At 68.2% G+C, this 55,252-nt stretch carries 55 protein-coding genes and 1 tRNA gene (2 of these 56 running past the window's edge); 39 read left to right on the top strand and 17 right to left on the bottom strand.

What is annotated here, in order from left to right; genetic code table 11:
• Positions 1-2,301: the 3' portion of an ATP-binding protein gene (locus ACIQ1T_RS03620; protein WP_395943164.1), read on the top strand. 105 nt of this gene lie to the left of the window's left edge; the window shows 2,301 of its 2,406 coding nt (coding positions 106-2,406); its start codon lies beyond the left edge, outside the window; the stop codon is at positions 2,299-2,301.
• Between the two features lie 7 nt (positions 2,302-2,308).
• On the opposite strand, the gene ACIQ1T_RS03625 is transcribed toward ACIQ1T_RS03620, so the two are convergent.
• The 5 genes from ACIQ1T_RS03625 to ACIQ1T_RS03645 all read right to left on the bottom strand — a co-directional run bounded on the left by ACIQ1T_RS03625 (position 2,309) and on the right by ACIQ1T_RS03645 (position 5,626).
• Positions 2,309-2,722 carry a response regulator gene (locus tag ACIQ1T_RS03625; protein WP_395943165.1) on the bottom strand — a complete coding sequence of 138 codons (414 nt, stop codon included), beginning with the start codon at positions 2,720-2,722 and terminating at the stop codon, positions 2,309-2,311.
• 101 nt (positions 2,723-2,823) lie between these two features.
• Positions 2,824-3,741 carry a cobalamin biosynthesis protein CbiG gene (locus tag ACIQ1T_RS03630; RefSeq protein WP_395943166.1) on the bottom strand — a complete coding sequence of 306 codons (918 nt, stop codon included), beginning with the start codon at positions 3,739-3,741 and terminating at the stop codon, positions 2,824-2,826.
• A 79-nt stretch (positions 3,742-3,820) separates the two neighbouring features.
• Entirely contained in the window at positions 3,821-4,336 is a 516-nt protein-coding gene (locus ACIQ1T_RS03635; protein WP_395943167.1) for a hypothetical protein, read from the bottom strand.
• A gap of 5 nt (positions 4,337-4,341) precedes the next feature.
• Positions 4,342-5,127: an exodeoxyribonuclease III gene (xth, locus tag ACIQ1T_RS03640; protein WP_395943168.1), complete on the bottom strand. Its 786-nt coding sequence runs from the start codon at positions 5,125-5,127 to the stop codon at positions 4,342-4,344.
• Positions 5,128-5,230: 103 nt separating this feature from the next.
• Entirely contained in the window at positions 5,231-5,626 is a 396-nt protein-coding gene (locus ACIQ1T_RS03645; protein WP_395943169.1) for a hypothetical protein, read from the bottom strand.
• A 664-nt stretch (positions 5,627-6,290) separates the two neighbouring features.
• Between ACIQ1T_RS03645 and ACIQ1T_RS03650 the strand changes: the two genes are divergently transcribed.
• From ACIQ1T_RS03650 to ACIQ1T_RS03675, 6 genes are all read left to right on the top strand, one after another.
• The gene (locus ACIQ1T_RS03650) at positions 6,291-7,376 is read left to right on the top strand and encodes an MBL fold metallo-hydrolase (RefSeq protein WP_395943170.1); all 1,086 of its coding nucleotides are present in this window, start codon (positions 6,291-6,293) and stop codon (positions 7,374-7,376) included.
• On the top strand, positions 7,373-8,146 hold the full coding sequence (locus ACIQ1T_RS03655) for an enoyl-CoA hydratase (RefSeq protein WP_395943171.1): 774 nt from the start codon (positions 7,373-7,375) through the stop codon (positions 8,144-8,146). Before ACIQ1T_RS03650 ends, ACIQ1T_RS03655 begins: the two co-directional genes overlap by 4 nt.
• 72 nt (positions 8,147-8,218) lie before the next feature.
• Complete coding sequence (locus ACIQ1T_RS03660; protein WP_395943172.1) at positions 8,219-8,725, top strand: GNAT family N-acetyltransferase; 507 nt, start codon at positions 8,219-8,221, stop codon at positions 8,723-8,725.
• 41 nt (positions 8,726-8,766) lie between these two features.
• Positions 8,767-9,321 (top strand): DUF1285 domain-containing protein, encoded by a 555-nt coding sequence (locus tag ACIQ1T_RS03665; protein ID WP_395943173.1) that lies wholly within the window; start codon positions 8,767-8,769, stop codon positions 9,319-9,321.
• A complete protein-coding gene (locus tag ACIQ1T_RS03670; protein WP_395943174.1) occupies positions 9,318-9,995 on the top strand; it encodes a CoA pyrophosphatase in 678 nt (225 codons plus the stop codon). The genes ACIQ1T_RS03665 and ACIQ1T_RS03670 overlap by 4 nt, the downstream gene beginning before the upstream one ends.
• Positions 9,992-11,200 carry a CCA tRNA nucleotidyltransferase gene (locus tag ACIQ1T_RS03675; RefSeq protein ID WP_395943175.1) on the top strand — a complete coding sequence of 403 codons (1,209 nt, stop codon included), beginning with the start codon at positions 9,992-9,994 and terminating at the stop codon, positions 11,198-11,200. Before ACIQ1T_RS03670 ends, ACIQ1T_RS03675 begins: the two co-directional genes overlap by 4 nt.
• Here ACIQ1T_RS03675 and ACIQ1T_RS03680 read toward each other — a convergent pair.
• Entirely contained in the window at positions 11,181-12,131 is a 951-nt protein-coding gene (locus ACIQ1T_RS03680; RefSeq protein WP_395943176.1) for an endonuclease/exonuclease/phosphatase family protein, read from the bottom strand. The genes ACIQ1T_RS03675 and ACIQ1T_RS03680 overlap by 20 nt on opposite strands.
• A 69-nt stretch (positions 12,132-12,200) precedes the next feature.
• On the opposite strand from ACIQ1T_RS03680, the gene ACIQ1T_RS03685 reads away from it, so the two are divergent.
• The 21 genes from ACIQ1T_RS03685 to ACIQ1T_RS03785 all read left to right on the top strand — a co-directional run bounded on the left by ACIQ1T_RS03685 (position 12,201) and on the right by ACIQ1T_RS03785 (position 30,298).
• Entirely contained in the window at positions 12,201-12,662 is a 462-nt protein-coding gene (locus ACIQ1T_RS03685) for a DUF4112 domain-containing protein (protein WP_395943177.1), read from the top strand.
• A gap of 144 nt (positions 12,663-12,806) precedes the next feature.
• The gene (locus tag ACIQ1T_RS03690; RefSeq protein ID WP_395943178.1) at positions 12,807-14,258 is read left to right on the top strand and encodes a DUF2793 domain-containing protein; all 1,452 of its coding nucleotides are present in this window, start codon (positions 12,807-12,809) and stop codon (positions 14,256-14,258) included.
• Between the two features lie 151 nt (positions 14,259-14,409).
• A complete protein-coding gene (locus ACIQ1T_RS03695; protein ID WP_395943179.1) occupies positions 14,410-14,709 on the top strand; it encodes a hypothetical protein in 300 nt (99 codons plus the stop codon).
• Positions 14,706-15,089, top strand: coding sequence for a M15 family metallopeptidase (locus ACIQ1T_RS03700; protein ID WP_395943180.1), 384 nt, complete (start codon positions 14,706-14,708; stop codon positions 15,087-15,089). The genes ACIQ1T_RS03695 and ACIQ1T_RS03700 overlap by 4 nt, the downstream gene beginning before the upstream one ends.
• Before the next feature lie 315 nt (positions 15,090-15,404).
• Entirely contained in the window at positions 15,405-15,692 is a 288-nt protein-coding gene (locus ACIQ1T_RS03705) for a hypothetical protein (protein WP_395943181.1), read from the top strand.
• Between the two features lie 216 nt (positions 15,693-15,908).
• On the top strand, positions 15,909-16,721 hold the full coding sequence (locus ACIQ1T_RS03710) for a flagellin (protein ID WP_395943182.1): 813 nt from the start codon (positions 15,909-15,911) through the stop codon (positions 16,719-16,721).
• A 285-nt stretch (positions 16,722-17,006) separates the two neighbouring features.
• Positions 17,007-17,750, top strand: coding sequence for a flagellin (locus ACIQ1T_RS03715; RefSeq protein WP_395943183.1), 744 nt, complete (start codon positions 17,007-17,009; stop codon positions 17,748-17,750).
• 148 nt (positions 17,751-17,898) lie between these two features.
• Entirely contained in the window at positions 17,899-18,717 is an 819-nt protein-coding gene (locus ACIQ1T_RS03720) for a flagellin (protein WP_395943184.1), read from the top strand.
• 145 nt (positions 18,718-18,862) lie between these two features.
• Entirely contained in the window at positions 18,863-19,660 is a 798-nt protein-coding gene (locus ACIQ1T_RS03725; protein ID WP_395943185.1) for a flagellin, read from the top strand.
• A gap of 114 nt (positions 19,661-19,774) precedes the next feature.
• Complete coding sequence (locus ACIQ1T_RS03730) at positions 19,775-20,518, top strand: flagellin (protein WP_395943186.1); 744 nt, start codon at positions 19,775-19,777, stop codon at positions 20,516-20,518.
• A gap of 190 nt (positions 20,519-20,708) precedes the next feature.
• Positions 20,709-20,885 (top strand): flagellar protein FlaG, encoded by a 177-nt coding sequence (locus tag ACIQ1T_RS03735; protein WP_395943187.1) that lies wholly within the window; start codon positions 20,709-20,711, stop codon positions 20,883-20,885.
• Between the two features lie 132 nt (positions 20,886-21,017).
• Positions 21,018-21,872, top strand: a complete 855-nt coding sequence (locus ACIQ1T_RS03740) for a flagellin (RefSeq protein ID WP_395943188.1) — start codon at positions 21,018-21,020, stop codon at positions 21,870-21,872.
• 59 nt (positions 21,873-21,931) lie between these two features.
• A complete protein-coding gene (locus ACIQ1T_RS03745) occupies positions 21,932-24,634 on the top strand; it encodes a transcriptional regulator (protein WP_395943189.1) in 2,703 nt (900 codons plus the stop codon).
• Between the two features lie 77 nt (positions 24,635-24,711).
• Complete coding sequence (locus tag ACIQ1T_RS03750) at positions 24,712-25,395, top strand: hypothetical protein (RefSeq protein WP_395943190.1); 684 nt, start codon at positions 24,712-24,714, stop codon at positions 25,393-25,395.
• Positions 25,395-25,817, top strand: coding sequence for a hypothetical protein (locus ACIQ1T_RS03755; RefSeq protein WP_395943191.1), 423 nt, complete (start codon positions 25,395-25,397; stop codon positions 25,815-25,817). Before ACIQ1T_RS03750 ends, ACIQ1T_RS03755 begins: the two co-directional genes overlap by 1 nt.
• A 190-nt stretch (positions 25,818-26,007) precedes the next feature.
• Positions 26,008-26,505: a single-stranded DNA-binding protein gene (ssb, locus tag ACIQ1T_RS03760; protein ID WP_017504124.1), complete on the top strand. Its 498-nt coding sequence runs from the start codon at positions 26,008-26,010 to the stop codon at positions 26,503-26,505.
• A gap of 22 nt (positions 26,506-26,527) precedes the next feature.
• Positions 26,528-26,983, top strand: coding sequence for a thiol-disulfide oxidoreductase DCC family protein (locus ACIQ1T_RS03765; RefSeq protein ID WP_395943192.1), 456 nt, complete (start codon positions 26,528-26,530; stop codon positions 26,981-26,983).
• Positions 26,980-28,281: an SDR family oxidoreductase gene (locus ACIQ1T_RS03770; RefSeq protein WP_395943193.1), complete on the top strand. Its 1,302-nt coding sequence runs from the start codon at positions 26,980-26,982 to the stop codon at positions 28,279-28,281. Before ACIQ1T_RS03765 ends, ACIQ1T_RS03770 begins: the two co-directional genes overlap by 4 nt.
• Positions 28,278-28,748, top strand: coding sequence for a DUF2269 family protein (locus tag ACIQ1T_RS03775; RefSeq protein WP_395943194.1), 471 nt, complete (start codon positions 28,278-28,280; stop codon positions 28,746-28,748). The genes ACIQ1T_RS03770 and ACIQ1T_RS03775 overlap by 4 nt, the downstream gene beginning before the upstream one ends.
• 62 nt (positions 28,749-28,810) lie before the next feature.
• The gene (locus ACIQ1T_RS03780; protein WP_395943195.1) at positions 28,811-29,734 is read left to right on the top strand and encodes a DMT family transporter; all 924 of its coding nucleotides are present in this window, start codon (positions 28,811-28,813) and stop codon (positions 29,732-29,734) included.
• Between the two features lie 30 nt (positions 29,735-29,764).
• A complete protein-coding gene (locus ACIQ1T_RS03785; RefSeq protein ID WP_395943196.1) occupies positions 29,765-30,298 on the top strand; it encodes a DUF1003 domain-containing protein in 534 nt (177 codons plus the stop codon).
• A gap of 41 nt (positions 30,299-30,339) precedes the next feature.
• On the opposite strand, the gene ACIQ1T_RS03790 is transcribed toward ACIQ1T_RS03785, so the two are convergent.
• Positions 30,340-30,915, bottom strand: coding sequence for a superoxide dismutase family protein (locus tag ACIQ1T_RS03790; protein WP_395943197.1), 576 nt, complete (start codon positions 30,913-30,915; stop codon positions 30,340-30,342).
• 122 nt (positions 30,916-31,037) lie between these two features.
• On the opposite strand from ACIQ1T_RS03790, the gene gyrA reads away from it, so the two are divergent.
• The 5 genes from gyrA to ACIQ1T_RS03815 all read left to right on the top strand — a co-directional run bounded on the left by gyrA (position 31,038) and on the right by ACIQ1T_RS03815 (position 37,155).
• Positions 31,038-33,812: a DNA gyrase subunit A gene (gene gyrA, locus ACIQ1T_RS03795; protein ID WP_395943198.1), complete on the top strand. Its 2,775-nt coding sequence runs from the start codon at positions 31,038-31,040 to the stop codon at positions 33,810-33,812.
• 172 nt (positions 33,813-33,984) lie between these two features.
• Positions 33,985-34,788, top strand: coding sequence for an aminotransferase class IV (locus tag ACIQ1T_RS03800; RefSeq protein ID WP_395943199.1), 804 nt, complete (start codon positions 33,985-33,987; stop codon positions 34,786-34,788).
• 90 nt (positions 34,789-34,878) lie between these two features.
• The gene (gene coaD, locus ACIQ1T_RS03805) at positions 34,879-35,364 is read left to right on the top strand and encodes a pantetheine-phosphate adenylyltransferase (RefSeq protein ID WP_395943200.1); all 486 of its coding nucleotides are present in this window, start codon (positions 34,879-34,881) and stop codon (positions 35,362-35,364) included.
• A gap of 10 nt (positions 35,365-35,374) precedes the next feature.
• Positions 35,375-36,250: a peptidylprolyl isomerase gene (locus ACIQ1T_RS03810; RefSeq protein ID WP_395943201.1), complete on the top strand. Its 876-nt coding sequence runs from the start codon at positions 35,375-35,377 to the stop codon at positions 36,248-36,250.
• Positions 36,251-36,282: 32 nt separating this feature from the next.
• The gene (locus ACIQ1T_RS03815; protein WP_395943202.1) at positions 36,283-37,155 is read left to right on the top strand and encodes a peptidylprolyl isomerase; all 873 of its coding nucleotides are present in this window, start codon (positions 36,283-36,285) and stop codon (positions 37,153-37,155) included.
• A gap of 2 nt (positions 37,156-37,157) precedes the next feature.
• On the opposite strand, the gene ACIQ1T_RS03820 is transcribed toward ACIQ1T_RS03815, so the two are convergent.
• Complete coding sequence (locus tag ACIQ1T_RS03820) at positions 37,158-38,258, bottom strand: Ppx/GppA phosphatase family protein (protein ID WP_395943203.1); 1,101 nt, start codon at positions 38,256-38,258, stop codon at positions 37,158-37,160.
• Positions 38,259-38,404: 146 nt separating this feature from the next.
• Here ACIQ1T_RS03820 and hspQ point away from each other — a divergent pair, with 146 nt between their 5' ends.
• Together hspQ and phhA are read left to right on the top strand one after the other, a co-directional pair.
• Complete coding sequence (hspQ, locus tag ACIQ1T_RS03825) at positions 38,405-38,713, top strand: heat shock protein HspQ (RefSeq protein ID WP_395943204.1); 309 nt, start codon at positions 38,405-38,407, stop codon at positions 38,711-38,713.
• A 57-nt stretch (positions 38,714-38,770) separates the two neighbouring features.
• Positions 38,771-39,646 carry a phenylalanine 4-monooxygenase gene (phhA, locus tag ACIQ1T_RS03830; protein ID WP_395943205.1) on the top strand — a complete coding sequence of 292 codons (876 nt, stop codon included), beginning with the start codon at positions 38,771-38,773 and terminating at the stop codon, positions 39,644-39,646.
• 472 nt (positions 39,647-40,118) lie between these two features.
• Here phhA and ACIQ1T_RS03835 read toward each other — a convergent pair whose 3' ends face one another.
• From ACIQ1T_RS03835 to ACIQ1T_RS03855, 5 genes are read right to left on the bottom strand one after another with little or no spacing between them, the layout of a single operon-like run.
• Positions 40,119-41,411, bottom strand: coding sequence for an MFS transporter (locus ACIQ1T_RS03835; protein WP_395943206.1), 1,293 nt, complete (start codon positions 41,409-41,411; stop codon positions 40,119-40,121).
• Positions 41,365-42,756: an N-succinylarginine dihydrolase gene (astB, locus tag ACIQ1T_RS03840; RefSeq protein ID WP_395943207.1), complete on the bottom strand. Its 1,392-nt coding sequence runs from the start codon at positions 42,754-42,756 to the stop codon at positions 41,365-41,367. Before astB ends, ACIQ1T_RS03835 begins: the two co-directional genes overlap by 47 nt.
• A complete protein-coding gene (astD, locus tag ACIQ1T_RS03845; protein ID WP_395943208.1) occupies positions 42,753-44,168 on the bottom strand; it encodes a succinylglutamate-semialdehyde dehydrogenase in 1,416 nt (471 codons plus the stop codon). The genes astB and astD overlap by 4 nt, the downstream gene beginning before the upstream one ends.
• A complete protein-coding gene (locus ACIQ1T_RS03850) occupies positions 44,165-45,172 on the bottom strand; it encodes an arginine N-succinyltransferase (protein WP_395943209.1) in 1,008 nt (335 codons plus the stop codon). Before ACIQ1T_RS03850 ends, astD begins: the two co-directional genes overlap by 4 nt.
• Position 45,173: 1 nt before the next feature.
• The gene (locus ACIQ1T_RS03855) at positions 45,174-46,424 is read right to left on the bottom strand and encodes a hydrolase (protein WP_395943210.1); all 1,251 of its coding nucleotides are present in this window, start codon (positions 46,422-46,424) and stop codon (positions 45,174-45,176) included.
• A 96-nt stretch (positions 46,425-46,520) separates the two neighbouring features.
• Between ACIQ1T_RS03855 and ACIQ1T_RS03860 the strand changes: the two genes are divergently transcribed.
• Both ACIQ1T_RS03860 and arsC read left to right on the top strand, forming a co-directional pair.
• Positions 46,521-47,063 carry a hypothetical protein gene (locus tag ACIQ1T_RS03860; protein WP_395943211.1) on the top strand — a complete coding sequence of 181 codons (543 nt, stop codon included), beginning with the start codon at positions 46,521-46,523 and terminating at the stop codon, positions 47,061-47,063.
• Entirely contained in the window at positions 47,063-47,404 is a 342-nt protein-coding gene (arsC, locus tag ACIQ1T_RS03865; protein ID WP_395943212.1) for an arsenate reductase (glutaredoxin), read from the top strand. The genes ACIQ1T_RS03860 and arsC overlap by 1 nt, the downstream gene beginning before the upstream one ends.
• Here the strand turns inward: arsC and ACIQ1T_RS03870 are convergent.
• The 4 genes from ACIQ1T_RS03870 to ACIQ1T_RS03885 all read right to left on the bottom strand — a co-directional run bounded on the left by ACIQ1T_RS03870 (position 47,401) and on the right by ACIQ1T_RS03885 (position 54,959).
• On the bottom strand, positions 47,401-51,618 hold the full coding sequence (locus ACIQ1T_RS03870) for a translocation/assembly module TamB domain-containing protein (protein WP_395943213.1): 4,218 nt from the start codon (positions 51,616-51,618) through the stop codon (positions 47,401-47,403). The genes arsC and ACIQ1T_RS03870 overlap by 4 nt on opposite strands.
• Before the next feature lie 20 nt (positions 51,619-51,638).
• Positions 51,639-53,435, bottom strand: coding sequence for an autotransporter assembly complex family protein (locus tag ACIQ1T_RS03875; protein ID WP_395943214.1), 1,797 nt, complete (start codon positions 53,433-53,435; stop codon positions 51,639-51,641).
• Between the two features lie 82 nt (positions 53,436-53,517).
• Positions 53,518-53,790, bottom strand: coding sequence for a hypothetical protein (locus ACIQ1T_RS03880; RefSeq protein WP_395943215.1), 273 nt, complete (start codon positions 53,788-53,790; stop codon positions 53,518-53,520).
• A gap of 77 nt (positions 53,791-53,867) precedes the next feature.
• Positions 53,868-54,959: a CaiB/BaiF CoA transferase family protein gene (locus tag ACIQ1T_RS03885; protein ID WP_395943216.1), complete on the bottom strand. Its 1,092-nt coding sequence runs from the start codon at positions 54,957-54,959 to the stop codon at positions 53,868-53,870.
• An 89-nt stretch (positions 54,960-55,048) separates the two neighbouring features.
• Between ACIQ1T_RS03885 and ACIQ1T_RS03890 the strand changes: the two genes are divergently transcribed.
• Together ACIQ1T_RS03890 and ACIQ1T_RS03895 are read left to right on the top strand one after the other, a co-directional pair.
• Positions 55,049-55,125: transfer RNA gene (locus tag ACIQ1T_RS03890), tRNA-Lys, on the top strand.
• A gap of 24 nt (positions 55,126-55,149) precedes the next feature.
• A protein-coding gene (locus tag ACIQ1T_RS03895; protein WP_395943217.1) for an ROK family protein crosses the window boundary here: on the top strand, positions 55,150-55,252 show its start. Its footprint extends 764 nt past the window's final position; only the first 103 of its 867 coding nucleotides appear in the window; the start codon lies at positions 55,150-55,152; the stop codon falls past the right edge of the window.

Consider the following 55,252-nt stretch of genomic DNA (forward strand, 5'->3'; position numbering starts at 1 on the left):
GACTGCCCCATCGCCCTGGTCACCCTGCTGGACGAGGACATCCAGTGGTTCAAGGCCAGCATAGGCATCGACGGTTGTTCGACGCCCCGTGACGATTCCTTCTGCACCCATGCCCTGGCGCTTCCGGCCCACGACGTGATGGTGGTCGAGGACGCCACGCGCGACATCCGCTTCGTGGACAATCCCTATGTGACGGGTGATCCCCACATCCGCTTCTATGTCGGCGCCCTGCTGACCGGGACGGACGGCGCCAACTACGGCACCCTGTGCTGCATCGACACCAAGCCTCGCCCGCGCCCGGACGAGGCCATGCTGGACCGGTTGCGCGACCTGGCGCGACTGGTGGTGTCGGAGCTGGAGCGCGCCCGCGCCGAACGCCAGCGTGGCGAACAGAAACACATGCTGACCATGGTCGAGAGCCTATCCGGCGTCGGCCATTGGCGCGTGGACATGATCGACCAGACCGTCTTCTGGTCGGACGAGGTCTATGCCATCCACGGCGTCTCATCCCGGACCTTCAAACCCGATTTCGAGAAGGCCTCGGCCTTCTATCCCCAGGCTGACCGCGAGAAGCTGGGCGAGTGCTGGCAAAGGACCATGGCGGGCGGCGGCCCGTTCGAGCTGGATCTGTGCATTCATCGTCAGGACGGCGTCACCCGTCAGATCGTCACCAAGGGGGCGGCCGAATTCCTGCCGGACGGCACGCCCCTGGCCATGTTCGGCGTCTTCCAGGACGTAACCGATCAGCGCGCCGCCATGGACGTGCTGGCGCGCAGTCACGCCCGGTTCAAGCTGCTGGCCGACAACGCCGCGGACGTCATCGCCCGTATTCAGCTGCATGGCCATTCCAACTATATCTCGCCCGCCGTCGAACGACTGCTGGGTTGGAAGCCGCACGAGATGGCGGGCCGCACGGCCGAATCCTTCGTACATCCCGACGATCGCGCGCGACTGGCCGAGACCTTCACGCAGATGGCGCATGGACGCGGCGCGGCGACCCTGGAGCATCGTCTTCTGCATCGCGACGGGCGGGTCATCTGGGGTGAGACCCGGATGCGGCTGGTGCGCGACGAGTATGGACGGCCGGTCGAGACCGTGGTCGTGATCCGTGACATCTCGCGCCGCAAGGCGCTGGAGGTCCAGCTGGAACAGGCTCGCGCCGAGGCCGAGGCCGCCGCCGCCGTGAAGGCCGAGTTCCTGGCCAACATGAGCCACGAACTGCGCACGCCCCTGACCAGCATCATAGGCTTCACCGGTCTGACGCTGGAGCAGGAACTGCCCGACCTGGTCCGCAATTATGTCGGCCGCGTCGACAACGCCGGCCGCGCCCTGCTTTGCACGGTCAACGACATCCTGGACTTCTCCAAGCTGGAGGCCGGTCAGGTCGCCATCCGGCCCGAGCCGACCGACATCGAGACCCTGGCGCGCTCGACCCTGGACCTGTTCACGCCCCAGGCCGGGGCCAAGGACCTGAACCTGGATCTGCAATTGGAGACAGGCCACGCCACCATCGTCGCCGATCCGGACCGGCTGCGTCAGATCCTGCTGAACATGATCGGCAATGCGGTGAAGTTCACCAGCCGCGGCGGGGTGCGCCTGACCGTCCGCTGGAGCGCCGATGAAGAACGCCTCCGGGTCGCGGTGCATGACACCGGCGACGGCATCCCGGCCGACAAGCTGGACCGGCTGTTCCGGCGCTTCTCACAGGTTGACGGTTCCCAGACCCGGTCGCATGGCGGCACCGGCCTGGGCCTGGCCATCTGCAAGGGTCTGGTGGAGGCCATGGACGGGGCCATCGGCGCCGACAGCGTCGAGGGCCAGGGCAGCGTCTTCTGGTTCGAGATCCCCGCGCCCGCCGCCGAACAGGCCGTCGCCGCCGGCGCCACGCCCATGGGCGGGGCCGAGGTCGGTGGGCTGCGGGTGCTGGTGGTCGACGACCATCCCGCCAACCGCGAACTGGCCCGCGCCTTCCTCAGCGGCATGGGGGCGACGGTCGAGGATGCGGTGGACGGCGCCGACGCGGTCGAATGCGCTGAACGCCGGGCCTATGACGTGATCCTGATGGATATGCGCATGCCGAAAATGGGGGGTGTCGAGGCCCTGGGCATGATCCGCGCCGGTTCCGGCCCGAACCGGCTGACCCCGGTCCTGGCCTATACGGCCGACGCGGGCGAGGGCGTGGCGACGGAGCTGCTGGGCCTGGGTTTCGTCGGCGCCGTATCCAAGCCGGTGGCGGCCGAGGCCCTGATCCGGGCCGTGTCCGAGGCGATGATGACCCTGCCGGAAGCTGCAGCGGCCTGACGCGTTTTCAGCGCGCGCGGACGCTGGTCATGTCGTCCAGCCAGATCAGGTCGCGATCCTCGATGACCCGTTTCACCTTGGCCAGCAGGTCTGCGGGGCGCACCGGCTTGACCAGATAGCCGCGCGCTCCAAGGCGGCGGGCCTCGACCAGGTCGTCGGTCTGGTTGGAGGCGGTCAGGAAGACAACCGGCGTCTCGGCCCAGCCGGGCGCGCCGCGCAGGCGTTTCAGAACCTCAAGCCCGGACATGATCGGCATGTGCAGATCCAGCAGGACCAGAGCCGGCGGCGCATAGGCCAGACGTTCCAGAACGGCGGCGCCGTCTCGGGCCTCGGCGACCTTGAATTCGCCTCCGCCCAGAGCCGCGACGATGAAGTCGCGGACGTCGTCATTGTCTTCAGCGACCAGAATCTGGTGAGCCACGGTCGCCTCCAACGCAACGCGAATCCTTGGTGCAGGATCGGGCCGCCCGAAGGGAAGTCAACTCGGGGGGATTACGGTGAAGGTCGCCGGATTCGGTTGTGTCAGACGCCCAGAATCCAGCCTTCTTCCTGCTCGACCTGTTCGATCAGTTCGGGCGTGGCGTCCTTCGGCGGGCCGAAGGCCTTGGCCAGGTCGCCGGCCTCGTCCATCCGGGCCAGGGCCTCGGCGGTCGAACGGACCTGAGCCTGGTCCTTGTATTCGCCCTCGTTGGGCTTGGTCTCGTGCATCGAGGGCCAGACCTCGACCACCAGGGCCGACAGGGGCTCGACGTCCTCGGGCGTCAGCTCACGCCAGCCGGTGCCGAAGGGCCAGACGGCGCCCGCCGGCCCCAGGTTCTCCAGCAGGCGGCGCACGGCCGGAATGCCGACCAGGGTCTGGCCGCCCACGGCGCCGGCGCCATGCATCTGCCAGACGCTCTTGGGCTGGAGCCTGCCCTTGCGGGCCGCGTTCTCGGTGGCGCGGAACTCGGGGATGTCGGCGCCCGCGCCTGCGGGGGGCTTGGTCGTGGTCAGCCAGCGTTGCGCCTGTTTGGCCGGGGCGCCCCACAGGGGCCAGGCCTCGTCCGTCATCAGCCGGTTCATCTTGGCCGCCACCTGGTAGCGGTTGTTGGTGTTGTCGGCCTTGTCGACGATGTTCGAGGCGATGAATTTCCACATCAGCTGCCACGGGGCCTGGCCCGTCGTTCCCTCCAGCTTCAGGCGCGCGGCCGTGCCGGCCGGATAGCCGAAGTTGAAGTCCAGACCGACCAGAACCCGGTCGCCGCGCTTCCTGTGATCCGCCAGGATCGAGGCCAGCAGGGCTTCGCCCTCGGCGCGGGTCGCGACATTGTGGGTCTCGGTATAGAGACGGAAACGCACGTCGCGCTTCGCCACCCCGATCCACAGCGAGGTGTCGCCGAGCTTCTTGGTCTCGGCGGCGGTCCAGTCAGCGACCACATAGGCGTCGAAAAGGCGGGCCAAGGCGGCCTCCCGTAAAAAGGCGTGTCGATTACAATGAGTGGGGGCTTCTAACGCTCCCGGGCGACAATCGGAAGGGGGCCTAGCCCTTCAGCAGGGCTTCGAGATGCGACAGCCAGCGGCGGCCCAGCCGCAGTGCCTCGCCGGGCGAGCCGGTCTGGCCCGCGAAACCGGCGTCCCACAGGGCCAGTTCGAACTCCGGCTGCCGGGCGTCGGCGAACATCAGTCGCAGCACCACCTGTTCGGCGTCAGGGGCCAGGACGTCCAGCGACTTGCGCGCCTCGCCCCGGCGGATGCGGGCGACCACGTGCCCGTCGACGATGATTTCGCCGCCCTCGACCTCGTCGAAGCCATAGGCCAGGCCATGGGCGCCGTTGGCCCACAGGACCACCACCTGTTCGATGTCGAAGTTGAGGGCGCAGGCCCGGCCCTCGCCCGGCGACAGGGCCTCGACCTCAGGCGGGGCGCCCAAGGCCTTGAGCAGGGCGCGGCGAATCCGGCGCGCGGGCTCCATCCACCACGACAGGGCCAGGGCCAGAGTCGTCAGCAGGGCCGCCGCCAGAGCCACCAGCAGGACCACCCGCAAGGCGTCGGCCATCGGCGTCAGGCCTCCAGATCGATATCGACCACGACGGGGACGTGGTCGCTGGGCTTGTCCATGTCGCGCGCGTCGCGGTGGGTCTCGACGCCCCGGAACCGGTCGGCCGCCTGGGGCGACAGCAGGGCGAAGTCGATGCGGATGCCGTGATCACGCTGCCAGGCGCCGGCCTGATAGTCCCAGAAGCTGTAGGTTCCGGCCGGTTCGCCCCCGACCTCGTGCGCGTCGGCCAAGCCCAGGTTCTTCAGGGCGCGGAAAGCCTGGCGGCTCTGCGGCTGGAACAGGGCGTCATCGGTCCAGGCGGCGGGGTTCTTGGCGTCCTCGGCCTCGGGGATGACATTGTAGTCGCCGCACAGGGCCAGGGGCTCCTCGAACTTCAGCAGGTCGCGGGCGTGGCGGTTCAGCCGGTCGAACCAGGCCAGCTTGTAGGCGAATTTCTCGGTCCCGATCGGATTGCCGTTCGGCAGATAGATGGCGGCGACGCGGATGGGGCGGGGCGCCTCGACCACGGCCTCGATATAGCGGGCCTGTTCGTCCGTCTCGTCGCCGGGCAGGCCGCGGCGGATGTCGGACAGCGGGTATTTCGACAGCAGGGCGACGCCGTTGTAGCTCTTCTGGCCGTGGGTCTCGACATTGTAGCCCAGGCTCTCGAAGGCCTCGCGCGGGAATTTTTCGTCCACGCATTTGATCTCCTGGAAACAGGCGACGTCGGGGGCGGCCTGCTCCAGCCAGGCCAGCACGGTGGGCAGGCGGGCGTTGACCGAGTTCACGTTCCAGGTGGCGATGCGCATGACGGCGACGCTAGGCTGCGTCACGGTTTCGGGAAAGAGGGCGCAAAAGAAAAGGGCCGCCGGATCGCTCCGACGGCCCTTTCGTCTGGTCTGTCTCGGTCGCTTACGGACGACCGGCGGGCGCCGGAGCAGCGGCCGGAGCCGGAGCCGTCGTCAGCTTGCAGCCGCCGCCGATCTGCTGGGCGGTGGCGCAGGGATAGACCTGTTGCACGACGTTCTCGGCGTTCAGACGAGCGATGACGCCGTCGCCGGCGGCGCACTTGGCTTCGTAGAAGGTTCCGTTGGCGTTGCGGCCCATCAGGCGAGCTTCGGTCACGTCGCACGAGGCGGCTTCCGAACCGGCGAAATAGGCCTTCACGAAGGCGGCGTTCTCGGCCGTGGTGGTGAAGGCGCAGGTTCCGTTCTCGGCCAGCACCTGGATGCAGGGGGTCTTGGTCCAGGCGTTGTTCAGTTGCTTGAGCCAGAAACCGGCGCCGTCGGAGCAGCCGGCTTCATACATGATGCCGCCATCGTTGGCTTTACCCAGAACCTTTACCTGATCCACAGTGCAAGTGACGCCAGCTTGGACGGCATATTCATGCAAAAATTTCTTGGTGTCGGTGTTTGCGGTAATCGTGCACTGCGGGCCGGGATCAGCAGCTGGGTCACGCGCTCGCAAAGTCTCGGCAGAGTAGGCCAAGACGACACAATCGGTCGCAACCGGCGGCGTCTTGGATTCGATTATGTAGCCTGGACCGGTCGAGCAGGCGACTTCGTAGACGGAGGTATTCTCCGTTGTTTGGCCGAGCAGCTTGGCTTCGCTGACTTGGCAGTTGGTGTTGGCCAGGGTCGCTTGTTCCTGAGCGGAGGCCTGTATTTGTTCAGCATTGGGCGCAGTAGGTTGGCGTCCACGACGTTGTCGGGCGGCCGAGGCGCGCGAGGAACCCTCGGTGACGGTCGGTTCGTTCTCAGGGCCTCGTTGAGCTTGTGCGGCGGCGGGAGCGACCGCCATGGCGCTGAACAGGAGCGCCGCGAGGGCGGCGGCGATGCGGGCTTTCATGGAAACACCTCGGGTTCGGAACGGCTGAAGGCTTCGTGGCGATCTAATCGGGCGGGGTCAAGGCGGCTGTGGACGCCAAAGGTCAGATCGGACTAGGGTCTACGCGTTTCAATTGGAGACCCACTTGGCGGACGATGCGACAGCAGTGAAGCCGACGACGGACGCGCGGGGCCTGACCTATCCCATGGGCGCAATCCCGTCTGCGGGAGAGGCCGTCTCGGTCGCGCGCGGCGTGCTGTGGCTGCGGTTCTCCCTGCCGTTTCAGCTGAATCATGTGAACGCCTATGCGGTGCAGGACGGCGACGGCTGGACGCTGATCGACACCGGTCTGCGCACGCCGGACACGGTCGCAGCCTGGGAGGCGGCGCTGGCGGGGCCGCTGGAGGGGCGGCCGGTGAAGCGACTGATCTGCACCCATATGCATCCCGACCATATCGGCCTGGCCGGCTGGTTGTGCGCGCGGACGGGCGCGCCGCTTCTGATGTCGCGACTGGAATATGTGACGGCGCGGATGTTGATGGCTGAAGAGGCGGGTGACGCGCCGGAGGACGGCGCGCGCTTCTTTCGTGCGGCCGGCTGGACCGAGGCCCAGATTGAGCATTGGCGGGCTGATTACGGCGGCTTCGGCAAGGGCGTCGCGCCGATGCCGCGGTCCTATCTGCGTCTGTCGGATGGGGACGGGGTCCGCATAGGCGACGATGACTGGCTTGTGGTGGTCGGATCGGGACACAGCCCGGAACACGTCTGCCTGTGGCGGCGGTCAGATGATGTCTTCATCGCCGGGGATCAGGTCCTGCCGCGCATCTCGTCCAATGTGTCTGTCTGGCCGACCGAGCCGGAGGCCGATCCCCTGGGCGACTGGATGGACTCCCTGGCGAAGCTGCGCGCGCTGTTGCCGGAGGGGGCGTTCGTCCTGCCGGCGCACGGCGAGCCCTTCTACGGCGTCCATGCCCGGCTCGACGCCCTGAAACGCGGGCACGAGGTGGCGCTGAAACGGCTTGAGCGGACGTTGCGTCAACCGTCTAGGGTCGTCGACGGCTTCCCCGCCGTCTTCGGTCGGGCGGTCGGGGACGGGGTGCTGGGCATGGCCACGGGCGAGGCCCAGGCGCACCTGAACTATCTGGAACAACGCGGACGCGCCACACGGACGCGCGACGAGGACGGCGTCGACTGGTGGACAGCCGTCGAACAGGACGAGGAAACGACGTGAGCGAACATATCCGCACCGAATTGAGCGACGGCGTCCTGATCCTGACGCTGGACCGGGCCGACAAGAAGAACGCCATCACCCAGGCCATGTATTCGGCCCTGGCCGAGGCGACCGAGCGGGCGCGGACCGACGACAAGGTGCGGGTTCTGCTGCTGCGGGCCGAGGGCGACAGTTTCTCGGCCGGCAATGACATCGGCGACTTCATCGCCCTGGGCTCTGCGGCGGCGGGGCCGGGCGAGATGCCGGTGTTCCGGTTCCTGAAGGCGTTGGCGGATCTGGACAAGCCGGCGGTGGCGGCGGTGAAGGGGCGGGCGGTCGGCATCGGCCTGACGATGCTGCTGCACTGCGACCTTGTGGTGGTCGCCGAGGACGCCCTGCTGTCCGTGCCGTTCGTCAATCTGGCCCTGGCGCCCGAGGCGGCGTCCAGCCTGCTGCTGCCGGCCGTGATCGGTCATCAGCGGGCCTTCGAACTGTTCGCCCTGGGGGAGCCGTTGGACGGTCGGACCGCCCTGGCCTGGGGTCTGGCCAATCGCGCGGTGCCGGTGGACCAGGTCGAGGCGACGGCGGCCGAGTTGGCGGCCAAGGTGGCGGCCCGCGCGCCCAATTCCATCCGCAAGACCAAGCGGCTGATGCGCGACGCGGAGGGGCTGTGGGCCCTGATGCAGCGCGAGGGCGAGGCCTTCGGCTCGCAGATGCGCAGCCCCGAGGCGATGGAGGCCTTTACCGCCTTCACGCAGAAGCGAGCCCCGGACTTCTCCAAGATCGGCTGACCGTCACAAGACCACGCCTTGATTTGGCGCGGCTTTGGTCCTAGGTGCGCGCGCCTCTCCGTCGGAGCGCCCATGTCGCACGCCCCTGTCCTCAATCTGGCTCTCACGACGGCCGCCAGCCGTATCGAAGCCGAGAGTCCGGCCGACGCCCTCGGAGTCGAGGCCTTGATCATGGCCGCCTTCGGCCCCGGCCGTTTCGCCAAGACGGCGGAGCGGCTGCGCGAGGGATCGCGCCCGACGGCCGGGTTCGTGGCGCGCCATGACGGGCGGATCGTCGGCTCGGTGCGGCTGTGGCCGGTCGTGATCGGCGAGACGGCGGGTCTGTTCCTGGGGCCCATTGCGGTCGACGCCGCCAACCGCAGCGACGGCCTGGGCGCCGAACTGGTGCAGGCCTGTCTGGATCAGGCGCGGACGCTGGATGTGGGCGGGGTGCTGCTGGTGGGCGACCGGGCCTATTTCGAGCGGTTCGGTTTCGTCGGCGCGCCCGAGGCGATCCTGCCCGGGCCGGTAAACCGCCGTCGCGTCCTGTGGATGCCGACCAAGGTCGAGGCCGTTTCCGGGCCGGTTCGCATCGGCTGACCTTTCCCGCACGGGTCGCGGGGCTTAAGTCATGTTCGGACATGACGAACACCAGTGATCGCAAGTCAGGACTGAACGCCGTCGCTGAGGCGGCGAAACAGGCGCCGGGCCGTGGCCTGCCGCCTGTCCATCTGTGGCGTCCGGAGCATTGCGGCGAAATCGACATCCTCATCCGCCGCGACGGGGTGTGGATGCACGAGGGATCGCCGATCGGCCGCAAGGAGCTGGTGCGGCTGTTCTCGACCGTGCTGCGCAAGGATCCGGACGGCTATCATCTGGTCACGCCGGTCGAGAAGATGAAGATCGCGGTCGAGGATCTGCCGTTTCGCGCCGTCTCGGTGGGGCATGAGGGCGACGATCTGATCTTCGTCACCGATGTCGGCGACGAAGTGCGGGCGGGTGAAGCGGATCCGATCAAGGTCGAAACCGATCCGACGACGGGCGAGCCGGCGCCGCGTGTCCACGTACGGCGCGACCTGTGGGCCAGGATCACGCGCTCGGTCTTCTATGAGCTGGTCGAAATGGCCGAGGAGGTCGACGGGCGACTGGTGGTGCGGTCGGGCGGGCAGGTGTTCTCGCTGGGAGCGGTGACGTGAGCCTGGAGGCGCTGAAGGCGCGGCTGGTCGAGCGGCTGGCGCCGGTCGAGACCTGGCGCGAGGATGTTCCGGCAGATCGCTCCGACTTCGATCTGAATCCGACGATGGATCGGTCGTCGCGGCGTTTGCGGCAGGCGGCGGTGCTGGTGCCCGTGATCGCGCGGAAGGAGGGGCCGACCGTGCTGCTGACGCGGCGCGCCGACACGCTGTCCAGCCATACGGGGCAGATCGCCTTTCCGGGCGGTCGGCTGGACCCCGGCGAGGACGCGGTCACGGCGGCCCTGCGCGAGGCGAACGAGGAGGTCGGGCTGGTCGCCGGCGCGGTCGAGGTGCTGGGGTTGCTGGCCCCCTATGAGACGGTCACCGGCTTTCGTGTCACGCCGGTCGTGGGCTGGTTGGCCCGGCCGCCGGAACTGACGCCGTCGCCGGCCGAGGTGGCCGAGGTTTTCGAGACGCCGTGGGACTTCCTGATGGACGTGGCCAACCATCGCCAGGAGTCCTACGATCTGGAACCGGGCGTTCGGCGGTGGTTCTGGGCCATGCCTTGGGGCGAACGCTATATCTGGGGCGCGACGGCGGGCATTCTGAAGGGAATGCATGCGCGGCTGTACGGCGACGAGCCGGCGCCCGAAGCGGCGGTGGACGAGGATGCGGCCAAGGACGATGCGGCATGAGCATCTCGATGAAGGGACAGCCGTGGCTGGACGCCGGGGCGACGCGGGCGGTGATGGCGGCCTTGGAGGCCGCAGGGGGGGCGGGGTGCGCGCGGTTCGTCGGCGGCTGCGTCCGAAACAGTCTGCTGGGCCAGCCGGTCGACGACATCGATATCGCCACACGGCTTAGGCCGGAAGAGACGATGGCGGCGCTGAAGGCGGCGGGGCTGAAGGCCGTGCCGACCGGCGTAGAGCACGGCACCGTCACCGGAGTGTCGGAGCGGCGCCCCTATGAGATCACCACCCTGCGCCGGGATGTCGAGACCGATGGGCGCCGGGCCGTGGTGGCCTTTACCGAGGACTGGGCCGAGGACGCGGCGCGCCGGGATTTCCGTCTGAACGCCCTCTATGCCGATGCTGAAGGGACGGTGTTTGATCCCACTGGCGGCGGGCTGGACGATGCGGCGGCAGGGCGGATCGTCTTCGTCGGCGAGGCCGAGACGCGGATCCGCGAGGATTATCTGCGCATCCTGCGCTTCTTCCGATTCTACGCCTGGTATGGGCGAGGCGCGCCGGACGCCGATGGATTGGCGGCCTGCGCGGCGTTGAAGGCCGGGATGGCGCTGTTGTCGGCCGAGCGGGTGTCCAAGGAACTCCTGAAACTGCTCGCCGCGCCAGATCCCAAGCCATCGGTTAGGGCCATGAGCGAGAGCGGGGTGCTGGCCCAGGTGCTGCCTCAGGTCCAGCCGCTGGAGCTGTTCGAGGCGATGTGGGGTTTGACCGAGGATCCGGTGCTGCGCCTGTCGGCCCTGCTGCCGGCGGATGCGGCGGCGGTGGTTGGGATCGCCGGGGCGTTGAGATTGTCCAACGGCGTACGCGACCGACTGGCCGCCGTGGTCGCGGAGGGGCCGGTGGTGACGGCCGCCATGCCAGAGGCGGAAGCGCGGGCGGCGATCTATCGCCTGGGGCGCGGCGTCTTCGAGGACAGGCTGACGCGGGCGGAAGCGGGCGGATCCGGCGACGGCGCGGCCTTGCGCCGGTTGGCCGCGACCTGGACGCCGCCGAGAATGCCGGTCGGCGGGCGGGACCTGGCGCGGCTGGGCCTGAAGCCGGGGCCTGAGACGGGCCGCATCCTGAAGACGTTCGAGAACGGCTGGATCGCCAACGACTTCCCGACCGACGGGCACGAGGCGCGGCTGGCGGCGCTTATTTCCTCGCGCGAGTGAATTCGGTGACCACCGGATAATGGTCCGAGCCGGTCGGTTCGCCGATGCGGCGGCTCAGCAGGGCCAGGTCCGGCGAGCGATAGACCTGGTCGATGGTGATGCCGATGAAGGCCGGCGCCTTGGTGGGCCAGGTGCCGGGGAATCCGGGCGCCGGAAGCAGGTTCATGTCGGCCTTGATCTGGCGCCCGATACGCGCGCTGGAGACGCTGTTGAAGTCGCCGGCGACGATGACGGGATTGGGCGGCGCGTCTGCGCGGCGCGCGGTCAGGGCCATGGCCTGGGTGATCTGGCCCCACTGGTATTCATAGGGCCAGGGCCGGGTCAGGTGGACGCCGAATATGTTGATCGGCCCCAGTGGAGTCGAGACGACCGCGCCGACGGCGCTGAGTCCGTCCCGACGCCAGGGAAGTTTCCGGGCGATCGGATAGCGCGAGGCGATGATGGACCGCGCGCCGCCGGCCGGGGTCAGGGCGCCGGAGATCGTCCGGTGGGGATAGCCGGCCAGGAGGTCGTCGCGCCGGGCTATGGGCGTATCGCCGACCTCGACCAGAATGACGATGTCGGCATCGGCGGCGACAATGGACTTTCGCATCGCGTCCACATTTGTGTTGGGCGCCCACAGATTGGCGGAATAGACGCGGATCGTCGGCTGGCCTGCCTGGCGCAGCCCCATGACCGTCATCCACTGCGGCCAGACGGCGATCACCAGCACCAGACAGGCCAGCAGTCCCGCAGCCGTCGCGGGCCACAGCCGCAGCACCATGCAGACCAGGGTCGTCAGAGCCGCCGCGAGCAGTACGGGAGCGGTGAACTGCGCCAGTATGTCCACCCAGCGATGGTCGATGCCGCTGAGCGCCGCGACGCCGAAGACCGACAGTCCGATCAGGACGAGGCAGGCCGCTACATTGGCCGCCAGCTTGAGCAGGGACATTGGTCATTGCCTTTCGTGGTGAACGCTGTTGGCTGTGCCGCGTTAGGGCGACGCTTGGAGAGGCGCGACATGGCCAGACGGTCCATCAGAGATATCGAGAACATCTGGTCCAATGTCGAGGGGATCAAGAAACTGTCCGACCGGGTCATCGGCATCGGGCCGTTCGGAATCGGCATGGACGGCCTGCTGACCTGGGTGCCGGTGGTCGGCACCGTCTACACGGTCGGGACCGGCGGCTGGCTGGTGCTGCAGGCGATCCGGGCCAAGGCCTCGCCCGCCACCCTGGCGCGGATGGCGGCCTATATGGCGATCGACACGGCGACGGGCACGGTGCCGATCGCCGGCGACGTGGTCGACACCTTCTTTCCCGGGCAGCTGCTGGCGGCCAAGGCGCTGCAGAAGGATATAGAGACCACCCACTGGGTCGAGGACACCGAGGCCGCCGCGCGGGCCAGCGGCGACCACGATCGCCATCTCGAAACGGTGAAGAACGACAAGAAGCTGCGTCGCGTCGTCTATCTGCACGACTGAATTGCGCGCGCCCAGCCCTGCCGCCGCACATGGTTTCAAAGTTTGTCTCTTTTGATTTCATCGGGTTGGAACTGAATCTCGCCGCCCGACGCGCCTGACCTGACGGCGGACCCAGACTGATCTCCGACAACAACGGAGATCCCGATGAGCGACGACTTCAGCGCACGTCTGGCCCTGCCCTATCTGGCGGCCGGGCAGATGCAGAAACATGTGACCCTGAATGCGGCCCTGACCCGACTGGACGCCTTGCTGCAGACGGCGGTGGTCAGCCGGACGACGACGACCCAGCCGGGCGACGTATCCGACGGCGATCTCTACATCCTGCCCGACGGTGCGCATGGGCCGGCTTGGGACGGTCGTCGGCCTGGCGACCTGATGCGGTTCGAGGCCGGGGGCTGGACTGTGGCGCCCGCGCCGGTCGGCATGGTCGCCCTGGTGCTGGACACGGCGACGGCGGTGGTGCGGGGAGAGGGTGGTTGGAGCCCCTTGGGGCAGTGGCTGGGCGAAGTGCAGGCCCTTTCGCGTCTGGGCGTGGGGACCACGGCGGACGCGGCCAATCCGCTGGCGATCAAGAGCAATACGGCCCTGTTCACCGCCCGCGGCGCGGACGAGGGCGGCGACGGCGACCTGCGTCTGACCCTGAACAAGGCGGCGGCGGGCGATGTCCTGTCGCTGCTGTTCCAGAGCGGATACGCCGGTCGGGCCGAATTGGGCCTGGCGGGCGACGAGAACCTGAGCCTGAAGGTCAGCGCCGATGGAACGACCTGGCGCCGCGCCTTCGGGGTGGACCGGGCCTCCGGGCGCATCGACTTCGATCGAGGCGCGACGCGACGCGAGACGACCGTCTTCACAGATGACGGCGTCTATGAACCGCCCGCCTGGGCGCGATGGATCGAAACGGTCTGTGTCGGAGGCGGCGGAGGGGGCGGGGCCGGTCTCGCGGGACCGGCCGGGACCACTCGATTCGGCGGCGGCGGCGGCGGCGCGGGCGGACTGAGGCGTGGCGCCTGGGCGACCGCAGACCTGACAGGGGGCCTGACCATTGTGATCGGAAGCGGCGGCGCGGCGAGCGGCGCGGGTGGCGAGAGCCGGATCGAGATGTCCGGCGTCGGCCTGGCGCGGGCCGGCGGCGGCGCGCCCGGGGCGGCCGGGACCGGAGGAAGTGGCGGCGGCGGCGGCGGCGGGCTGGGCGAGCGACTGGCCAACGGCGGGGGTGCGGCCTCGACCACAGCGACCTCGGGCGGCGGAGGAGAGGCGGCCTGTCCGGACGGTCCCGGCGGCGGCGGCGCGGGCGGGGGGCTGGATACGGCCAATGCAGCCCGGGCTGGCGGGATCGGCGGAACCGGCGATGTTTGCGGACGCAGAACCCCGGGCGGTGCGGCGGGGACGGCGGGCCAGGCCTCGTCGGCGCCGGATCTGTCCTGCGGCGGCGGCGGAGGCGGTGGAGGAAACGCCTCGGCGAGCGGTGCGGGCATGGCGGGCGGCGCGGGGGCGGCTTTCGGGGCGGGCGGCGGCGGCGGCGGCGCGGGCCTGACGGCCCCGGGCGCAGGCGGGATCGGCGGCGGAGGCGTGGTTCGCATCACGGCTGTCGGATGATCCGGACGGGCCGACGCAAACCCCGGCCGGTGGAGTTGCTGGACGCCGAGATATGGCGCGTCCCGCAGCGGCTGAACGAGACCGACTGGCGCAGGCACGCCGGTCAGGGCGGCCGACGCCACGCCGAAATTTTGGACAGGGAGGAAGACCGATGACGAGACGAACGACGCGGCCGACGGCGCCGACGCAGCCCCAGCCGCAACAGCAACCCCTGGCGGAGGCGCGATGGCTGTGGCGCAGGCTGTACGTCTTTACCGTCAGCGTGGGTCTGTGGCTGCTGTTGATGCGGACGGTGGCGCGCATGCCGGCCGAGATGCTGCCCAAGACGACCGACGGGCTGATGGGGCTGCTGGCCCTGATCCTGGTCCTCTATCTGGTCGCGCCCACGGCCCAGCAACTGGTGGCCCTGATCGCCAATGCACGGCTGCGTTTGGCGGGAGGCCGGCCATGAGTTTCCGGCTTTCGACCCGGTCGCGCGCGCGGCTGAAGGGGGTGAATCCGGCTCTGGTCGCCGTGGTTGAGGCGGCCATCGCCCGCACTCCGGTGGACTTCATGATCACCGAGGGATTGCGAACGGCTGACCGTCAGGCCGCCCTCGTCAAGGCCGGCGCCAGCCGGACGCTGAAGTCGCGGCACCTGACTGGACACGCGGTCGACGTCGCCGCCCTGGTCGATGGGCAGGTGCGCTGGGACTGGCCCCTGTACGGCCGGATCGCCGCAGCCTTCAAGGCGGCGGCGCTGGACCTGAAGACCCCCATCGTCTGGGGCGGCGACTGGAAGAACCTGCGCGACGGACCGCATTTCGAACTGGACCGGAAGTTCTTCCCATGAGGGCCGCCTCGGTCCTGAAAACCCTGTCGCCCTGGGGCTGGCTTGCCGTGATCGCGGCTGCCCTGGGTCTGGCGCTCGCCCTGATGGGCGGGCTCGGGTTTCGCTGGGATCCGTTCGGCCTGCAGCAACGCAGGCTGGAACGGGCCGAGGCGAGGGCGGCGGAAGGGGAGGGGGCGGCTCTGGCCCAGGCCGGAGCTCGTCGCCTCGAGGCGACGGGGACGAGCGAACAACTGCGCCGTCTCGATGATTTTCAACAGCAACAGACAGCGGCGGCGAAGGCCACCGCGACCACCGTCACCCAGGCAAGGAACGCCGATGACGCCGACATACCTCTGGAAAGCCGCCGGGCCGACGGTCTGCGCGGCCATGATCGCGAGCTGTGCCGCCTCGCCCCCGACCTCGACGGTTGCGCCGGCCCGGCTGACCCTTCCGCAGGCGGCGACCCGGCCTTGCGCCCTGGCGACCCTGCCGGCTGATCCCACGGCGGGGGATCTGGACGCCGCCTATGTGCTGCGCGGCGCCCAGATCCTGGCCTGCGACGGGGCGCGGCGGCTGGCGGTGGAAACGCTGCTGGCCGAGCGGGCGATGCAGGACCGCCACTGACGCCCTGCAGAAACGACTCGGCAGTTTTTGCCGCACAGCGTCGAAGCTTGCCGGGTCGTCTCGCAGGGGCCTGAAATAACCTCAATGAAATCAGTGGATCGCGCTGCGCAGATCTTGTTTTTGAACTGGCCCCGCCCTTGCTCCTGAGTGACCGAGCAAAATGCTCCTGGCGCTAAAATGGCGCCGGACATCACACGAAGTGAACAGGAGGCCAAAATGGCCAGCATCAATACGAATTACGGCGCCGCAATTGCGCTGCAGAACCTGAACAAGACCAACGCCGAGCTGGAACGCACGCAAAATCGCGTCAACACCGGCATGAAGGTCGCGACCGCCAAAGACAGCGGCGCAATTTTCGCCATCGCCACGACTCAGCGCGCCAATATGGGCGCCATGGACGCCGTGCGGAACTCGCTGCAGCGCGGCCAGTCGATCGTCGACGTGGCCCTGGCCGCCGGCGATACGGTCACCGCCGCCCTGGAAGAAATGAAGTCGCTGGCTGTATCCATCCAGTCCTCGACCGGCGCTGCTCAAACCTCCTATCTTGATGAATTCAAGGCCATGGGCGCCGAAATCACCGCCTCGCTGGCCGGCGCCAGCTTCGACGGCGTCAACCTGTGGACCACCGCGACCCCGACCAACCTGATCAAGGACGTCGGCGGCGGCACCACGGCCATCGGCTTCACCGCCACGGGCGGCAAGGCCGCCGACACCGACATCACCACCATCACCAGCCAGACGATCACCGCCACCGGTGCGACCACGGCCGCCGTCGACGCCGCCATCGCCGAGGTGACCGCCTCCCTGTCGACCCTGGGCACCCAGTCCAAGTCGGTCAGCCGCCAGCTGACCTTCGTCAACAAGCTGCAGGACGCAACCGAGGCCGGCATCGGCAATCTGGTGGACGCCGACCTGGCCAAGGAAAGCGCCAAGCTGACCGCCCTGCAGACCAAGCAGCAACTGGGCGTGCAGGCGCTGTCGATCGCCAACCAGAGCAGCTCCATCCTGCTGAGCCTGTTCCGCAACTAAGGCGCCCGCCGGAGGCGCGTCGATCCCGTTTTCGTTCGCGCTCTCAGCTCTCGGCGCCGTCCAATCTGACGCGAGCCCGGCAAATCTTGCCGGGTGAGCGAGGCTGCTCGGCAGTTCTTGCCGGGCGGATAGGAGGGTAAATCAATAGTAAATCAATAAAATCAGATAGTTGCCTTGATTTTTGTTCGGGCTGACTGGCCCGGCAATTGCTTCTTACCCACCGAGCAAAAAGCTCCTGTCGCCAAAATGGCGTCAGCCGTCACGAAGTGAAAAGGACCGGCCAAAATGGCTAGCATCAACACCAATTACGGCGCGGCCATCGCGCTGCAGAACCTGAACAAGACCAATTCCGAGTTGGAGCGGACCCAGAACCGCATCAACACCGGCATGAAGGTCGCCACCGCCAAGGACAGTGGAGCGATCTTCGCCATCGCCACGTCCCAGCGGGCCAACGCCGCTTCGCAGGACGCCGTGCGCGCCAACCTGCAGCGCTCGCAGTCGATCACCGACGTGGCCCTGGCCGCCGGCGACACCATCACGACCGCCCTGGAAGAGATGAAGTCCCTGGCCGTCTCGATCCAGTCCTCCGTCGTCGGATCCAGCGCCGAAACCTCCTACCTCGCCGAATACAACGCCCTGGGTCTGGAAATCACGGCCGCGATCTCGGGCGCCTCGTTCGACGGCGTCAACAGCCTGACCACGCCGCTGGGCGTCGCCGGCGTGACGGCCGTGTCCGGCGGCGGCAAGGCGCGCACTGCGGCCACCACGACTGCGGTCGACACCGCCATCTCCACTGTGACCGCCGCCCTGTCGACCCTGGGCACCGAGTCCAAGTCGCTGGGCCGTCAGATCACCTTCGTCAACAAGCTTCAGGACGCTCTTGAAGCCGGCGTGGGCAATCTGGTGGACGCCGACCTGGCCAAGGAAAGCGCCAAGCTGACCGCCCTGCAGACCAAGCAACAGCTCGGTGTCCAGGCGCTGTCGATCGCCAACCAGGGCAGCTCCATCCTGCTGAGCCTCTTCCGCTAGGGCCCGGAGGTCGGTCGTCGCTTCGGCGGCGCCTGACCATGGTCCTTCAGTACGGGCGACGGTCCCTGATCGTCGCTCATTCCCGAGCAAAACGCTCACGTCGGCAAAACGCCGACGGCCATCACGAAGTGAATAAGGAACGCCCGAAATGGCGAGTATCAACACCAACTACGGCGCCGCTATCGCGCTGCAGAACCTGAACAAGACCAATTCGGAGCTGGAGCGGACGCAAAACCGCATCAACACCGGCATGAAGGTCTCGACCGCCAAGGACAGCGGGGCGATCTTCGCCATCGCCACGTCCCAACGGGCCAACGCCTCGTCGCAAGACGCGGTTCGCGGCTCGCTGCAACGCGGTCAATCGATCGTCGACGTGGCCCTGGCCGCCGGCGACACCATCACTTCCGCCCTGGAAGAGATGAAGTCCCTGGCTGTCAGCATCGCGTCCTCGACCGGCGCCGCCAAGACCTCCTACGAGTCCGAATTCACGGCGCTCGGCAAGGAAATCAAGTCGGCTCTGGACGGCGCCACCTTCGACGGCGTCAACCTGCTGACCACGGCGTCCACGGGCGCCACCGAGGTCAAGGTCCAGACCGGTACCGGAGCCGCGGACACCAAGACCATCGGCACCACCGCTGCGCTCAGTGCAAACACGGACCTGGCCAAGTTCACGGCGGCGACGCCTGCGGTCGCCGACTACACCGTCGCCAACGTCGATCTGGTCATCACGGCCGTGACCGGCGCCCTGTCGACCCTGGGCACCCAGTCCAAGTCGATCGGTCGCAGCATCACCTTCGTCAACAAGCTCCAGGATTCCCTGGAAGCCGGCGTGGGCAATCTGGTGGATGCGGATCTGGCCAAGGAAAGCGCCAAGCTGACCGCCCTGCAGACCAAGCAACAGCTCGGTGTCCAGGCGCTGTCGATCGCCAACCAAGGCAGCTCCATTCTGCTGAGCCTCTTCCGCTAAGGCCCGGAGGGCAGGGGCCGCTTCGGCGGTCCTCGCCCAAGGTCTTGAACCCAGGCGGCGGCCTCGGCCGACGTCGCATCCCGAGCAAAACGCTCCCGTCGCCAAAACGGCGGCGGCCATCACGAAGTGAAGAAGGAAGGCCAAAATGGCTAGCATCAACACCAACTACGGCGCGGCCATCGCGCTGCAGAACCTGAACAAGACCAACTCGGAGCTGGAGCGGACCCAAAACCGCATCAACACCGGCATGAAGGTCTCGACGGCCAAGGACAGCGGGGCGATCTTCGCGATCGCCACGTCGCAACGGGCCAACGCCGCCTCGCAGGACGCCGTTCGCGGCTCGCTGCAACGCGGTCAGTCGATCGTCGATGTGGCCCTGGCCGCCGGCGACACCATCACGTCGGCCCTGGAAGAGCAAAAGTCCCTGGCCGTCAGCATCGCCTCTTCGACGGGCGCCGCCCAGACCTCGTATCTGGCGGAATACAACGCGCTTGGCACTGAAATCGCCAACGCGCTCGGCGGCGCGAGCTTCGACGGGGTCAACCTGTTCAAGGCGAACACTGCGGCCGTCACCGTGCAGACCGGTCCTTCGACCACCTACACGCTGAAGGCCATCACCGCTGCGGATACGGCTGTGGCGACCACGACGACGGCTGCGGCCGGCGACGCGGCCGGTCTTGCCGCCACCGTTGACGGCGCGATCACGGCCTTCACCGCCATCCTGTCCGACTTCGGCACCAAGTCGAAGTCGCTGGGACGCAGCATCACCTTCGCCAACAAGCTTCAGGACGCTCTTGAAGCCGGCGTGGGCAATCTGGTGGACGCCGACCTGGCCAAGGAAAGCGCCAAGCTGACCGCCCTGCAGACCAAGCAACAGCTGGGTGTCCAGGCGCTGTCGATCGCCAACTCGTCGAGCTCGGTTCTGCTCGGCCTGTTCCGTTAAGGCCCTGAAGGCCCGGTCGTTTAGGCGGCCGGGCCGCAGGTGACACACCCCGAGCAAAACGCTCCCGTCGGCAAAACGCCGGCGGCCATCACGAAGTGAAGAAGGAAGGCCAAAATGGCTAGCATCAACACCAACTACGGCGCGGCCATCGCGCTGCAGAACCTGAACAAGACCAACTCGGAGCTGGAGCGGACGCAAAACCGCATCAACACCGGCATGAAGGTCTCCTCGGCCAAGGACAGCGGGGCGATCTTCGCGATCGCCACGTCGCAACGGGCCAACGCCGCCTCGCAGGACGCCGTTCGCGCCGGCCTGCAACGCACGCAATCGATCACCGACGTGGCCCTGGCCGCCGGCGACACCATCACGACCGCTCTGGAAGAGATGAAGTCCCTGGCTGTCTCGATCCAGTCGGCGACCGCAGGTTCGTCGGCCGAGACCTCCTATCTGGCCGAGTTCAACGCCCTGGGCGCTGAAATCGCCACGGCGATCTCGGGCGCCTCGTTCGACGGCGTCAACAGCCTGACCACGCCCCTGGGCGGTGCGACTGTCACCGGTCTGACCGGCGGCTCCGTCGTGCGCGCCGGCGCCACCACCACTGCGGTGGACAGCGCCATCTCCACGGTCACGGGCGCCCTGTCGACCCTGGGCACCCAGTCCAAGTCGCTGGGCCGTCAGATCACCTTCGTCAACAAGCTTCAGGACGCACTTGAAGCCGGCGTGGGCAATCTGGTGGACGCCGACCTGGCCAAGGAAAGCGCCAAGCTGACCGCCCTGCAGACCAAGCAACAGCTCGGTGTCCAGGCGCTGTCGATCGCCAACTCGTCGAGCTCGGTTCTGCTCGGCCTGTTCCGCTAAGGCGCCCGACCGGGGCGGCCTCGCGTCGTCCCGGTCGATCGCTTTTCGCATCTAGAGGAGCGCGGATCCTTTCGCGCAGGGAGCCATGACAGACAATGTTGCGAGGATAGTAAGCGTACCTCAGCCCGTCCCAAACCAGGTCGTTCCGCCCGTCGCCCCGCCCGCAGGGCCGGCGGCGAGAAACGACAATATGGATACCGGCCGCTATCGCCTCTCCATCGAGGCCATCGGCGCAAATCGTTTCGTCTACAAGGTCCTGGACCGTGTGACGGGCGAGGTTATCCGGCAGTTGCCGCGAGAGGATGTCGCCAAGCTGACGAGCGACCCGACCTATCGCGGAGGGAAGTTGATCGACACCGTCGTCTGACGGCCGGTCGATTCTGAACTGGTTAACGCCGCCGGCTCGCCGGACGGCGCAAACGTGGTTTCCGGCGCGTTAACCATGTGATTACGACTCATGGTTAACCATGCAGGGAACAGAAGTCCGGGGCTTGAAGCCATGACCAGCAGCATCCACACCAACACCTCGGCGATGATCGCCCTGCAGAACCTCAATCGCACAACTGATCAGTTGGCGTTGACGCAGGGGCGCGTGAGCACGGGCCTGAAGGTCCAGGGCGCCAAGGACAACGCCGCTGTCTGGGCGGTGGCCCAGGGGCAGCGCGCCGACATGGGCTCGCTGGGGGCGGTGACCACCAGCCTGAACCGCGCGACCTCGATCGCGGACGTGTCTCTGGCGGCGGGCGAGCAGATTTCGGATCTTCTGGTCGAACTGAAGACCAAGGCGACGGCTGCGGCGGATCAGAGCGCCACCCTGGCCATGCGCACCTCGTACAACGACGAGTTCCAGTCGCTGCTGAAGTCGATCCAGTCCTTCGCCGACAACGCCATCTTCGACGGGTCCAATATCCTTGACGGTTCCTCGCCGACCGCGCTCAGCTTCCTGGCCAGCGCCGACGGCGGCGAGACGATCACGCTGAACCGCCAGAACCTGACCCTGACCGGCCTGGGCCTGACGGCGGACGCCACCGCGACGCCGGCCGTTGCGGCCCCCGACCTGTTGACCCAGGCCAAGGCCGCTGACGCCCTGACGCGCATCGACGCTGCACTGGCCACCAGCAGCGCGCGTCTCGCTGAACTGGGCGCTCAGGCCAAGCAGATCGAACGTCACACCACCTATGTGGGCAAGCTGACGGATGCGTTGGAATCGGGTATCGGCAATCTGGTGGACGCCGACCTGGCCAAGGAAAGCGCGCGCCTGCAGGCTCTGCAGGTTCAGCAGCAGCTGGGTACCCAGGCCCTGTCGATCGCCAACCAGGCGCCGCAGGTCATCCTGTCGTTGTTCCAGAACTAACCCGGGCGTTTAAGGGTTCGTTATCGAGCATGACGCTACGCTGAGGGCGGAGCCGTGTCATGATCAACAACAGCTATCTGCTGGGTCTATACGGGATCACGACGGACACCACGTCGCTGATCGGCTCCAACACGCCCGCAGCCGTCCGCAAGACCCAGCCGACAGCGCCCTGGGTCGCTTCCGTCAGCGCCACCCTGCCCAAGCCCAACGAAATGGTGCGGGCCGCCCTGGCCGGGCGCCGCATCATTGACGAAAGCGCCGTCAGCCTAGATTTGGCCGGCGCGTCGGGCGACTACCGCAAGATGTTCGCGCTCTATCAGGGCCTCAACAGCCTCAGCGCTCTGGCGGATCGCGCCGGCGCCAAGGGGTTGACCGCCGCCGAGTCGGCGCAATTGGCCAAGCGGTTCTCCGAGGGGCTGACCGAGATGTCGTCCTATCTGAAGACTGCGGGCTTCGAAGACGCGCGCCTGGTTCAGGGCGTAGCCCAGACCACGGTCAAGACCGGCTATGCGCTGGAGCGCGCGCCGACCACCTTCGTCACCGCCCCGATCCACGACGGCGATCCCGCCGCCACGGTCAAGGCCTTCGAGGGTGACGTGAAGTTCGCCATGACCGTCAAGACGGACACGGGGACCAAGACCATCGACATGGATCTGGCCGAGATGGGATCGACCGATCGATCGCTGATGAACGTCGTAGCCTATATGAACGGCAAGCTGGAGTCCGCCGGGGTCGCGGTTCGAATGAACAACCAGCTGATCCCGGCCGAGCCCAAGACCATCAAGGCGGGCGACAAGACCATCACCCTGCCGGCGGGCCCCGACCAATGGGCGCTGAAGGTGAACGGCGGCGCAGGCGAGACCATCAGTTTCCAGGCCGTCGACACCTCTGACGCCGTCTATGTGACCCAGGGCGCGGGCAAGGCCGGCGCGGGTCAACTGCTGAAGTTCCAGGCGGACGGCGGCGCGGCCCCTGCGGCGCAGCAGGGCGTGGATGATCCCTTCTGGGTCGAGGGCAGGGTGGGGCAGACCGATCTGCCGGACGGCGTCGCCGCCGTCAGGGCCAGCGCGGTCGCGCCCGATGGATCTTTGTGGGTCGTGGCCGATCTGACCGCGGGGGACGCCAACCAGCCGATCAAGGGGACGCGCGACGTCGCCCTGATGAAATATGATTCCGCCGGCAACCTGATGCAGACCAAGCTGCTGGGCGCCGCCTCCAGCGCCAACGGTTTCTCCATCGCCATCGACGACGACGGCCGTGTGGCGCTGGCGGGTTCGGTCACGGGCGCGCTCGAGCCGGGCAAGAGCGGCGACAGCGCTGCGACCGCCGACAGTTTCGTTTCGGTGTTCGACAGCACCGGCAAGGAGTTGTGGACCCAGCGTCGCGGCGCCAAGGCCGCCGACGAGGCGACCGAGGTCAGCTTCGGCGCCGACGGCATGGTCTATGTCGCCGGACGGTCGAAATCGGCCATGCCGGGCGCGGCGGCTCTGGGCGGCTGGGACTCGTATCTGCAGGGCTTCCGGGAACAGCAGACGACCGTGACCGGGCCGGTGACGGGGGTGAACGTCTCGACCCAGCAGTTCGGCACCTACGGCGACGACTCGGTCCAGGCCATGACGGTGTCCGGCTCGGATCTCTACACGGCGGGCGTGGAGAACGGTAAGGCGGTCGTGCGCCGCTTCACCCTGGACGCCGCTGGCGTGCCGACCCTGGCCGCTACGCGGGATCTGGGTTACGCTAACGGCGAGATCGCGGGGATTTCCGTCGAGAACGGTCAGGTGGTCCTGACCGGCCAGACCACCAATCCGTCCCTGGACATCGGCACGGCGACCAACGCCCATGCGGGCGGAAGCGACGTCTTCGTCGCCACTCTGTCGGCCGATCTGCAGGCGTCTTCCGGTGACCGGCTGACCTATTTCGGCGGAGCGGGCGACGACACCGCCGCCGATGTCGAGATCAAGGACGGCAAGGTCTGGATCACCGGCACCAACCGCGCCGAGGGCGCGGTCAAGGACAGCCCGACCTCGGGATATCTGGCGCGCCTCGATCTGGCGACGGGCGCGGTGGAATCGAACACGACCTGGCGCGCCGACGATGACCAGGCCAAGCCGACCAGCCTGAGCATAGGCGCGGGCGCCGCCAGCGTGCTGGATCGCTTGGGCTTGCCGCAGGGCGAGATCATGCAGGCGGATTCCAAGCTGCTGACCGTCGCCACCTCGGCGCGGGTCGGTGACCAGTTCTCCATTTCGCCCGCCAACGGCGGCCGCGCCGTCACGGTGACCATCGACGCCAAGGATACGCTGGAAACCCTGGCCAAGAAGATCGTCACCGCCTCCGGCCGTCAGCTTGAGGCCAAGGTGATCACCGACCTGAAGGCGACGCCGGTCGTGCAGCGACTGCAGATCACCACGGCGGCGAACAAGGAGGGGGCGATCATCTCCTCCGGCGCGGTGGGCAAGGACGCCCTGGCCGGTCTGGGACTCACGCCGGGATTCGTAGGGCCGACGACACCGGACAAGAACGCACCCAAGACCTTCGGCCTGAACCTGTCGAACGCATTGAACCTGAACGACGCCGCCGGGATCAAGGCGGCGAACGAAGCCCTGGCCCAGGCCATGACGGCCGTGCGTTCGGCCTATAAGGCGCTGGCGCCCTCGACGGGGACGATCACCAACACCCAGACCGGCAACGGCTCGTCGACCGCCTATCAGCAGACGCAGCTCGCCAACTACCAGGCCGCCCTCAGTCGACTGATGGCCTGACTCCGTCGACATCGCTTCGCGGTTGACGCCTGAGGCCCGTTCCGGGTTATTGGGCGCCTCAGTTGCGAAAGTCCCAAATGGCCCTCCCGAAAGACAATCGCGTCATCATCGCCGTCGGCGCCGGTCTGGTCATCATCGCCGCCGTGGTGCTGGCCTTGATCTTCACCGGCGGCGGCGACAAGGCGCCCGAGGCGCCGCCCGCGGCAAAGGGCGGGCTGACGGTCGATGTCGCCGACGCTCCGTCGCTGGAGCCGACGCGCGAGTTGCGCTGTTTCGTCGACGGTCAGTTCGTCGGCATGGCCACCCTGGCGGATTGCGCCCAGCGCAACGGCCTAGCGACCGACGCCCTGGATGTCGGCATCGACGAAACGGGCGCCCTGGCCGCCGCCCCGACCGCCGCCTTCGCCCCGCCGCCGGAACTGCCGCCGGTCGATATGGCCGAGGCCGACGCCGGCCCGCGCCTGGAGCCCAATCCGGCGACGCCCAGCACCCCCGCGCCCGCGCCCGCCGCCGGTGGAAACCAGTGCCTGCGTCATACCGGTTCCGACTGGCGCGTACTGTCCAACGGCATGAGCCTGAACGCCTGCGTCCAGGCCCTGTACGCTGGAACCTGCGTGCGCCCGGGTGACGCCCAGTACGGCCGCTGGGGTGACATGACCCTGCGCCTGGTGCCGCGCCGGGTGGAGCAGTCGGGCGACAACAGCCGCTTCCGCACCTTGGCGGAACAGGACCGCAACTGCCAATTCCCGGGTATGAACTGATGCGTACGCTCGCCTTCTCCGTCATCGCCGGCGCTGTCCTGCTGGGCGCGTGCAGCAACCAGCCCAAGTTCGATTTCGCGCCGGGCGTCTGCTATTTCGTCGCCACGCCGGAAGGCGAGCCGCCGCGCCTGCAGCAGATGGGCGAAAATGTCGCCCAGATCGAACTGTGCGCCGCCCAGCTGGAGGAAATGCGTCTGCGCTTCCTGCGCATGGGCGGCTCGAACCAGGAGGTGACCGGCGCCTATCAGGGGCGATTCATCTTCGTCGACCGCGAGGGCGTGAAGATCGGCAAGAGCCTGACGGGCAGTCGCTTCTTCGCCATGGCCCGGACCGGCGACGGCCGGCTGGCCATCCCGGGCGCCATCCAGCGCGACGAGACCGGACGTCCCATCGCCATCGCGGCGCCGCCGGAAGCCAAATAGGCCAAGGCGAAGCAGAGTCCTCTCAAGGGACTTGCGTGAAGTGAACAAAGGTGGAACATTTCGTTAATCCACCGGTTTGGCGGGTCTGATGTCGAAAGCGGCTGGTGGTGAACCACAGCGGCCCTAAGACATCCGACTGAATTACGGGACGGTCGAAGGAATCGCCGTCCCTCGAGAGAAGGAAGTTTTCATGGCTGGCAGCGTCAACAAGGTCATTCTGGTCGGCAATCTGGGCCGCGATCCGGAAATCCGGTCCATGCCGAACGGCGACCGTATCGCCAACCTGTCGATCGCGACCTCGGAAACCTGGCGCGACAAGTCCTCGGGCGAGCGCAAGGAAAAGACCGAGTGGCACCGGGTCGTCATCTTCAACGACAACATCGTCAAGGTGGTCGAGAACTATGTGAAGAAGGGCTCGACCGTCTATATCGAGGGCGCGCTCCAGACCCGCAAATGGACCGACCAGCAGGGCGTCGAGAAATATTCGACCGAGATCGTGGTCAGCCGCTTCAAGGGTGAACTGACCATGCTGGGCGGCCGTTCGGAAGGCGGATCGTCGGGCGGCGGTTATGGCGGCGGCGGCGGTCGCGGCGACGACGACTATTCCTCGGGCTTCTCCACCGGCGGCGCCAACAAGCCGAGCGGCCCCAAGGAAAGCTACGACCTGAACGACGACATCCCTTTCTAAGGCCGGCCGGTCTGAACGGGCCATGGGGCGGGGGGCCTACAGCTATCGTGACGACCCCGCCGTCCCGGTGTTTCCGGACGACCGGCCCCTGGTCCTGTTCGACGGCGACTGCGCGCTCTGTTCCGGCTCGGCGCGCAGCATTCTGAAGCATGACCGGGCCGGGGTGTTTCGGCTGGCGCCGACTCAATCGGTGCTGGGGCAGGCGCTTCTGGCCCACTATGGCGTAGCGCCGGACGATCCCTCGACCATGCTGCTGATCCGGGACGGTGTGGCGCGCCGGCGTTCGGACGCCGTCCTGGCCATCGCCGCCCTGATGCCCGCCCCCTATGGATGGGTTGCGGTCGGACGGATCGCGCCGCGATGTGTTCGCGACTCCCTCTATGATTTCGTGGCGCGACGGCGTCGTCGCATCCCCGGCGCGACATGGTGCGCCATGCCGTCGACCGATGTGGACATGAGCGACAGGGGGCTGGGATGAGCGGACGGGTGCTGGTGCTGGGCGCCAACGGCTTCATCGGCGCCCATGTGGCGGCGGCCCTGTCGGCTGACGGCTGGAACGTGCGGGCCGGCGCGCGCCGCATCGCCGATCCGGCGCGGCGCGCGCCCCTGTTCGACTGGGTCGCCGCTGATTTTTCCCGGCTCACGACGGTCCAGGCCTGGGCGCCGCTGCTGGCGGACGTATCGGCCGTGGTGAACTGCGTCGGCGTGCTGCAGGACGGCGGCGGCGACAGCACCCGCGCCGCCCATGTCGACGGCCCCCGCGCCCTGATCGCGGCCTGCGAGGCGGCGGGCGTCGCCCGGCTGGTCCATATCTCGGCCGCCGGCGCGGACGAGGCGGCCGGCACGGACTATGCCCGCACGAAGATCGAGACCGAGCGACTGCTCGGCGCCAGCAGGCTGGACTGGCTGATCCTGCGGCCGTCGCTGGTGGTGGATCGGGCGGCCTTCGGCGGAACGGGACTGATCCGGGCGCTTGCGGCCTTTCCTCTGTTCATTCCCGTGGTCGGCGGCGACCAGATGTTTCGGCCCATTCCCATGGGCGACCTGACCGACGCCATCGTCGCGGCGCTGAAGCCTGGCGCTCCGTCCCGCCTGATCCTGGACATGCCCGGGCCGGAGGCGGTGACCATGGCGCAGACGGCGACCCTGTATCGCGGCTGGATGGGGCTGGCCCCCGCGCCGGTGGTGCGCGTGCCGCGAGGGGCGGCTGCGCCGGTTCTGGCGCTGGGAGATCTGCTGGGGCGGTTGGGCTGGTCGTCGCCGATCCGCACCACGGCGATGCGGCAGATGGGTTACGACGCTTCGGGCCATGACGGCGGCTGGGCGGAAAAGCTCGATGTCGCGCCGCGCGGCTTCTCGCGCTTCCTGGCCGAGACTCCCGCTTCCGTGCAGGATGTCTGGCATGCGCGGCTGTGGTTCGTGCGTCCGATCGCCATACTGACTTTGGGCCTGTTCTGGCTGGCGACCGGCCTGATCAGCTTCGGCCCCGGATGGAACGGCGCCGTCGCCATATTGCATGAGGGCGGCTATGGCCGCTGGGCAGGGCCGATAGCCGGTTGGGGCGCGTTGCTGGACGTGGTGCTGGGCCTGCTGCTGTTTGTAAGGCCGTGGACGGCGCGGGTGGCCCTGCTCATGTGTCTGTCGACCGTCGGCTATCTGATCGCGGGTACGCTCAGCCTGCCCCAGTACTGGATCGACCCCCTGGGACCATGGCTGAAGGTGCTGCCGATGATGGCCCTGTGCCTGTTCGTGGCCGGAACGGACGCCCGCCGATGAGCGTCTATTTTCTGCTGAAGATCATCCATATCCTGTCCGGCGCCGTGCTGTTCGGCACGGGGGCGGGGATCGCCTTCTTCATGCTCAGGGCCCATGCGACCAAGGATGCGCGAACAGTGGCCGAGGTCGGCCGGATCGTCGTCATGGCCGATTTTGTCTTCACCGCCAGCGCCGTGGTGGTCCAGCCGATCAGCGGTCTGGGCCTGATCCACCTGCAGGGCTGGTCTCTGACCAGTCCATGGTTGCTGGCCGCCTATGTCCTCTATGTGCTGATCGGCGTCTGCTGGCTGCCGGTGGTGTGGATCCAGTACCGGATGATGACGCTGGCCGAACAGGTGGCGGATGCGGGAGCGGCTCTCCCGGCCGCCTATCACCGCCTGTTCCGTTGGTGGTTCGGCCTGGGCTGGCCGGCCTTCGCCGGCGTTCTGGCCATCTACTGGTTGATGGTCGCCAAGCCGGAGTTCTGAGCCGAAACCTTGGGTCATCGAAAATGAGCCGACGCGCGGGCGGCGTCGTGTCATAGGCGGTCATGACCAACGCCCCAGCGACCGAAAAGCCGGCTGAACGACCCCATGCCCTGACCGGGCTGGAGATCGCCGCCATCGTGGCCATCATCCTGGTCTGGGGCGTCAACAACGCCGGGGCCAAGCTGGCGACCGAGGCCTTGCCGCCGCTGCTGGTCGGGGCCATCCGTTTCGGCATCGCCACCGCCTGCCTGCTGGCCTTCGTGCGGCCGCCATTCCCCGACTGGAAGAGCCTGCTGCTGATCGTCATGGTCGGCGGGCCTATCCAGTACGGCCTGGCCTATACCGCCTACTGGCTGGCGACCGACGTCAGCCCCGTCACCGTCGCGAACCAGCTGTGGATTCCCTTCACGACCCTGTTCGCCTTCCTGATCCTGGGCGAGCGTCTGAGCAAGGCGGCCCTGGTCGGCATGGGGGTGGCCTTCGTCGGCGTAGCCTGGATGACGCTGGACGCCCACGCCCTGCAGGACTGGAAGGCCATTCTGGTCGCCATCGCCGCCGGGGCGGCCTGGGGTGTGACGACGGTTGTGGCGCGACGCACCACCTCCATCCCGCCGCTGAAGATGCAGGGGCTGCTGGCCCTGGGCGCCTTCCCGGTCATGGCCTTCGGGTCCGCCGTGCTCGAGCACGGCCAGTGGGCGGCGGTGACGGCCGCGACCCCCATGGTCTGGGCCTCGCTGATCTGGGCGGGGATCGTCTCGTCGGTGCTGGCGACCACCCTGCTGTTCTGGCTGGTGCAGCGGCGCGAAGCCGGGCGGGTGACGCCCTATCTGCTGATCACGCCGGTGGTGTCTATGCTGATCGGTTGGGGTTTCATGGGGGATCTGCTGACGCCCCAGATCCTGACCGGCTCGGCCATCGCCATGGGCGGGGTGGCTCTGGTCGCCCTGGCCGAACGGGGCTTGCGCGCGGGGGCCGCCAAGGCTTGATCTGTCTCCTGAGTCCTTCAGGAGACCGTCATGAACCACGCCCCGCTCGACGCCGACCACGTCTCCCGCCGCTGGCTGGGCAAGGCGTCGCATGACCTGCCCGAAAACGAGGCCAGCGTGGTGCGCAGCGCGGCCGAGCGCCGCCCGATCTCTGAAGACATCAACGAAACCTTCGATGACAAACAGACATTCGGCGACCGGCTAGCGGATCGGGTGGCCACCTTCGGCGGATCCTGGACCTTCCTGATCGCCTTCGGGGCCTTCCTGGCGGTCTGGACGGTGTTGAACCTGGTTCTGGGGCGGGACGCGTTCGATCCCTATCCCTTCATCTTCCTGAACCTGATGCTGTCGATGGTCGCCGCGGCCCAGGCGCCGATCATCATGATGAGCCAGAACCGCCAGGCGGCGAAGGACCGGCTGGACGCGGGCAACGACTACCAGGTCAATCTGAAGGCCGAGATCGAGATCATGGCCCTGCTGGAAAAGGTCGAGACCCTGACCGCGCGCCAACAGGAACAGACCGATCTGATCCAGCAACTTCTGGCGCAGAAAGAAGCCCGCTGAACCGAAGTCCAGCGGGCCGAATTTTCAGAGGAGGGGAGGCGTCAGCTGGCGCTGAGCGCGGCGCAGGCTACCCGATCGCCCGCGCCGCCGATGGGCTGGGTCGAATGATCGTCGGGATTGGCGTGGATGATGATGGCCGAACCGTCCGCGTCCCACAGCCACTGGCCGGGGCCTTCCGACGAGATGCGGGCGCGGGTGGTGAAGAGTTCGGCGTTCACCTTGCCGTCGGCCCCGGCGTAGATGTTCGGCAGGTCGCCGTCGTCCGGGCCGCCGGCGTTCAGCAGGCCGTGCGGCGCCTTGGGCTCGCCGTGATTGATATGGGCGCCCGAGGTGGTGAAGGGCGCGGCGCAGGCGCCGGTCGCATGAATGTGGATGCCGTGCCAGCCCGGCGTCAGACCCGAAGCCTCGACCTTGATGACCAGGCCGGTCGGGCCCTGACGGAGATCCACGCGGCCGATATTGGCGCCTTCGCCGTTGATCAGAACCGCCTGGCCCGTCGCGCCGATCGGGGCCCGATCGGCCTGTGCGGCGGCCTCGTCTGAGGTCGAGGCGCAGGCTCCCATCAGGGCCAGGGGCGAGGCGAGAACGAGGGCGGCGGCGAGGCGGTTGGCGCGCATATGGAAAGTCCTTTCAGAGACGGGCTTTCACGGCGGCGTCGCTTTGCCTCCGAGGCCCTAGAATGCTAGAAATCGTCACAGCGGATCACGTTCCGATTCCGGCCGCATAAAGCCACGCTTCCTTGACCGACGACAGCTACGAAAACGCCGCAACTCCGATCAACGGTGGAGGCGGCGGCTCCGACATTTCCACGATCACGATCGAGGACGAACTGAAGCGTTCGTACCTCGACTACGCCATGAGCGTGATCGTCAGTCGCGCCCTGCCGGACGCCCGTGACGGGCTGAAGCCGGTTCACCGTCGCATCCTGTATTCGATGCACGACCTGAACATGACGCCGGAGCGCAGCTATTCGAAATGCGCCCGTGTGGTCGGCGACGTGCTGGGCCGGTTCCACCCCCACGGCGACGCCTCGGTCTATATGGCCCTGGTGCGGATGGCGCAGCCCTTCTCGATGGGGCTGATGCTGGTCGACGGTCAGGGGAACTTCGGTTCGGTCGACGGCGATATGCCCGCCTCGATGCGTTACACCGAGGCCAAGATGGCTCCGGCCGCCGTCGCCCTGATGGCCGACATCGACAAGGACACGGTCGATTTCCAGCCCAACTACGACGAGAAGGAACTGGAGCCGGTCGTCCTGCCGAGCCGGATCCCGAACCTGCTGGTCAATGGCGCGGGCGGCATCGCCGTCGGCATGGCGACGAACATTCCGCCGCATAATCTGGGCGAGGTCGTGGACGCGGCCCTGGCCCTGCTGGACGACCCCACCGTCTCGGACGACGCCCTGCTGGACATCGTGCCCGGTCCCGACTTCCCGACCGGCGGCGAGATCATGGGCCGCACGGCGCCGCGCAATGCGCTGCGCGACGGTCGCGGCTCGGTCATCGTGCGCGGCCGCGCCTCGGTCGAGGAGATCCGCAAGGATCGCGAGGCCATCGTCGTCACCGAACTGCCGTTCCAGGTCAACAAACAGACCCTGATCGAACGGATCGCCGAAATGGTGCGCGAGAAGCGTCTGGAAGGCATTTCCGACGTCCGCGACGAGTCCGACCGTCAGGGGATGCGGATCGTCATCGAGTTGAAGCGCGACGCCTCGGGCGACGTGATCCTGAACCAGCTGTGGCGCTACACCGCCATGCAGAGCTCGTTCGGCGTCAACATGCTGGCGCTGAACCACGGCCGTCCCGAACAGATGGGTCTGCGCGACCTGCTGCAGATCTTCCTCGACTTCCGCGAGGAAGTCGTCGTCCGCCGCGTCAAGTTCGAGCTGAACAAGGCCCGCGACCGGGGCCACGTCCTGGTCGGTCTGGCCGTCGCCGTCGCCAATATCGACGAGGTGATCCACATCATCCGCTCCTCGGCCGATCCGACCGAGGCGCGCGAACGGCTGCAGGCCAAGGCCTGGCCCGTCGGCGACATGATGGCCCTGGTCGAGCTGATCGCCGATCCGCGCACCGTCATCGTCGAGGGCGACAAGATCCGCCTGACCGACGAACAGGCGCGCGCCATCCTGGCCCTGACCCTGTCGCGTCTGACCGGCCTGGGCCGCGACGACATCTTCGGCGAGGCGCACGGCCTGGCCGACACCATCCAGGGCCACCTGACCATCCTGTCGGACCGCAAGAACGTCCTGGCCATCATTCGCGACGACCTGATCGACGTGAAGGCCAAGTTCGCCGTGCCGCGTCGCACCCTGATCGGGGAAGGCGACGGCGAGATGGAGGACGAGGACCTGATCCCGCGTGAGGACATGGTCGTCACCGTCACCCACGGCGGCTATGTCAAACGCGTGGCCCTGAACGCCTATCGGACCCAGCACCGCGGCGGCAAGGGTCGCAGCGGCATGTCGATGAAGGACGAGGACGCCATCACCGGCGTGTTCAGCGCCTCGACCCACACGCCGGTCCTGTTCTTCGCCACCAACGGCAAGGCCTACAAGCTGAAGACCTGGCGCCTGCCGCTGGGCAATCCCCAGTCGCGCGGCAAGGCCTTCGTCAATCTGCTGCCCATCGAGCCGGGCGACAGCATCATGAACGTCCTGCCCCTGCCCGAGGACGAGGCGACCTGGGGCGATTACGACATCATGTTCGCCACCTCGACCGGCGACGTGCGGCGCAACAAGCTGTCGGACTTCGCCACGGTGAACCGCGCCGGCAAGATCGCCATGAAGCTGGAAGGCGAGGACCGGATGGTCGGCGTCGGCCTGTGCACGGCGGACGACGACGTGCTGCTGACCACGGCTCTGGGCCGCGCGATCCGCTTCAAGGCCGACGACGTGCGTGTCTTCAAGGGTCGGGATTCGACCGGCGTCCGGGGCGTGCGACTGCAGGACGGGGACGAGGTCATCTCCATGGCCATCCTGGGGCGTGTCGACGCCTCGCCGGAAGAACGCGCCGCCTACGTCAAACACGCCAACGCCATGCGCAAGGCCCTGGCCGGCGCGGACGCGGAGGAGGATGTCGCGGCTCCGGCCGAGGCTGAAGACGAGGTCGCCGACGCGGCTTTGACGGTCGAGCGGATCGCCGAACTGGGCGCCGCCGAACAGTTCATCCTGACGGTCACCGAGACCGGCTTCGGCAAGCGGTCCTCGGCCTATGAGTATCGTCGCACCGGTCGCGGCGGTCAGGGTCTGACGGCCCACGGTCTGGGCGGTCGCGCGGGCACGCGTCTGGCGGCGGCCTTCCCGGTCGAGGAGACGGACGACCTGCTGCTTGTGACTTCGGGCGGCCAGATGATCCGCACCCGTATCGACCAGGTCCGTATCGTCGGCCGCTCCAGCCAGGGCGTGACCATCTTCCGCACCGGCAAGGACGAGAAGGTCGTCTCGGTCGAACGCCTGCCTGAAAGCGGCGGCGACGACGCCGACAGCGCGGGTGAAGAGGGCGGCGAGGCCTAAGAGCAAGACCCTCTCCCGCCGGGAGAGGGCTTGAGCGCACGGCGGCGAAGCCGTCGTCCTTGCGCGAAAGGGTGAGGGGCAAGGTGTGCGAACTGGCCCACCGTCCGACCCTCATCCGGCCCTTCGGGCCACCTTCTCCCAATGGGAGAAGGAACGTGTTTCGGGAGCGGTCATGGCGTCTGAAATTCTGATCGACGGCCGCCCCGCCACGACCGACGACCTGGCGCATCAGGCCCTGGTCAATTACGGCGCCTATACTTCCTTCCGCGTGGAGCAGGGGGGCGTGCGCGGCCTGGACCTGCATCTGGCTCGGCTGGAGCAGGCGGGCGTCGAACTGTTCGGGGAGAGCCCCGGCGAGGCCGAACTGCGCCGCCTCATGATCCTGGCGGTCGATGACCGCGACGCCTGCTGGCTGCGGGTCAGCCTGTTCTCGCCCGAGATCGGCCATCGCAATCCGTCCTTCGTGGGCCGGCCCAGGGTGATGACGGTGGTCTCGCCTCCGCCGCCGCCTCTGGCGATCAGTATGCGGGTGACGACCGTGCCTCATGTCCGCGAGGCGCCGCATCTGAAACACGTCGCCACCTTCGGCCAGACCCGGGCGCGCCGGGCCGCACGGGCCGCCGGGTTCGACGACGTCCTGTTCGTCGACGATCCGGGCTGCATCTCCGAAGGGGCGACCTGGAATATCGGCTTCGTTCAGGGCGGCCGCATCGTCTGGCCCCAGGCCCTGATGCTGGCGGGCGTGACCCAGAGTCTGATCCAGCGGGGACTGGATCAGGCAGGGTTTTCGTCGGAAATTCGGCCGGTGCGTCTGGACGAGATTGCGACCCTGGACGGCGCCTTCCTGTGCAACGCCGCCACCCCGGTCTGTCCGATCACGGCCATAGGCGAAGTCGCCTTCGCGACCGATCCGGCGATCCTGGCCAGGCTGGAACGCGCCTGGTCGTCCCAGCCGCCTCAACCTGTCGCGGTTTAGACGATGACGAAGCCGTCAGCCGGCTAGGCCGCTGATTTCGCACCTGCTAAGTCACGCCAAACAGCAGGCGACAGGCTGGGGAGACACGCCATGCGCATTGGACTTTATCCGGGCACCTTCGACCCGGTGACCAACGGGCACACCGACATCATCAAACGGGCCCTGAAACTGGTGGACCGGCTGGTCATCGGTGTGGCGCGCAACGACGACAAGGGGCCGCTGTTCAGCACCGACGAGCGCGTCGAGATGCTGAAGGCCGAGGTCGCGGGCCTGGGCGGAGACATCGTGGTCCAGCCCTTTTCGAACCTGCTGATGCATTTCGCCGAGGAACTGGACGCCAATGTCATCGTCCGGGGTTTGCGCGCGGTCGCCGACTTCGAATACGAGTTCCAGATGACGGCCATGAACCAGCGCCTCAATCAGGACATCGAGACGGTATTCCTGATGGCCGATCCGCGGCACCAGGCCATCGCTTCGCGGCTGGTCAAGGAAATCGCCCGTCTGGACGGCGCGATCGACAGTTTCGTCAGCCCCGCGATCGCTGCGCGCGTGCGGGACAAGGTCAAGAACGGTTAGGGTAAGACTTATGCGTAAAGGGATCATCGCGGCGGGCCTCGCCGTCCTTCTGGCGACCGGCGCCGCTCAGGTTCCGGCCGTGGCCCAGGTCGCAGGGGGGGGCGCTGCGGCGACGTCCGACTGGCGCACCATCGCGCCCGAGAACCTGCTGGTGATCGACACCCCCAAGGGGCGGATCCTGGTCGAGGTTAGCCCGGTCGCTGCGCCGAACCACGCCGAGCGTATCCGCACCCTCGCCAACCAGGGCTTCTATGACGGCCTCAAATTCCACCGCGTCATTCCCGACTTCATGGCCCAGACCGGCGATCCCCTGGGCACGGGCGAGGGCGGCAGCGACCTGCCGGATCTGAAGGCCGAGTTCAGCTTCCGCCGTGGCCGTGACGCCGGCTTCGTCGCCGTGCCCAACGCGGGCGAGGGCGTGCGCGGCCTGGTCGGCAGTCTGCCGGTTCAGACCCAGCCGGACGCCCAGATGATGATCACCGCCGACTTCAAGGTCGAGGCCCACGGCCTGTTCTGCCCCGGCGTCCTGGGCATGGCCCGCGCCGGCGCCCCCGACAGCGCCAACAGCCAGTTCTTCCTGATGATGGGCGACCGCGACCAGCTGAACGGCGTCTATACCGCCTTCGGCCGCGTGGTCTCGGGCCTGGACGTCGTGGGCAAGCTGAACAAGGGTTCGGACGCCGAGGACGGCAAGGTCGCCAATCCCGACGTCATGACCCACGTCCGCATGGCCTCGGCCCTGCCCGAGGGCGAACGCCCGACCGTGCGGGTGATGAACGCCGGCAGCGCCGCCTTCGCCGAGCGGATCGCCGCAACCCGCACCGCGCGCGGCGGAAGCTTCAGCATCTGCGATGTTCAGCCGGTCGCCGAGATCGTCGGCGGCTGATCGCACTTCAAGGCCAACAGGGGGATGTGGGCATGACCATTCGCAAGGCGACGATCGCCGGGGCCCTGGCCGCCCTGATCGGGAGCGCGGCCCTGGCGCAAGAGGCGTCGACCCCGCCGCCGCCCGCCGGACCCGCGGAATGGCGCGCCGTCGCCCCCGATAATCTGTTGGTCATCGATACGACCAAGGGGCGCATCCTGGTCGAACTGGCCCCCGAGATCGCGCCCGCCCACGTCGAGCGGATCAAGCTGCTGGCCGGGCGCGGCTTCTACGACAATCTGGCCTGGCATCGGGTCATCGACTGGTTCATGGCCCAGACCGGCGATCCCCTGGGCACCGGCGACGGCCAGAGCTGGTATCCCGATCTGAAGGGCGAGTTCACCTTCAGGCGCGGACCGGACATGGTGTTCAGCGCCGTAGCCAATCCGACCGGCGGCCCGGTCGGCTTCGTCAACTCCGTCCCCGTCCAGACCCAGCCGGACGCCCTGATGGCCGGCACCGCCGATCACAAGGTTCACGGCTGGGGCCTCTACTGCCCCGGTGTGGCCGGCATGGCGCGGGACGAGGGCAATGACACCGCCAACAGCCAGTTCTTCCTGATGCGTCAGGCCTATCCGGCCCTGGACAAGCGCTACACCGTCTGGGGGCGCGTGGTCGTCGGTCTGGAAGTCGTGCGCGCTCTGAAGTTCAGCACGGATCCCGGCGGCATCGTCGCTGACCCTGATCGCATGACCCGCGTCCGGCTGGCCTCGGACCTGTCTGTCGCGGAACGCCCTGCGGTGCAGATGCTGAACACCGCCTCGCCCACCTTCCACGCCCTGGTCGAACAGGCGCGTCAGGCCAAGGGGGCGGACTTTTCCGTCTGCGACATCGACGTGCCGGTGCGGGTCAACCCGGCCGCCTGATATCAGGCGGCGGCCGGACCGCGCCCGCGCCCACGCCGCCGTCTGCGGCGCCGGGGCGGCTTCCTGTCCTCCCGCATGCGCTGCAGCAGCAGGCCCTCGCGCAGGCCTCGATCCGCGACCCGGACCCGCTCCGAGGGCCAGGCGCGCTGGATGGCTTCCAGGATCGCCGCGCCCGCCAGGACCAGATCAGCCCGGTCGGGACCGATACAGGCCTCCTTCGCCCGCCCCTCCGGCCCGAGGGCCTTGAGCCGTTCAGCCGCCGCGTCGCAGTCGCCGCGAGTCATCCACAAGCCGTCGACCCGGTCGCGGTTGTAGCGGGGCAGGTTCAGGTGAATGCCCGCCAGGCTGGTGATCGCGCCCGAGGTGCCGATCAGATGCGCCCGGTCCCGCCGCAGCAGATCCAGCATCTGCGGATCCTCGATCCCGCCGCCCGCCAGAGCCGCGCCCATGTCGGCGACCATGGCCTCGTACCAGACCTCGCCGGCGCCCTCGGGCTCGGGGTGGCGTTCCGCCAGGGTGACCACGCCCAGGGCCGCCGACATCCAGCCGGTGGTCTTCCAGTCGGAGCCCTCGCGCTTCAGCCAGGACAGTTCGGTGGAGCCGCCGCCGACGTCGATGATCACCACGCCTTCCGCGCTGGGGTCGATCAGGTTCAGGCAGCCCTCGACCGCCAGCCGCGCCTCCTCGGCCGGATCGATGATCCGCAGCCGCAGGCCGGTGCCCTTGCGCACCCGTTCGATGAATTCGGCGCCGTTCTCGGCGGCGCGGCAGGCCTGGGTGGCGACGGCGCTGAGCCGGGCGGTCTCGACGCCCTTCCTGACGATCCGTTCGGCGCACAGGGCCAGGGCGTCATAGGCCCGGTCCATGGCGCGGGGATCCAGCCGTCCCGTGCGGGTCAGGCCTTCGCCCAGCCGCACGATGCGGCTGAAGCTGTCGACCACCCGGAAGCCGTCGCGCGACGGCCGCGCGATCAGCAGCCTGCAGTTATTGGTCCCCAGATCGAGCGCGCCATACAGTTGCGCATCCCGACCCGACGCATCCCGTTCCCGGGAAGGCTGGGACCGCTCGTCGCGCCGTCGCGGCGCGCCGTGGGTCTCCGGCATGGGTCGTCATTCCGATGTGGGCGGTCCGAAGCGGCGCCCGTCCCGATCAGCCTAGCCCGCGAAGATCGTCCGCGCCAAGCCATTCTGTCAGGAAGATGAACGGGCCTGTGGGCGTCCGTGTCAGGCGCGGCGTCGTATCAGTGATCATGACCCAGGTTCACACAGCCCGTTTCGCCATCGGCCAGATCGTCCGACACCGCGACGACGCCTTCCGCGGCGTGGTGATGGACGTCGACGCCGCCTATGACGGCCCAGCCGTCGAGACCGGCGGCGTGGCGGCGGATCAGCCCTTCTATCGCGTCTTCGCCCTGGGCGAGGACGGCGGCTTCGTCGCCTATGCGGCGGAAATGGTGCTGGAGGACGGCCAGTCCGAACTTCTGGACGATGACGCCCGCCGCTGGTTCACCGTCGACGCCGATGGCCATCACGCGCCGCTGGACGAACGGCTGCACTGACGCCTTGGAAGCCGCGCGTCCCCCACGCTAGAATGGGCGAAAAGAGGAAACGCCCCCATGTCCGATTTCGAGCACGTGTTCGAACAGCCGCCCGAGGGCGCGGCCGCCGACTGGACCATTCCCCAGAACTGGGCCGCCTATACCGAGGTCGAGCACCAGACGTGGGACACGCTCTACGCCCGTCAGATGAAGATCCTGCCGGGGCGCGCCTGTGACGCCTTTCTGCGCGGGCTGGACGCGTTGGATCTGAACGCCGGCGGCATTCCCGATTTCGAGGTCATCAATCCCAAGCTCCAGGCCCTGACCGGCTGGACCGTGGTCTGCGTGCCCGGTCTGGTGCCGGACGAGGTCTTCTTCGACCATCTGGCCAACCGCCGCTTCGTCTCGGGTCAGTTCATCCGCAAGCCCGATCAGCTGGATTATCTGCAGGAGCCGGACATCTTCCATGACGTCTTCGGCCATGTGCCGATGCTGACGGACCCGGATTTCGCCGCCTATATGGAGGCCTACGGCAAGGGCGGGCAGCGGGCGGCGTCGCTGGGGATGCTGCAGAACCTGGCGCGGCTGTACTGGTACACGGTCGAGTTCGGCCTGATGCAGGATACGGACGGCCTGCGCATCTATGGCGCCGGCATCGTCTCCTCGGCGACCGAGAGCGTCTTTGCGCTGGAAGATCCGTCGCCGAACCGGCTGGGCTTCGAGCTGGAGCGGGTGATGCGGACTCTGTACCGGATCGACGATTTCCAGCAGGTCTATTTCGTCATCGACGGCATCGAAGCCCTGAAGGTCGAGACGCTGAAGGACTTTGGTCCGGTCTATGAGGCCCTGAAGGGACAGGACGACATCGCTATCGACGCCGTCCTGCCTTCCGACAAGGTGTTCACGCGGGGCAGTCAGGCCTACGCCGAACGTGGAGGCCGCTTCGCCGCCTGACCGCCCTCATTGAGCAAGGAAGGTCGCCTCCACATGCGCGCCGGTCATCGGCATCTCCAGCACGCATTCTGCGCCATCGTCGCTAGGCGTGCATCCCTGCCACTGTACTCGAGAGCTTGGCGTTCCTCCATTTTCAGAGCGGAGATGAACACTGGTGTGCGCCGGCGTCCGCACCCAGCATAGCCGAGGCGCTGCGTAGGCGTCATATTGGTAGCGGCTTACGCCGCATCGCACGCCGACCGGATCGCTCCGAATGATGGCTTGTTGTGTGACGTCTCCCGAGACGGTGACGGTCAACAAGGGGTCCAGGCGCTGAGCCTCCACGACGATTTCCGGCAAGGTAGTCGGTTCCGACTGCAGCGCCGATATGGCGGAGAGCAGAACAAGCGGCGTCAACAAGGCACAATACTCTACGGCAACATGAAATGTCAGTAGGCGTATGAACTATGTAGGCCGCTCGCTCAAGCAGCTCTTATTCGTGCGTGATCAGGCTGTTGTGGCGGGTGTCGCGCATCTTGATGAAGGTGAACAGCGACACGCCGATCATGCCGGTGACATACCAGAAGAAGACGCTCTCCATGCCCGCGCCCTTGAACCACAGGGCGACATATTCGGCCGTGCCGCCGAACACGGCATTGGCGATGGCGTAGGGCAGGGCGACGCCCAGGGCGCGGATATGGGCGGGAAACAGCTCGGCCTTCACCACGGCGTTGATGGCCGTGTAGCCGGACACGATGACCAGGCCGGTCAGGGCCAGACCGAAGGCGGCGAACGGGCTCTCGACATGGGCCAGAAGGCTCATGATCGGCACGGTGCACAGCACGCCCAGCACGCCGAAGGCGATCATCACCGGACGGCGGCCGATCCTGTCGGACAGGGCGCCGACGACCGGTTGCAGCAGCATGTAGATGAACAGGGCCGCGGCGCTGATCTCGGTCGCGGTGTTCTTGGGGAAGCCCGTGGTGTTGACCAGGAATTTCTGCAGGTAGGTCGTGTAGGTATAGAAGGCCAGGGTGCCGCCGGCGGTCAGGCCCAGCACCATCAGGGCCTCCTTCGGGTGTTTCAGGATCAGCTGCATGGCGCTGGATTTCGGCGCGTCCTTGACGTCCGATTCCTTGTGGGTCTCGTCCAGGCGACGACGCAGCCAGAAGACGACCAGGGCCAGAGCGGCGCCGACGAAGAACGGGATGCGCCAGCCCCAGGCGGCCAGGGCCGTCTCGCTGAGGGTGTTCTGAAGCACGATCAGCAGCAGCAGCGCGATCAACTGGCCCGAGATCAGGGTGACGTACTGGAAGCTGGACCAGAAGCCGCGGCGATGCGGCTCGGCCATTTCCGACAGATAGGTGGCGCTGGAGCCGTATTCGCCGCCGACGCTGAGGCCCTGCAGCAGGCGGGCGAACAGCAGAAGCGCGGGCGCCCCGAGACCGATCGCGTCATAGCCCGGCGTCACGCCGATGATCAGCGAGCCGGTGCACATCAGGGTCACCGACAGGGTCAGGCCGGCCTTGCGACCCTTGCGGTCGGCATAGACGCCCATGATCCAGGCGCCGATGGGGCGCATCAGGAAGCCGACCGCGAAGACGGCGGCGGCGCTCAGCAACTGGGCGGTGGGGTCTTCGCTGGGGAAGAAAACCGGCGCGAAATAGAGGGTGAAGGCCGCATAGGCGTACCAGTCGAACCATTCGACCAGATTGCCGGCGGACCCGCCGACGATGTTTCTAAGACGACGGGCGGGCGACATCGGGGGGGAGGAGGGTGTGGTCATTTGACGCATAAACACCCTGGAACGGATAGAAGCTCCCCCCAAGCTTGAGAATATTGCTCAATTCGTCGAGAGCGCCGCGCGTTTCATCCAAAAGAGCCGGATCCGCCAGGTCGGCGGGCCGCAGCTGGTCGCGGTACCAGCGGTTCGCCCAGGTCGAGAGCTCGGCGTGCAGGGCGTCGGTCAGGCGCATGGCGGGGTTGGTCGCCGCCAGTTCGGCCTCGGTCAGGACGACGCGCAGGCGCAGACAGGCGGGGCCGCCGCCGTTGCGCATCGACTGGCGCACATCGACATATTCGACCCGGCCGATGGGGCCGTTGGAGGCCGCCAGGGACTGGGCCACGGCGTGGCTGCGGGCGTTGTCGCGGGTCTCGGTCGGGCAGATCAGGGTCAGACGGTCCTCGCCCGGAACCTGGATCAGCATGGAGTTGAAAAGATAGGAGGAGATGGCGTCGGCCAGCGGCAGGTCGGCGTTGGAGACCTCGACGAACTGCGGCTCGAACAGGCCGTCGGCGGCGCGGCGGATGGCGGCCTTGGTCGCCTCCGTGTCCTCGAACGCCAGCTCGTGGAAGAACAGGGTGTCCAGCGCCCCGACACAGACCACGTCGTTGTGGAATGTGCCGCCGGCGATGGCGGTGCGGGATTGCTGGGTCAGAACGGGCCGTCCGGCCTCATGGCGGCGGACAATGGCCTCCGAGGCCTCGCGGGTCTGACGGGCGGGGAAGGCGCCGTCCCACGGCTCGAACGCCTCGCGGCCCCAGACCAGCAGATTGACCCCGCGTCCGCCGTGCGTGGCGCACAGGCGGACATGGTTGGCGGCGCCCTCGTCGGCCAGATGCGCGACGGCGGGCAGGGCGTCATGGACGGCGAACCGGCTGGCGTCAGGGAACAGGGCGTCCAGCGCGCGCTTCGTCTGCTGATGTTCCAGCGAGCGGTGCAGATTGGTGTGCAGGTTGGCGGGGGTGAAATGCACCCGGCCGTCGGCGGCGTCGGCGCTGGGCGTCACGGTCGCGGCGTTGGCGGCCCACATGGGCGAGGCCGAACAGGCGGCGGCGGCGAACGACGGCGCGGTCCGCCAGGCGCGCTCCAGCACCTGGGCGTCGGATCCGGTGAAGCCCAGGGTTCGCAGGAAGGGGATGTTCGGCCGCTCGTGCGGTGGCAGGACGAACTGGGGCAGGCCCAGGTCCGCCAGGGTCTTCATCTTGTCGAGCCCCTGCAGCACCGCCGCGCGCGGGTTCGAGGCCTCGCCCTTGTTCAGACTGGAGGCCAGATTGCCGGGCGACAGGCCGGCGTAGGAATGGGTCGGCCCAATCAGGCCGTCGGCGTTGGCTTCGACGGCGGTGTTCATCGCAGTCCCTTGATCTCGCCTTCGATATTGGCGACCGCGTCGGCCTCGAAACTGGCGACCGGATAGGCGCAGTAGTCGGCGGCGTAATAGGCGCTGGGGCGGTGGTTGCCGCTGGCGCCCAGACCGCCGAAGGGCATGTCGCCGGCGGCGCCGGTCGTCGGGCGGTTGAAGTTGACCACGCCCGCGCGGATGCGGCGGATGAACCGGTCCCAGTTGGCCGGATCGTCGCTGACCAGACCGGCGGACAGGCCGTAGCGGGTGGCGTTGGCCGCCTGGATCGCGGCGTCGAAGCTGGGAACGCGCGTCACCGACAGGAAGGGGGCGAACATCTCCTCGTCGGGGACGTCGACGCCGGTCACGTCGATGATCGCCGGCTTGACGAAGGCGCCGGGCAGGTTGGCGACCGGGCCGGAGGCGCGGATGACCTTGGCCCCCATATCGATCCGCTCCTGCAAGGCCTTCAGCGCGGCCTCGGCGGCGCGGGCCGAGATCAGCGGGCCGGCGTAGGGTTCGGGATCGCTGTCCCACGGGCCGAAGACCAGGCGGTCGGACAGGGCGGCGATGGCTTCCACGATGGCGTCGCCCTGGGCGCCTTCCGGCACGATCAGGCGGCGGGCGCAGGAGCAGCGCTGGCCGGTGGTGATGAAGGCGGACTGGACCGCGATGCCCGCTGCGGCCTCGGCGTCGCCAGCGTCCCAGACGATCAGAGGATTGTTGCCGCCCAACTCCAGCGCCAGGATGACATGGGGATCGTCGGCGAACTTGCGGCGGAAGTGAGCGCCGGCCGCGCCGGAGCCGGTGAACATCAGGGCGTCGATTCCGGCGTCCAGCAGGGCCGCGCCGGTTTCGCGTCCGCCTTGGACGACATTGACCACGCCCTCGGGCAGGTCGGCGGCGGCGAAGGCCTCGGCCATGACCTGGCCGACCAGGGGCGTCTCTTCCGACGGCTTGAAGACGACGGTGTCGCCGGCCAGAAGCGCCGGGACGATATGGCCGTTGGGCAGGTGGCCGGGGAAGTTGAACGGGCCCAGCACCGCCGCGACGCCGTGCGGACGGTGACGCAGGGTCGCGCGACCGAAGGCCGTGTCGCTGGTGCGTTCGCCGGTGCGTTCGTCATAGGCGCGGATCGAGATGTCGACCTTGCCGATCATGGCGGCGGCTTCGGTTTTCGTTTCCCACAGCGGCTTGCCGGTCTCGCGGGCGATGGCCTCGGCGATCTGGGGCGCGCGGTCCTTCAGGACGGCCTGATAGCGTTTGACGGCGTCGATCCGCTCCTGACGCGGGCGGTCGGCCCAGTCGGGGAAGGCGGCGCGGGCGGCGTCGGCGGCGGCCTGGACCTGGGCGGGGGAGGCGGCCTCGCCCTCCCAGTTGGTCGCTTCGGTGGCGGGGTCGGTGGACTTGAAGACGGTCATGATTTCACGCGGACGGTGGCGCCGGCCCTGATCTTCAGGGCGGCGGCGGTTTCGGCGGTCAGGCGGACGACGTCGCCCTCGATGTCCGCCCTGGCGCGGACGGCGCGGAAGGCGGCGATGCTGTCGGTCGAGATCAGGGCCGGCAGTTCGGTCTCGATGGTTTCGGCGATCTCGACCGTCAGGCTGCGGGCGTCGCGGACGGTGCGGATATTGTCGCGGCCGCACGAAACGGTCGGACCGGCGTCGAAGATGTCGACGAGGCCGTTGGGGCGGAAGCCCTCGCTCTCCAGCAGGGCCATGGCGGGGACGCCCTGGGGATGGACCTTGCCGATCACGGCGCGGGCCGGTTCGGGCAGAAGCTCGGTGTAGATCGGATGGCGCGGGGCCAGGTCGAGGATGAACTGCTTGTCGGTGGAGCCGCTCATCCGGTCGGCGTCGTCGAACTCCATCGGGAAGAATTTGTGCGCCACATGGTCCCAGAAGGGGCAGGCGCCGTCGGGGGTGAACACCCCGCGCAACTCGGCCAGCACCATGTCGGCGAACAGATCGGGCTGGGCGCCGATCAGCATGTAACGCGACTGGCTGAGCAGGCGGCCGGCGCCGCCCTTGCGCCGGTCGGCCTTCAGGAACAGGGAGCCGACCTCGGTCCAGCCGGTGCATTCGTTGACCAGGACCAGGGTCTGGTGGTCCAGCTTGACCCCCAGGGACGGCGACTGGACGGTGTTGTTGACGACGCGGAACGAGAAGAAGGGCCGTTTCAGGCCGACCGTCGCCTTGACCGAGCCGACGCCGTCAATGTCGCCGGTCGAGGCGTCCTCCAGCATCAGTGTGTACCAGGCCTCTTGCCGGGCGACCTCGCCCCGGAAGCTGGCCTGGCTCAGGTCCAGCCGGTCGGACAGGGCGTCGGCGTCCTCGGGCAGGCTGGTGAAGCCGGGGCCGGACAGGATGGCCAGCTCCAGCAGATGGTCGAGGTCGGCGGGACCGGCGGGACGGACGACGAGCATTCTACAGGGTCTCCAGCCGCAGAGCCTTCAGCTTGGCGGCGTCGATCTCGCCCGAGGCGATCTTGCACAGGATCAGGGCGCTGAGCTGGGCGCGTTCGACGAAACTGTCGGGCCAGGCGAACTCCTGATCCGAGTGGATGTCGCCGCCCCGGACGCCCAGGGTGTCGATATTGGGCAGGCCGGCGGCGTGCAGGTTGTTGCCTTCGCAGACGCCGCCGGACGGTTTCCAGGCGATGGGCTGACCCAGCAGGGCGCCGGCCTCCTTCACCGCCTCGAACAGGGCGGTCTGGGCGGCGTCCATCGGCTTGGGCGGCCGGGTGAAGCCGCCGTGCAGGTGCAGGCTCAGCCCCTCGAACGGCGGCGTCGCCGCGATCTCGCGCACCGAGGCGTCGATCCAGTCGGCGGCGGCCTTGTCCGGGACGCGGACGTTGAACCGGACCACGGCGTCAGCGGCGACGACGTTCAGGGCGCCGCCGCCGGAGATCTTGGCCACGTTGACGGTGACGCCCTCGTGGCGGCCGTTCAGGGCGTGGAGGGCGGCGGCCAGGATGGCGGCGCCGGCTATGGCGTTGCGGCCCTCGTCGAAGGCGCGGCCGGCGTGGGCGGCCTTGCCCGTCACGATCAGATGATAATTGCCGCTGCCCTTGCGCGCCCCGGCCAGGGTGCCGTCCGCCAGGGCCGGTTCGTAGGTCAGGCCGACATGGCCGCGCGCGCCGAGTTCGGCCAGCAGGGGGGCGGAGGCGGGCGAGCCGATCTCCTCGTCCGGGCTGAGCAGGACGGTCCAGCCGACGCCGTGACGGTCGGGATGGGTCTCGAAGGCCTCCAGCGCCGCCAGCAGCACGCTGATCCCGCCCTTCATGTCGGCGACGCCGGGACCGTTCAGGGCGCCGTCCGGGCGGGACGTCACGGTCTGGAACCGGCTGTCGGCGGGGAAGACGGTGTCGTAGTGGCCGGTCAGGACGACCTGGATCGGGGCCTCGGGCCGGGCGGTGATCTTCAGGGCGTCGGCATGGGCCTCGGTCCGCACCGATCCGTCGTCGGCGACGGTGGTCGAGCCCTGGGTCGGGAGGCGTTCGACCGTGGCGGGCAGGGCGCGGGCCGTCGCCTCCAGCGCGTCCAGCACGGCGTTCAATCCAGCGGCGTTGCGGCTGCCGGAGTTGAGGTTCGCCCAGTCTATGGTGCGGCCGATGATGGCCTCGCGTCGCGCGGCGACGTGGTCGAGGACGGCCTGGTCCGAGGTCAGAATCCGCATCGGCCGGACCCTAGACGCAGCCGTGACAAAGGTGAAGGTCGGGCCTGTAAGTGACGGACGATCATCGCTAGGGTCCGCGCCAACATGAGGTCCGTGATGAAGCGTTCGACGATCGATCTGTGGCTGAGGGCCATGAACCCCTTCGTCCTGCCGCGCGGCATGGCCGAGGCGCAGCGGGCGGCGCGGTCGATGGTGATCGGTCTGGGCATTGCCCTGGTCGTCGGTCTGATCCCGACCTGGTGGATTTTCAGTTCCGGCTGGTTCGAGACGGCCATGAGCGCCGAATATGCGCGGATGAACCTGTCGTCGCAGGAGGTCGCGATGCAGCAGGAAGTCATGAAGGTCGTGTGGCCCTATATGATCGGCTTCGGCGCGATCTTTTCCGTCGTGCTCTACGGCGCGCTGGCTGTCGTTCAGTGGAAGCTGATGACGCGGGTAATCCCGATCATCATGCTGGCCATGATCGTCTACAGCCTGGTGGCCAACGCCGGGATGCGGCTGCTGGGCACGATGCCGTCGCCGGATCTGCCGCTGTGGATTCTGGCGATCACCTGGCCGACATCCGTCGTCTCCGCCGTCATCTATGTCGCGTCCCTGCAGGGCGCGATGCTGTTGCATCGTCTGAAGAGAGAGCCCTGATGGCGGTCGTCCTGTTCCACAATCCCAAATGCGGCACCTCGCGCAACGCCCTGGCCCTGCTGCGGGAGAAGGGCGTCGAGCCGACGGTGGTCGAATATCTGAAGACCGGCTGGGATCGGGCGACGCTGGAGCGGCTGGCGGCCGGGACCGGCCTCGGCCTGTCAGGCCTGCTGCGCAAAAAGGAGGCCGAGGCCAAGGCGCTGCTCGACGCCGGCGCCGATGACGAGGCGATCCTGGCGGCGGCCATGGCCCAGCCGATCCTGATAGAGCGGCCCATCGTCGAGACCGACAAGGGCGCCCGGATCGGGCGCCCCGTCGAGACGGTGCTCGAAGTTCTCTAGTTCGGGCTGCGGTTCGGGCGCCGGTCCCGACGGTCGCCGGCCTCGCGGCTCTCGCGGCGCCAGCGGATCGACAGGCTGGTGTCGCCCTGGCCGCCGAACTGCGAGCTGAGGGCCAGGTTGCGGCGCGGCTGGTATTCGACCTTGACCGCCGCCCCGCCTTCGCCGCCGCCGATGACCTCCAGATAGACGTCGTCGGTGATGTAGCGCCCGCCGGCGACGGTCACGGCCGAGGCCTCGCCGCCGAAGGACAGCCGGTCCAGCCCCGCCAGTTCACGCAGATTGCCGATCACGTCGAAGCCGCCGCCGCCGGCCAGGGCCGCGACGCCCGCCGCCAGCTGGGCCGCCTCGAACGGCGACAGCTGAGACGCCGAGCGGCCGAACAGCACCTGGGACAGGATCTCGTCCTGGGGCAGGGCGGGGGTCGAGGTCAGGGCGATCTTGGGCTGGTCCGCCGTGCCGGTCACGTCGATGGAGGCGGTCAGGGCCGTATCCTCGCGCGTCGCCGACAGGTTCAGCCGGATCTGTTTCGGATCGGTGGACAGGGTGACCCGGCCGTCATCGTCGAAGATGAACCGCTTGCCCGCGAACTCGTAGTCGCCGCGCACCACATTGGCGGAGCCGGTCAGTTGCGGTTGGGCGATGGTCCCGCGCACGCGGGCGTTGACGTCCAGGATGACGTTCAGGCCGCGCCCGCTGACCCGCACCTTGCCGCCGGTCGAGCGCAGGCTGATGTCCATGCCGATCTGCGGCCCGCGTTGGCGGGCCTCTGTCTCGACCGGGTCGCCGCCGGGGCGATTGATCTCGACCACGTCCATCGAGACGATGCCGGTCGATCCGGGCACTTCCGGCTCGATACGGGCCTCGTCGACATTGATCTGGCCCGACAGCTGGACGTTGCCGTCGTTGCCGCGAACGATGGTGATGGGGCCGGAGGCGCGGGCCTCGCCGATGTCGTTGTCGATGACACGGAAACGGTTCAGCGTCAGACGGGCGGTGGAGCCCGAGCCTTCGCGCAGGCCGATCCGGCCCTGGCCGCTGACCGTGCCGCCTGCGGTGTCGTTGGCTGAGAAGGTCTCGATCAGGGCGGTGGTGTCGTCGAAACTGGTGCGCAGGGTCAGGTCGCCCAGCACCAGACCCACTGCGTTCTCGCGATACGCGCCCTGGGTCAGGTCGAACCGGCCGTTCAGGCGCGGCGCGGCCAGGGTGCCGGCGATGGTGGCCTGGCCCGCCACCTGTCCTGCCAGACTGCGTTCGCCGCCCAGGAACAGGTCCCAGATGGGCTGGATCTGGCCGTTGATCGACACATTGCCGGACATGGGCCGCTGGCGGGCGATGGCCAGACGCAGCGGCGCGGCCGAGGCCTCGACGGGCAGGGTCAGGTCGGCCGAGGCCTGGACGGCGCCCTCGTCGTCGGCGGTGGCCTTAATGGTCAGGCTGTTGTTGACCAAGGTGGCGTCAAGCTGACCGTCGACGGCCAGGCCGCGTGGGGCGTCAATGCTGCGGATGTTCTGCAGGGTGACGTTGGCTGAGCCGGACAGATCGTCGCCGGCGCCGCGCAGGGCGACCCGGCCGGTCGCGCGGCCGCGCAACTCGGGCGAGATGGTCTGCAGATCGACGCTGGTCAGGTCGGCCTGGATGACCGCCGTGCGGGCGTCCTGACGCAGGTCGGCCAGCAGCACGCCGCCGCCGACGCCCAGGTCCAGGTGGGCCGACTTGCTGGCCCCGTCCAGGGTGATCGAGGCGGGGCTGCGGGTGGTGAAGGCCACTTCGCGCACCCGGCCGCCGCCACGCAGGGTCAGGGTCTGGGCGTTGTCGGGCTGACGCGAATAGACGCCCGTGCCGTTGAACTGGGCCGGAACCCCGCCGCCTACGTCCAGCGCCATTGTGAAGGGCAGGTTGTTCAGCGTGCCGCGTCCGTCCAGATCGATGGTGCGGATGATCCAGCTCTGGCCCGCCAGGCGGACATTGCGGCCGCTGACGTCCAGTATGGCGCTGTCCGATCCGCCGCCGTCGGTCAGGCGCACCCGGCCGTTGGCCTCGCCCGAGGCCAGGAAGGCGCCGGTGCGGGCGGTGAAGCTCAGGTCGGCGCTGGAGGGGATGTTGTTCGACAGGGCGACCGAGCCCTGGGCCGTCACGCCGCCGGCGTTCAGGTCGATGTCGCTGAGCCGGATCTGCTTGCCGCCCAGGAAGAAGTTCCCGGCCGCCTTGGCCGGCCCGTAGTTGGAGCCGCTGGTCACGGTGATCCGGCCGTCCGAGGCGTCGGCCCCCTTGCGGAAGCTGAGGATCAGGTCGGCGTTGTTCAGGGTCAGGGCGCCGGCCGTGACCTTGTCGAAGCCGGCGGTCAGGTCGACACGCGGCTGGGACAGGGTGCCGGTCAGGGCGCCGCGCCCGTTCATGTTTCCGTCGATCTCGGCCGGACCGGCGGCGAAGGGACCGCGCGCGTTCCAGTCCAGAGCCAGACGCAACTGGCCGGCCGTCTCGATCAGGCCCTTGGCCCCGGCGCGGCCGTTGGCGCCGGTCAGTTCGCCGCGATCGACCTCGATCCGACCGCCGTTCAGCTTGCCCGCCAGTTCCAGGCGCGGGGTCTTGCCCAGCAGGCGGTCCAGTTCTTCCATGCCGATGGTCAGGTTGCGGCCGCGGCCGTCGAAGTTCAGCACCCAGGGCGCGCCCGTCTTCGCCGACGAGGCGCGGATCGGGCCGCCGAAGGCGCCGCCCGCGTCGGGCAGAATGCGCGAGGCGTCGGTCAGTTGGGCGTCGCCGCGGAAGTTCATCCCGCCCAGCAGATTGCGCCCGCCCGAACCCTTCAGCGTCAGGCCCTGGCCCAGCAGGTCGACCTTCTCCAGCAGCAGGGCGCCGTCCTTCATCCGCGTCGCCTCCATCTGGACGCGCGGCTCGGCGCCCAGCAGGCCGCCGATGATGCCTTCCGAAGAGCCGCCATTGGCGCGAATATCGCCGTCTAAGTCCATGCGGCCGTCCTTGACCTGAACATTCAGCGGGCCGGAGATGCGGGTGGCGCGATAGCTGGCCAGGTTGGCGTTCAGCAGGGTGGCGCGGCCGGCCAGGGTCCAGGTCTGGGCGTCGCCCTTGAACAGGCCGGAATAGGCGGCGGGGCCGGCGATATCCGAGCCGACCAGGCGGCTGAGCGAGGCGGCCTGGATGTCCAGCCTGACGCCGTCAGGCGAACTGCGGTCGGACATGCGGATCAGGCCGCGCGCCTCGGAGGCGATATTGTCAGACACCAGTTTCCAGCCCACGCCCTGGTAGGCCTTGTCCTTGGCGGGGACCATGGCGAAGCCGAAGCGGGCGGTGCGGCCGACCCGTTCGACGAAGGGTTCGAACAGGTCCGAGCCGCTGAAGTCGAAGAAGCCGGACACGCGCGAGCCGTCCTCGCCGAACCTGCCGTCGACGGTCAGGGGGACGAACCGGCCGGTCTGGACCTTGGCGTGAACAATGTCGGCGTTCAGCAGGGCCACGGCCGAAAAGGGCTGGTCCGGCGAATAACCCATGGCCCCGGCCAGGGGGCCGCCCTGGGCCTCGTTGGCCCGGAAATTGATGCGCGTCTCCTCCAGCTTGCCGCCGAAGGTCGCCGCCAGCCGCAGATAGTCGCCGGGCCGGTTCAGGCTGTCGGCGTTGAGGGTGGCGCTCTTGGCCCCGCGACGCGGCAGGCTGACGTCTCCCGCCAGGTTCCAGCGGCCGTATTCCTTGGAGAAGCCTTCCAGCAGTTCGATCCGGGCCGAGAATTTGTCGATGTCCACGTCGATCGGCTGGGGCCCGCCCGGCGCACCGCTGGGGGCGTCCAGGATCGGGCGGCGGATGACCTGGATCACGTCGGCGCTGATCTCGGAGGCATGGAATCGACGGGTGACCAGGGGCCAATAGGACCAGTCTACCCGCACCTTGCGGGCGTCCAGCCAGACGCCGTCGCGGTCGGTCACGGTGACCCGGTCCAGGGTGAAGTCGTCGAACAGGTCGCCCTTCAGCCCATAGACGTTGATCCGACCGTAGCGGCTGATCTTCTGGCCCTGGACGAAGCCGGTGACCAGGTCGCGCCCGGCGTCGGAGACGATATACATCCGCCCGCCGATCAGGGCGATGACGACGAGGACCAGCAGGCCGCCGACCACGCCGCCAACGATCAGGGCGGCGAGTTGCAGCAGGCTGCGCTTCTTGCGCACCTCGGCGGCGGTTTCTTCCGGCGGGGCGGTCTCAGGCACGTCTTCGGGCGGAACTTCGGTCAAAACGCCTGCCCGATACTGATGTAGATCTGGAAGGCCGCGTCACCCTCGCGCTTGTCGAGAGGCACGGCGATGTCGGCGCGGACCGGGCCGAACGGCAGCTTGTATCGCACGCCGACGCCGGCGCCGTAGCGCATGTTGCTGAGGTTGGGCGTCTCCTGGAAGCCGACGGCGCCGGCGTCCACGAAGGCCACGGCCTGGAAGGCCTGGCCGATGTCGTGACGCACCTCCAGCGAGGTTTCGAACAGCGACAGACCGCCGCGCGGGGTCTGGTCCGGCAGCTCAGGATTGACGCCCTGGTAGGAATAGCCGCGCACCGAACCGCCGCCGCCGGAATAGAACAGGCGGTCCGAAGGCGTGGTCAATTCACCGCCGCCGATGATCGAGCCGATGCGGACGCGGCCGGCCAGTACGGTGCGGGCCTGATCCTGGATCGGCAGATAGGCGGTGGCCTGGCCTTCGGTGCGCAGGAACAGGACCGTGTCCTCGCCCGCCACGGCGGTCGGCTGGACCGAGGCGGTCACGCGCCAGCCCCTGGTCGGGTTCAGCGGGTCGTTGGAGTTGTCGATATAGGCGCTGGTCCGGCCTGTCACGATCGCCAGATCCCGGTCGAAGCTGACGGGTTGCGGCGGGATGGAGGCGTAGTCGTAGCGGTTCTCGTTGTACCGGCCGGCGTCCAGGCCGATCCCGTAGTTGAAGTAAGAGGTGCGGCCGATCCGCTGCTGCAACTCGGCGCCCAGGACCAGGGCGGTGCGCTCGTAGGCGTCGGTGTCTTCCCGCACCACGCCGGCGCTCAGCTTCAGCGTCCGGTTCGGCTTACGCCAGTGGGGCAGGGACAGATCGGCGCCGATCCGGCTGTCGATGTCGGCCCAGCGGGTTTCCAGCCGCAGGGTGTCGGCCCGGCCGAAGCGGTTGTAGCGGGTCCAGATGAAGTCGACGCCCGTGCCTTCCGCCGTCGACCAGGTGGCGCCGGCCTCGATGATGCGGCGCGGGCGGTCCGTCAGGTTGACCACGACCGGACGGTTTCCGTCGGCATTGGTCTGGTCGATCGGCGCCAGGGCCACGCCCACCCCGTCATAGACTCCCGTGTCCAGCAGCCGGCGTTCCAGTTCGGCGACCTGTTCGGGATCGTAGCGGTCGCCTTCTTCCCACGGAGCCAGGCCCGCGACCCAGTCGGGATTGGTGCGGCCGGTGCGCTGCATCACCACCCCGTCCAGCAGGACCAGTCTGCCGGAGTTTATGTTGTACTGGGGCGCGACGGTGAAGGCGGCGTGATCGACAACGACACGGCGCGGATCGGACTTTGCGTCGGCATAGCCGTCGCGGACGAGGGTGGCCACGGCGCGGCCCTCGCCGGCGATGACGTCGACCGCTCGGCCCGGATCGCCGGCCTTCAGGCCGATGGCGGCGTTGGCGTTGGCGCCGCTTTCGGCGTCGGGCGCGGGATCGACCCAGGCGATGGCCGGCTGGGTCAGCAGAAAGCGGCGGCCGGGCGTGACCGCGACGATGGCGGACGGATTATCCTCGCCCTCGACCACATCCTCCAGGACGGGCTGGTAATAGCCTTCCGAGCGCAGCAGGGCTTCGGCGGCCGACATCGCGCCTCTGGCGCGGCGGCGGGCCTCGAAGCGGCTTTCGGGGGCGCCGTCGACTTCGCCGACCGCCCGTTCGAGCATCCGGCGCAGTTCGGCGTCCATGTCGCCCCGGATCTGGGCGCGAGGATCGGCGGCGGCGGCCTGGGCGAGAAGGCTGCAGGTCGCCAGGGCGGCGAGAAACAGGGCGGGCCGGAACGTCAAACTCTAGCTTTCGTCAAGGGCGCGGACTCCAGTGGGCCGTCATGCGCCCTCGCAGTCGTATGGGGCGGCGGTAAGGAGCGCCTTAATAGAACAGGGTTTCACTTTCGGGCTGGACCGACTGTTCGGACGACCGCTCTTCCGGCGGCAGGGTTTCGGGGGGCGGAGCCGTCGGGGTGGGGTCGGTCACCTCCGGCGCGACGACCGGCTCGGCCGAATCCTCTGCGGCGGGGGCCTCTTCTTGGACGGGGGGCGCGTCGGCGTAATCGTCCCGCGAACTGGACTGGAAGTCGTCGCAGCCTGCGAGCGCCAGCGCACCCAGCGCCGTCGCGGCCAGAACGAAGATCGAGCGTCTCATCAAGAAAATTCCCCGGGTATCGACCCTTGCAACGCCCCTGGCGCCGCCCCGTTCCATAGCGCCGAAAACTTCGGGGGTCATCCCGCCTCCGCGTTCCAATTCGCCAAGGCCTCTTCCAGCGAAATCTGCGGCTTGGGGGTTTTCAGAGGCGGCGCGGTCCCGTCGAAACGGGGTGTGGAGACCGGCAGGCCGCCGGCGAAAACCCCTCTCGCCTGATTGTGCGGATGGGTCGGCGCTTCCGACAGGCTGAGCACGGGGGTGACACAGGCCTCTGTCCCGGCGAAATGCGTCGCCCAGTCGTCGCGGTCCCGCGTTGCGAACAGGGTGGAAAATCGAGCGTGCTGAGCAGGCCAGGCGGCGAAATCATACTGGGGGGCGTCGTCTGGATCTAATTCCAGCCCCTTCAACAGAGCGGCGTAGAATCGCGGCTCCAGCGCCGCAACCGCGACGAAGCCGCCGTCGCGACAGGCGTAGCAGCGATAGAAGGGCGCGCCTCCGTCCAGCAGATTGGCGCCGCGCCGATCGCTCCACATGCCTTGGCCGCGCAGGGCCTGGAACAGGCCGCCCAGCAAGGCGGCGCCGTCCGTCATGGCCGCATCGACCACCCGGCCGCGGCCGGTTGTCTTCGCCTCGATCAGCGCCGCCAACACGCCGACGACCAACATCATGGCCCCGCCGCCGTAGTCGCCGACCAGGTTCAGCGGGGGCGTGGGCGGACGGTCCGCCTCGCCCATGGCGTGCAGCACCCCCGACAGGCCGATATAGTTGAGGTCGTGCCCGACCTGATCCGCCAGAGGCCCGGTCTGGCCCCATCCGGTCACGCGGCCAAACACTAGGGCGGGCCTGCGCGCCTGCAAGGTCTCGGGGCCATAGCCCAGCCGTTCCATGACGCCGGGGCGGAAGCCTTCGATCACGGCGTCGGCGCCATCCACCAGACGCAGGATGCGGTCACGGTCGGCTGCGGACTTGAGGTCCACCGGCGCTGCGGTCCGGCCCCGGTGCAGCAGGGCCCCGCCGACCTCGGCGAAGGGCGCCTGACCCGCCGAGGCGTCTCGGCTCAGGCGCAGGACCTCGGCGCCCATGTCGGCCAGCATCATGCCGGCGAAGGTCACCGGCCCCAGGCCGTCGAATTCGAGGATGCGCAGTCCGTTCAGCGGTTGCATCCACATTGAGTAGCAGACCCGCTCTTGACCGGAAGGGCGGATTGCAACAGAAGGCGCCCTTCGGCGGTTCGGGCATCGACCTGAGCGCCTACGGTGCGTCCTTAGCTCAGTTGGTTAGAGCATCTGACTTTTAATCAGAGGGTCCTCGGTTCGAGCCCGAGAGGACGTACCATTCTCTCCTGACCCGGAGCGCGACATGAGCCAGCCTGTCTTCTTCGCGGTCGAGACGGGCGGGACCAAGATCGTGTGGCGGATCGAGGACTCGGCCGGCGTCGTGCTGGACGAGGGCCGGTTTGCGA

Source organism: Brevundimonas sp., assembly GCF_044336875.1.
Lineage (GTDB): Bacteria > Pseudomonadota > Alphaproteobacteria > Caulobacterales > Caulobacteraceae > Brevundimonas.

Excerpts from the sequence above, each read along its gene's own strand:
- ACIQ1T_RS03660 (WP_395943172.1), top strand. The coding sequence starts at position 8,219 with ATGTCGCACGCCCCTGTCCTCAATCTGGCTCTCACGACGGCCGCCAGC.
- xth (WP_395943168.1), bottom strand. The coding sequence starts at position 5,127 with ATGCGCATCGCCACCTGGAACGTGAACTCGGTCAACGCCCGCCTGCCC.
- ACIQ1T_RS03850 (WP_395943209.1), bottom strand. The coding sequence starts at position 45,172 with ATGCTCGTCGTCCGTCCCGCCGGTCCCGCCGACCTCGACCATCTGCTG.
- ACIQ1T_RS03860 (WP_395943211.1), top strand. The coding sequence starts at position 46,521 with ATGAAGCGTTCGACGATCGATCTGTGGCTGAGGGCCATGAACCCCTTC.
- ssb (WP_017504124.1), top strand. The coding sequence starts at position 26,008 with ATGGCTGGCAGCGTCAACAAGGTCATTCTGGTCGGCAATCTGGGCCGC.
- ACIQ1T_RS03815 (WP_395943202.1), top strand. The coding sequence starts at position 36,283 with ATGACCATTCGCAAGGCGACGATCGCCGGGGCCCTGGCCGCCCTGATC.
- ACIQ1T_RS03750 (WP_395943190.1), top strand. The coding sequence starts at position 24,712 with ATGGCCCTCCCGAAAGACAATCGCGTCATCATCGCCGTCGGCGCCGGT.
- ACIQ1T_RS03635 (WP_395943167.1), bottom strand. The coding sequence starts at position 4,336 with ATGGCCGACGCCTTGCGGGTGGTCCTGCTGGTGGCTCTGGCGGCGGCC.
- ACIQ1T_RS03755 (WP_395943191.1), top strand. The coding sequence starts at position 25,395 with ATGCGTACGCTCGCCTTCTCCGTCATCGCCGGCGCTGTCCTGCTGGGC.
- ACIQ1T_RS03785 (WP_395943196.1), top strand. The coding sequence starts at position 29,765 with ATGAACCACGCCCCGCTCGACGCCGACCACGTCTCCCGCCGCTGGCTG.
- ACIQ1T_RS03855 (WP_395943210.1), bottom strand. The coding sequence starts at position 46,424 with ATGCGGATTCTGACCTCGGACCAGGCCGTCCTCGACCACGTCGCCGCG.
- ACIQ1T_RS03665 (WP_395943173.1), top strand. The coding sequence starts at position 8,767 with ATGACGAACACCAGTGATCGCAAGTCAGGACTGAACGCCGTCGCTGAG.
- ACIQ1T_RS03745 (WP_395943189.1), top strand. The coding sequence starts at position 21,932 with ATGATCAACAACAGCTATCTGCTGGGTCTATACGGGATCACGACGGAC.
- ACIQ1T_RS03880 (WP_395943215.1), bottom strand. The coding sequence starts at position 53,790 with ATGAGACGCTCGATCTTCGTTCTGGCCGCGACGGCGCTGGGTGCGCTG.
- ACIQ1T_RS03680 (WP_395943176.1), bottom strand. The coding sequence starts at position 12,131 with ATGTCCCTGCTCAAGCTGGCGGCCAATGTAGCGGCCTGCCTCGTCCTG.
- ACIQ1T_RS03835 (WP_395943206.1), bottom strand. The coding sequence starts at position 41,411 with ATGACCACACCCTCCTCCCCCCCGATGTCGCCCGCCCGTCGTCTTAGA.
- ACIQ1T_RS03720 (WP_395943184.1), top strand. The coding sequence starts at position 17,899 with ATGGCGAGTATCAACACCAACTACGGCGCCGCTATCGCGCTGCAGAAC.
- ACIQ1T_RS03695 (WP_395943179.1), top strand. The coding sequence starts at position 14,410 with ATGACGAGACGAACGACGCGGCCGACGGCGCCGACGCAGCCCCAGCCG.
- ACIQ1T_RS03690 (WP_395943178.1), top strand. The coding sequence starts at position 12,807 with ATGAGCGACGACTTCAGCGCACGTCTGGCCCTGCCCTATCTGGCGGCC.
- ACIQ1T_RS03700 (WP_395943180.1), top strand. The coding sequence starts at position 14,706 with ATGAGTTTCCGGCTTTCGACCCGGTCGCGCGCGCGGCTGAAGGGGGTG.
- hspQ (WP_395943204.1), top strand. The coding sequence starts at position 38,405 with ATGACCCAGGTTCACACAGCCCGTTTCGCCATCGGCCAGATCGTCCGA.
- ACIQ1T_RS03810 (WP_395943201.1), top strand. The coding sequence starts at position 35,375 with ATGCGTAAAGGGATCATCGCGGCGGGCCTCGCCGTCCTTCTGGCGACC.
- ACIQ1T_RS03735 (WP_395943187.1), top strand. The coding sequence starts at position 20,709 with ATGGATACCGGCCGCTATCGCCTCTCCATCGAGGCCATCGGCGCAAAT.
- ACIQ1T_RS03740 (WP_395943188.1), top strand. The coding sequence starts at position 21,018 with ATGACCAGCAGCATCCACACCAACACCTCGGCGATGATCGCCCTGCAG.
- ACIQ1T_RS03820 (WP_395943203.1), bottom strand. The coding sequence starts at position 38,258 with ATGCCGGAGACCCACGGCGCGCCGCGACGGCGCGACGAGCGGTCCCAG.
- ACIQ1T_RS03675 (WP_395943175.1), top strand. The coding sequence starts at position 9,992 with ATGAGCATCTCGATGAAGGGACAGCCGTGGCTGGACGCCGGGGCGACG.
- ACIQ1T_RS03645 (WP_395943169.1), bottom strand. The coding sequence starts at position 5,626 with ATGTATGAAGCCGGCTGCTCCGACGGCGCCGGTTTCTGGCTCAAGCAA.
- ACIQ1T_RS03685 (WP_395943177.1), top strand. The coding sequence starts at position 12,201 with ATGGCCAGACGGTCCATCAGAGATATCGAGAACATCTGGTCCAATGTC.
- astD (WP_395943208.1), bottom strand. The coding sequence starts at position 44,168 with ATGACCGTCTTCAAGTCCACCGACCCCGCCACCGAAGCGACCAACTGG.
- ACIQ1T_RS03775 (WP_395943194.1), top strand. The coding sequence starts at position 28,278 with ATGAGCGTCTATTTTCTGCTGAAGATCATCCATATCCTGTCCGGCGCC.
- phhA (WP_395943205.1), top strand. The coding sequence starts at position 38,771 with ATGTCCGATTTCGAGCACGTGTTCGAACAGCCGCCCGAGGGCGCGGCC.
- ACIQ1T_RS03715 (WP_395943183.1), top strand. The coding sequence starts at position 17,007 with ATGGCTAGCATCAACACCAATTACGGCGCGGCCATCGCGCTGCAGAAC.
- ACIQ1T_RS03765 (WP_395943192.1), top strand. The coding sequence starts at position 26,528 with ATGGGGCGGGGGGCCTACAGCTATCGTGACGACCCCGCCGTCCCGGTG.
- ACIQ1T_RS03885 (WP_395943216.1), bottom strand. The coding sequence starts at position 54,959 with ATGTGGATGCAACCGCTGAACGGACTGCGCATCCTCGAATTCGACGGC.
- ACIQ1T_RS03725 (WP_395943185.1), top strand. The coding sequence starts at position 18,863 with ATGGCTAGCATCAACACCAACTACGGCGCGGCCATCGCGCTGCAGAAC.
- coaD (WP_395943200.1), top strand. The coding sequence starts at position 34,879 with ATGCGCATTGGACTTTATCCGGGCACCTTCGACCCGGTGACCAACGGG.
- arsC (WP_395943212.1), top strand. The coding sequence starts at position 47,063 with ATGGCGGTCGTCCTGTTCCACAATCCCAAATGCGGCACCTCGCGCAAC.
- astB (WP_395943207.1), bottom strand. The coding sequence starts at position 42,756 with ATGAACACCGCCGTCGAAGCCAACGCCGACGGCCTGATTGGGCCGACC.
- ACIQ1T_RS03800 (WP_395943199.1), top strand. The coding sequence starts at position 33,985 with ATGGCGTCTGAAATTCTGATCGACGGCCGCCCCGCCACGACCGACGAC.
- ACIQ1T_RS03730 (WP_395943186.1), top strand. The coding sequence starts at position 19,775 with ATGGCTAGCATCAACACCAACTACGGCGCGGCCATCGCGCTGCAGAAC.
- ACIQ1T_RS03770 (WP_395943193.1), top strand. The coding sequence starts at position 26,980 with ATGAGCGGACGGGTGCTGGTGCTGGGCGCCAACGGCTTCATCGGCGCC.
- ACIQ1T_RS03780 (WP_395943195.1), top strand. The coding sequence starts at position 28,811 with ATGACCAACGCCCCAGCGACCGAAAAGCCGGCTGAACGACCCCATGCC.
- ACIQ1T_RS03705 (WP_395943181.1), top strand. The coding sequence starts at position 15,405 with ATGACGCCGACATACCTCTGGAAAGCCGCCGGGCCGACGGTCTGCGCG.
- ACIQ1T_RS03790 (WP_395943197.1), bottom strand. The coding sequence starts at position 30,915 with ATGCGCGCCAACCGCCTCGCCGCCGCCCTCGTTCTCGCCTCGCCCCTG.
- ACIQ1T_RS03710 (WP_395943182.1), top strand. The coding sequence starts at position 15,909 with ATGGCCAGCATCAATACGAATTACGGCGCCGCAATTGCGCTGCAGAAC.